A 56,150-nucleotide genomic window follows, 5' to 3' on the forward strand; every position below is an offset into this window, starting at 1 on the left:
TTGGTCCAGAGCACGGTGCCGTCGTGCCGGTAGTACGGCTTCTCCGCGCGGTAGTGCTCGCGCTCGCCGCGCACCAGTTCGCCGTACATCTTCCAGACGTGCGGGGTGTCGTCGGGGTGGCTCCACTGGCTGACGTTGCGGCCCCGGACGTGGCCCTCCAGGCCGCCGAACATCCGCAGCAGCGTGTCGTTGGCCTCCAGGACGTTGCCGTCCAGGTCGGCGATGCCGATGCCGACGGCCGCGCCCTCGAAGACCGCCCGGAACCGTGCCTCGCTCGCGTGCAGGGCCTGTTGGGCGTCGATGCGGGCGGTCAGCGCGGAGCGGGCGATGGCCTCCTGCTCCTTGAGGGTCCGCTCGCGCAGGGCCCGTGCGAACCCCGCCGCGATCCCGTGCTGGAGCCGGGCGCACCGGGACCGGTACTCCTCGGTGCTCTCCCCGGCCCGGTCTTCGGGACCGCAGTAGAGCACCAGGTAGGACTCGACGACCCCGAGGGTGCCGGCCAGGGCCTCCGGGTCGGTGCAGTGCACGGCGACGAGTTCCGCGCCCACCCGCTGGGCGGCCGAGGCGTCGAAGGGCCGGGCGTGCAGGGCGGCGGAGAGCGTCCGGGTGAGCGGTACGAGGTGGCGCTCGAACTCGGTGCGGGTCAGTGAGGTCGCGGTGACCGGGAAGATCGCCCGCCCCCAGATGGTCGCGAAGCGGCCGATCCGGTCCTCCAGAGCACACTGCGGGGCCGTCGCGGGGGCCGTCGCGGGGGCCGTCTCAAGGGCCGGTACCGGCCCGGGTTCCGGCGCCGGTGCGGCGGCGGACCCGGCCGCCCCGGCGGCGTCCGGCGCGTCCGTGGTGTCCGGCGCGTCCGTGGTCTGTGCCCGGAGTCTCACGCCGTGCGCCCCACGCCACCGAAGCCCGAGAAGGCGTACGGGTCCTCCTGCGGCTCCCCGCCGGACGCGCCCCCGGGGGCCTCCGGCCGCCAGTTCGGCATCGGCACCAGGCCGGGCTCCAGCAGCTCGAACCCGTCGAAGAACCGGGCGATCTGCTCCCCGCTGCGCATGACGAGCGGGCTGCGGATGTCCCGGTAGACGCCGACGGTCCCGCCCGCCACGTCCTGCGCGACCGGTATCCCCTCGTACGAGGCGTGCGTGAGGATCAGCAGGCTGCCGGGGGCCAGCGCGTCGCGCAGGGTGGCGACGGCCGCGTACGGGTCGTCCTCGTCCTCCAGGAAGTGCAGGACGGCGACGAGCAGGACGGCGGCCGGGCGGCCGAGGTCGAGCAGCCGGGCGACCTCGGGGGCGGCCAGCAGCTCCTTCGGCCTGCGCAGATCGGCGGCGACGACACCGGTGAGCGCGTCCCCGGCGATGACGGCCCGGCTGTGCGCGACGGCCACCGGGTCGTGGTCGACGTAGACCACGCGGGCCTCGGGGCTGGCGGCGCGGGCGATCTCGTGGACATTGCCGAAGGTGGGGATGCCGGAGCCGATGTCGAGGAACTGCGTGATCCCCTCGGCGACGGCGTGGCGGACGGCCCGGCGCATGAATGCCCGGTTGGCCTGCATGATCTTGGGCAGGCCCGGCATGAATTCCATGGCGCGGCGGGCGGCCTGGCGGTCGACCTCGAAATTGTGCGAGCCGCCCAGGTAGTAATCATAGATGCGGGACACGCTCGGCACCGATATGTCGATGCCTGGCGGGGCCCACGCGGGGCGCTCCATCGAGGTCTCCAAGCCTTGGTCCTGCGGCGGTCCGTCCGAGTTCGGACTCCTGTCCGGGCCGAATCTACTGATCATTGCCCAACAGGGCGAGCCAAAGCGGAAATTGACGGTCCGTTCTTCGTCACACGTCAAAGCCGACCGCCGCACCCCCGACCGGCAATGATCGATACCGACACATCCCTTTTGGGAATTCCCGGACGCGCCATCGCCGCCCGCGCATGTCCCGCCGACGACTGGCTCAAACCCCTCCGGTCGAAACTCCACCCGTTCAGGCGAACGAAAGCCGGACGCCCGCGTGCGCGGGCGCGCGCGGGCCCATGCTCCCGGGGTGAACAGAGCCCGTACCAGGCGACTGCTGACGGTCCCGGTCCTGCTGTGGGTGGCGCTCGCCGCCGCACCGGCCGTGGCCGATAGCAGTGCCTCCGCGACGACCGGCCACGGTGACGGCACGGCCGCCGCCGTGGCGGTCGCGACCGCCACGCACCGGGGCGCCGCAGCCGTAGCGGGTGGCGGACATCACGGCGAGGGCCACGGGAACGGCCACGGCCACGGCTGCCGTCCCAGGGGCCACGGCGGGCGTCACTGCCCGCCGCCCCCGCCCTGCCCGCCGAGGCCGACGCCCACACCCACACCCACCCCGCCGCCGAAGCCCACGCCACCTCCGAAGCCCACCCCGTCGCCGACACCGCCGCCCGTCCCGACCCCCACCCCGACTCCACCGCCCCCCGAGCCCGTCCCGAGCCCCACTCCACCACCGCCACCGGCCCCGAAGCCGGTGCCGAAGCCGCCCGAACCGGCGCCGCCCCGGGTGGTCCCCGAGCCGCCCGCCCCGCCACGGCCCGCCCCACGGCCCCTCCCGCCGCCCGCGCCGGAGCCCGCGCCCGTGCTCACGCCCCCGGCCGAGGTCCGGCCCGTGGCCCGGCCCTCCTACCGGACCCCGTCCCGCAAACCGCCCGAGCACCACATCTCGCCGGTGACCTTCACCCTGCTCACCGTGGCTCCCGCCGTGCTCGCGATCGTCGCGCTGCGCCCCAGATAGTCCCGCCCGACCCGTAACCGATTGGGAGTCGTCTTGTCGGAATGGCTCGTCCTGTCCCTCGCGATGGCCGCGGCGTGCGCCGTGGTGCTGTCCATCGCCTTCTTCAACAACCGGCGGATCAAGGAGGACGACGATCCGAACGAGACCCCGGACGTCATCGAGTACATGACGATGATGATCGGGGTGATCTACGCGATCGTGCTGGGCCTGGCGATCGCCGGTGTCTGGGAGGGCCGCGGGGCCGCCCAGGAGTACGTGCGTCAGGAGGCGCAGGCCCTGCACGAGATCAGCGCGCGCTCCGCGGTCTACCCGGCCGAGGTCCGCGCGAAGATCCGCGCCGACGTCGACGCGTACGTGACGTACGTGGTGGACACGGAGTGGAAGGAGATGGCCGACCAGGGCCGTCTGAGCGACCACGGCGGCGAGTTGCTGGAACGCATCCGCCGGGACGTCACCGACTACCAGCCGCAGACCGACCACGAGGGGCAGGCGTACCAGCCCCTGGTCGACCAGGTCGCGGCGGTGGACGACGCCCGCAACGCACGCGGCCAGAGCGCCGGGGCCACCATGCCCGGGGTGGTGTGGTTCGGGCTGATCGCGGGGGCGCTGGTGACGGTGGGGCTGATCTTCACCCTCCAGATCCGCCGGTCGTTCCGCGAGATGCTGCTGGCGGGCCTGTTCAGCGCGCTCATCGCGTTCCTGCTCTTCCTGATCTGGGACTTCGACGCGCCCTTCGGCCGGGGCATCGCGGCCACCGCCGAGCCCTTCTTCGCGCAGTTCCCGCATCTGGGGCTCCGCGACTGACACCGGTCCGGCCGGGAGTCCGGCCGGACCCCTGGCCGGGCTCCCGGGTGCCGGGGACGGGTTTCCCGTCCCCGGTTCGGCCTACCCCGTGCCCCATTCGCCCGTCCCTGATCGCGGGCCGCCACGCCCGCGCCTAGCGTGGCGGCATCGAGGCGCACCACCCCCCACGTGCGAAAACCGCTGCGCGACTGCTCCTCGGGGACCGGAGAACCGACCATGGGTGCGATACGTACCTCCGCCACGGCCCTGCTCGGGGCCGGCGCCACGGGCGCCGTGCTCGCGCTCACCGGACCCGCCACGGCCACCTGGGCCGCGGCCCCGTCCGTCGCCTCGTTCGGCTTCACCGTCAACCCCACCTCGGTCGCCCCCGGCGGCCAGGTGGTCCTCGCCGTCAGCGGCTGTGACGCCGCCTCCGCCAGCGCCTCCTCCGGTGTCTTCGACACCGTGAGCATCGCGCGTGGCCGGACCGCACGGGTCACCGTGGACCGCGACGCCCGGCGCGGAGCCCAGTACTCGGTCACCTTCACGTGCGGCGGGGAGACCGCCTCGGGCTTCCTCGCCATCTCCGGTGCCACCACCACCCCCACCACCCGTTCCACGGCCCGCCCGGCCACCGGCACCGCCACGGCGACCGCCACCGCGACAGCGACCCCGACGGGCGCCGTCGCCCCCTCCCCCACCGGCACGGCCACCGCCGTGGTCCGCGGTGTCCGCGGCGGGCTGGGCGGCGGCGCGGCCGGGACGGACCCGCTGGAGTTCGGCGCGGGAGCCGCCCTCGTGCTCGCCGCCGCGGGCGGTGCGGCGTACGCGGTCGGGCGCCGGGCCGCCGGCCGCCGTCACTGAACGCTCCGGTGCCCCGGCCGCCCCGGGTCCGGGCCGGGGAGCCGGGGCGGTCCGTCCGGTCAGACCCGGCCGGCGACGGGCCGGCGACGGCGCACCACGTGGACGCCCGCGCCGAGCGCCGCCAGCCCGACGAGGCCGGCGCCGATGGCGGTCTCGGCGGTGGACGGGCCGAAGGAGCCGCCGACACCGCCGTGCGCGCCGTTGCCTTCGAGGACCGTGAACCGGTGCGTGGCGACCAGGCTGTTGTCGTGGCACTTGACCGAGAGGGTGTGGTGGCCGGGCGTGGCGTGGTTGAAGATCCGGACGGTCGCGTGGCCGGTGGGGCCGCCGGACAGGTTCGTCTGCGGAAAGTTCCCGTGCGACCAGACCGTGCCGCCGTTGCCGCAGCCGGAGGCGGTGATGTGCAGCGAGGAACCCTGGTGCACGGAGTGCGGGGTGGCCGAGATGTTGCTGGGCCCGCCGCCCCCGCCCAGCGGAGGATTCGCGAAGGCGAGGGGAGCGCTGAGCCCGACGGCGACGCAGGCCGCCGCCGTCACGGTGAGAGCGCGGAAGACACGCATGGTGGAACCTCCTGCGGGAAGCGCCCCGGAGCGGTGGCCCGGGCAGATCGACGAGAACGCCTCCCATCCCCGACCCTCGGGGCACCCGGCGGCCGGCGCATGTCCGTCTTTGGGCCGCCCGGTTGACCGACACGCCGGTGCGCGGGCGTCCGGGCTGACGGATGCGCAGGTCACGACCTGTCAGGCATTTATGTGACGAATACCTGGATGGGCGCACCCCTTCCGGGCCCGCCACCCGTTCGCCCTTCCCCGATCGCCGCCCCGCGCGGGCGCCCTTACCGTGCGGGAGACAGGGCGTACGGGGGGCGGGACAGGAACGCGGGTCGGGACCCCCGCGTCCGGGAAGGGAGAGCCATGACCGAGGACGAGAGTGACCGGCCGCCGAGGAGGTACTCCCCCTGGGGGGTGCTCGCGCTGGTCATGCTCACCGGCCTCGCCATGATGCGGAACGGGACGAACCTCGACGGCGGGCCGCCGCAGCCCACCGCCGCGGCGGCGGTCGCGGTCCGCGCCGACCAGCGGCCCGTGGCCCCACCGGCCCCGCCGCCGGACCTGGAGGTGCTGGACCACTCGTCGGTGCAGCGCGTCCGCATCCCCTCGGTCGCCGTGGACGCGCCGGTGATGACGGTCGGGCTGGACGCGCAGGGCTGGATCGAGGCCCCGCCGCCGCAGGACCGGAACCTGGCCGGCTGGTACCTCAACGGCGTCTCGCCGGGCCAGCGGGGCTCGGCGGTGATCGTGGGCCACGTGGACAACGCGCAGGGCCCGTCGGTCTTCTACGGGCTCGGCTCGGTCAAGCCGGGCCACCACATCGAGGTGGAACGGTACGACGGGCGCACCGCCGTGTTCGAGGTGTACGGCGTGGAGGTGTTCGCCAAGGACGACTTCCCCGGAGCCCGGGTGTACGGGGACACCGGGCACCCGGAACTCCGGGTGATCACGTGCGGCGGCGGCTACTCGAAGGCCCGGGGCTACGACGGCAATGTCGTCGTCTTCGCCCGGATGGTGGAGGCCCGCTGAGACCCCGGGCCCCCGCCGACCCGCCCCGCACCGCCCCGTACCCCGCCGACCCGCCGCTCCGCCGACCCGCCGACCCGCCGGGGAGGGGAAACGTATCCTCAGCGGGGCGGCAGGGCGGGCAGCGTCATCCGGTAGCCGCGGGCCAGCAGCTGGGGCAGGTAGGAGCCGAGGGCCCGGACGCTCTGCGTCCGGTCGCCGCCCGCGTCGTGGGAGAGCACGATCACCCCGGGGGCCGCGCCCTTGAGGATGCGCGAGACGATCGGTGCGGTGCCCGGCTCCGTCCAGTCCAGGCTGTCCACGGTCCAGGCGAGCGGTTCCATGCCCAGCTCGGCGCCGATCTCGAACGCGGCCCGGTTCCACTCCCCGTACGGCGCCCGGAACCACAGCGGCGCCTCTCCGGTGGTCTGCTGGACGACTTCGCTCGTGCGGCCGATCTCGGAGGCGAGGGCGGGCCGGCTGAGCTTGGGGATGTGCGGGTGGGTCCAGGTGTGGTTGCCGATGGCATGGCCCTCGGCGGCGATCCGGCGCAGCAGGTCCCGGTTGTCGGTGGCCATCTCCCCGCAGACGAAGAACATGGCGTGGACCCCGTACCGGGCGAGGGTGTCCAGGACGGCGGGGGTGTAGCGGGGGTCGGGGCCGTCGTCGAAGGTGAGGACCATGGCGCTCGCCGTGCTCGGGCCGGAGGGCAGTGCCAGCAGGGGCCGGGTGCGGACGGCGGGCTTCACGGCGGGTGGCCGGGCGGGGACCTCGGCGGTCATCGGCTGCAACCGGTACGCCTTGTCGGGCAGCGCGCGGGCGCCGGGTGCCCCCGCCGCGGGTCCGGAGCCCGCCGCGGGACCCGGACCCGTGCCGGGGCCCTGCCCGGGACCGGGCGCGCCGCCCGGCGCCTCCGGTCCGGCCGTGCCGGTCCCGCCGCCGAAGTCGATCACTCCTGTGGCGGCGCCGGCCAGTGCGAGGAAGACGGCGGTACGCAGGAGCACGCGTCGCCCTACTGTCGGCTCGTCATTTTTCATTACTCCTACGTATCAACGACATCGCCGAAGATGTCGAGAGCCACGGGCGCTCCCCCGCCCCCTCACCCGCCCGGACCAGGGAGTGTTGCGAAAGGCGTGCCGTCCCGGTCGGCCGCGCCGGTCGGCCGCGCCGGTCGGCCGGTCCGGTCAGCCGCGCCGCACCAGGGGGAACGGAAGCGTCTCGCGGATCGTCAGTCCCGTGAGGAACATGACGAGGCGGTCCACACCGATGCCCAGCCCGCCGGTGGGCGGCATCGCGTACTCCAGCGCGTCCAGGAAGTCCTCGTCGATCTCCATGGCCTCCGGGTCGCCGCCCGCCGCCAGCAGCGACTGCGCGGTGAGCCGGCGCCGCTGCTCGACGGGGTCGGTGAGCTCCGAGTACGCCGTGCCCAGTTCGGTGCCGAAGGCCACCAGGTCCCAGCGCTCGGCGAGCCGGGGGTCCCGGCGGTGCTGCCGGGTGAGCGGCGAGACCTCGGTGGGGAAGTCCTTGTAGAAGGTGGGCGGCCCGGTCCGCTCCTCCACCAGCCGCTCGTACATCTCCAGGACCACGTCCGCGCGCGTGTGCCCGGGCCCGTGCGGCACCCCGGCCCGGTCGCACAGCCCGCGCAGCGCCCGCTCCCCGGTGTCGGCGTCGACCTCCTCGCCGAGGGCCTCGCTGATCGCCCCGTACACCGTCCGGACCGGCCAGGGCCCGGAGATGTCGAGGACGGAGGCCCTGCCGTCCGGTCCGGTCCGGTGGGCGACGGGCGAGCCGTGGGCGGCGGTGGCCGCGGACTGGATCAGCTCGCGGGTCAGATCGAGCATCACGTCGTAGTCGGCGTACGCCTGGTACGCCTCCAGCATCGTGAACTCGGGGTTGTGCTTGTAGGAGACGCCCTCGTTGCGGAAGGTGCGGCCCATCTCGAAGACCTTCTCCATGCCGCCGACGCAGAGCCGCTTGAGGTACAGCTCCGGTGCGATGCGCAGGTACAGGTCGAGGTCGTAGGCGTTGATGTGGGTGCGGAAGGGCCGGGCGTTGGCGCCGCCGTGGACCTGCTGGAGCATCGGGGTCTCGACCTCCAGGTAGCCGCGGTCCAGCAGCCCCTGCCGCAGGCCCCGCACCACGCCGGAGCGGGCCCGTACGACCTCCCGCGCCGCGGGGCTCACGACCAGGTCGAGGTAGCGGCGCCGGACGCGGGCCTCCGGGTCGGCGAGACCCTTGCGCTTGTCCGGGAGCGGGCGCAGGCACTTGCCGGTGAGCTGCCAGGAGCCGACCACGAGCGAGAGCTCCCCGCTGCGGCTCGCGCCGACCTCCCCCTCCGCCACGACATGGTCGCCGAAGTCGACCTGGGAGGTGAAGGAGTCCAGGACGGCGGTCCCCGACCCGTCCCGGGTCAGCATCAGCTGGATGTCCCCGGACCAGTCGCGCAGGACGGCGAAGACCACCCCGCCGAGGTCCCGTACGAGCATCACCCGGCCCGCCAGCGTGGCCCGCCGGCCGGTACGGGCGCCGGGCGGGCAACCGGGATGCCCCGCCCGGAGCCCCGCCACGGTGTGGGTGCGCGGGCGGACGCCGACCGGGTACGGGTCGACGCCGGCCGCCCGGAGCCGGTCCAGCTTCTCGTGGCGGACCCGGACCTGCTCGGGCAGCCGCTCGGGCCGCGCCACCGTGTCCGCCCCGCCCACGGAGTCCAGGCCGAGGGAGTCGATGGAGGGCAGCCCCTCGGTGGTGGCGGGGGCGGTGAGGCCCGTGAGGTGGCCCTTGCCCCACAGGGTGCGCAGCCGCGGCACGGAGACGAAGCCCTCCGCGATGCCGGAGGCGAGACTGACCCGGGCGAGCGAACCCGCGTCCTGGTAGCAGAGGAACCGCGGGTACCACTCGGGGCCGTACTTGACGTTCGACCGGTACAGCGCTTCCAGCTGCCACCAGCGGGAGAAGAACAGCAGCAGCCTGCGCCAGAGCTTGAGGACCGGCCCGGCGCCGATCCGGCCGCCCTCCTCGAAGGCGGAACGGAAGACGGCGAAGTTGAGGGAGATCCTGCGCACGCCGAGGGCCGGGGCCTGCGCGCAGAGCTCGGCGACCATGAACTCCATCACCCCGTTGGGGGCGGCCCGGTCGCGGCGCATCAGGTCGAGGGAGATGCCGTCCCGGCCCCAGGGGACGAAGGAGAGCAGGGCGATCAGCTCGCCCTGCCCGTCGAACGCCTCCACGAGCAGGCACTCCCCGTCCGCGGGATCGCCGAGCCGGTCCAGGGCCATCGAGAAACCGCGTTCGGTCTCCGTGTCGCGCCAGCTGTCGGCGCGGTCGACGATCGTCCGCATCTCCTCCTCGCTGAGGGTGGAGTGGCGGCGCACGACCGTGGTGGCGCCGGTGCGCCGGACCCGGTTGACGGCCTGCCGGGTGACCCGCATGTCACGGCCGTCCAGATCGAAACGGGCCACGTGGAGGATGGCCTCGTCGCCGAGCTGGAGGGCGCCGAGCCCCGAACGGGCGTACGCGGTGGCCCCGTCCTCGGAGGCCCCCATGACCGCGGGCTGCCAGCCGTAGCGCCCGGCGACGGCCAGCCACCGGTCGATGGCGGGGCTCCAGGCCGCCGGATCACCCACCGGATCACCACTGGCGAGACAGACGCCCGCCTCGACCCGGTAGGTGACGGCCGCCTTCCCGCTGGGGGCGAAGACGACGGCCTTGTCCCGCCGGGTGGCGAAGTACCCGAGGGAGTCGTTGCGCCCGTACGCGCCGAGCAGGGCGCGGATACGGGGCTCCTCGTCGCCGTGGAGGGCGGCGGTCAGCCGCTGGGACCGGAAGAGCGTGGCGGCGGCGTTCAGGAGCGCGAGGGCGCCGAAGAGACCCAGCAGGAAGTAGAGCGGCCTGGGCGGCCGTCCGTCGAACTCCCGGGCGGAGAAGAGCCCGCCGAAGACCTGCTTGGCCGCCCAGTCCAGCCACTGCCCCTTGAGCAGGGTGCCCGGGAAGAGCGCGACCAGGGCCCAGCCCACGAGGACCGCGACGAGCAGCCCCAGCCCGAGCACCACCATGGCCCGCCACACCGCGCCCGGCCGGGAAGCGGCGTAGAACTGCTTGCGGGCGGCGATCAGGACGGCCATCGCCGCGACGGCGACCGCCATCGACGGGACACCGATCACGTACTCCCCGGCCAACAGGGTCAGGACGTCGACGAGCACCAGCAGACCCAGATACGTGACGACGATCCACCAGGCGACCTTCTTGCGGGCGCCGAGGGCCGCGGCGAGCAGGAAGAGGAAGACGGCGTACGCCAGGTTGGCGCTGACCGGCACGATGATCTCGTCGAGGAAACGGACGACGTAGTGCAGCAGCCTCCGCAGCGCCGGGAAGAGCGCCAGCACGGCGCAGAGCAGGCCGAGGGCGGCGAAGAACGCGCCGAACCCGTCCGGAACCCGGTTCAGGAACCGGCCGCGGGTCCCGTACGTCTCGTCCGCGCTGGCACTCATGGTTCGCACTTTATTCTTCTGGGGCTCGGTTCACCTCCGGGGCGCTCGGAGCCTGACTCACGCGGTCGTACGTGCTCAGAACGCTCGTACCTCGCGTTCCTCCGCGCGCTCGACCTCGCCCCCAGACTCCGTCCGGGGGGACCCCCGCCCAGGCGCGCCCCTTCGGTTCACTCGGCCGGGGCCGGGCGGGGTGTCGGGGCAGGGGGCCGGTCAGCGGGTCGGCCGGTCAGCGGGTCGGCGTCAGGCCGTCCTTGGCCGCGCCGCGGCTGAGGACGGCTTCGGTGATGGCGTCCTGGGCGCTCTCGTAGTCGCCTCGGCCCGGGTCGTCGGCGAGGCCCGCGGGAAGGTTGACGACCCGGCCCGCGCCCCGGTCCATCCACTGCGGGACGAACTCGGCCCTGGTGACCCGCCAGCGCTGCCCGGCGGCGGCCGGCGGGGCGAAGGTGAAGCGGCCGATGGAGCCGTAGCTGCCGCGCGGGTCCTCCGCCCCCGAGTCGTTGAACATCTGGCCCGCGACCTGGTCGCCCATGCCGTAGACGACCCAGGTCCCGTTGACCTTCTCGTACGGCTGAGGGACGTGCGCGTGGGTCCCCAGGACCAGGTCCACGTCGGGTCGCCCGCCGGTCCGCGAGGCGGTCAGCGCCTTGCCGAGCGCGAGCTGGGTGTCGTCCGGTTCCGTCTGCCACTCGGTGCCCCAGTGCACGCTGACGAGGACCACGTCCGCGCCCGCCTTCCGGGCGGCCCGCGCGTCCGTGACGATCTTCTCCTCCTCCGTCAGGTTCACCGCCCAGGGCTGCCCCTCCGGCATCGGGTAGCCGTTGGTGTCGAAGGTGTAGGCGAGGTGGGCGACCTGGGCGGAGCCCGCTGTGTACCGGGTGACCGTGGCCGCCTCGGCCGCCGTACGGGCCGATCCCGCGTGCTTGAGCCCGGCCTTGTCGAAGGCGTCGAGGGTGCGGCGCACTCCGTCGGCGCCGTCGTCCAGGGTGTGGTTCGACGCGGTGGAGCAGCCGTCGTACCCGGCGTCCTTGAGGCCCGCGGCGATCTGCGGCGGGGAGACGAAGGCCGGGTAGCCGGTGAAGGGCCCGTCCTCCTCCCCGTAGATGGTCTCCATGTGGCACAGGGCCAGGTCGGCGGCGGAGACCACCGGTTTCACGGCGGCGAACATGGGCCGGAAGTCGTAGCCGTCACCGCCCGCGTCGGCCGCCCCCTGCCGGATGACCGACTCGTGCGGCAGGACGTCGCCGCTCGCCACCAGCGTGAACCCCTTGACCGCGGGCGGCCCGGCGGTGGGCGCGGTCGGCACGCGGGTTCCTGCGGGACGGACGGGTTCCCCCGTGGCGGAGCAGCCGGCGACCGCCGACAGCAGGAGGGCGGACAGCAGCGCGAGGGACTGCCGGGTGCGCGGGGTCATCTGTCCAGCTCCCGTTCATCGGACTGTCGGATTGTCTGATCACCTGCAATTCATAGACATGGGTGCCCCAAGTCAAGGGACGACTCCGGGCACCGGCCCCCCACTCACTCCGACGGCGGCAGCCTGGGTAGTGCGGGGCGGGGCGCGTGGTGCGGTCCGGTGTGGGGCGCGTGGTGCGGGCGAGGCGGGCGGTGCCGTTCGCCGCGCCGTTCGACCGTTCACCGTTGCGCCCTGCCGCCCACCGGACGACCCGGGTGGTTGGGCGCACCGCCCGGGTCCGACGGTTCCCGGGCGGCTCCGTGCAGGTCAGGGTGGACGCGTCGGACCCCGGCGGACCCGGAAGGAGCCCTTGTGCCGCCCACCCCCACCCTCCAGCGCACCGACCCCGAGACACTCGCCGAACTCCAGCGCGCGCACGGCCGGGCCCTCTTCGGCTTCCTGCTCGGCCTCACCGCCGGGGACGCCCAGCGCGCGGAGGACCTCGTCCAGGAGACCCTCGTCCGGGTCTGGCAGCATCCCGAGGTCCTCGCGAGCGGACACGACTCGCTGCGGCCCTGGCTCTTCACCGTGGCCCGGCGGCTCGCGATCGACGCCCGGCGGGCCCGGCTCTCACGGCCCCAGGAGGTGGACCCGGAGGGACTGGAACAGGCGCCCGCGCCACAGGACGCCGTGGCCGGCTCGGTCACCGCGATCGACGTCCGGCGGGCCGTGGGGTCCCTGGGGCCGGAGCACCGGGAGGTGCTGGTGCAGGTCTACTTCCGGGACCGCTCGGTGGCCGAGGCCGCCGCGGAGCTCGGCATTCCGGCCGGCACCGTCAAGTCCCGCACCCACTACGCGCTGCGCGCCCTGAGGAAGGGCCTCCAGGGTTACGGGTACGGCCTCGGTGCCTGAGAACCGTTCAAGGAATGCCCCATAGGCATATGGACCTGACACAAAGCGCATGGAAAACAGCAGCAGACCGCTCAAGTTGAGTAAACATCCCCCGCTCCGCGAGCCACTCGGGGAAGGCTCAGGGCTGACGGCGGGAGACTCGACGCGCGGGAGAAGGTGGAACGGTGCGCCCCGAGGGTATGAACGGCACCAGTGACGGCGGGCTGGCGGTGCCCATGGCCTGGCTCTACGCCGAGTACATCGCGGACGAACTGCTGCGCACGGGCCGGCTGATCCCGGTCAGCACCCTGGAGTTCCGCGCCGGGCGGGACACGCTCGCGCTGACGATCTACCTCTCGGACGCCGCCGGGGAACTCTCCGGCATCCGGGTGGTCTCCCAGCTCGACGAGTGGCTGTCCCTGACGGCGTACGGGCACCCCTGGCGCGACTGGGTCCACACCCGGTTCCTCGCCCTGGGCGAGGAGGCCAGGGAGCGCGGCGGGGGCGAGGACCCGGACCTCGAACTGGCGCGGGCGGCCTGGCGCTGGCTGGACCGCACCGAGCTGTTCGCCACCGACCTCGACCCCGGACACCACGGCCCCACGGTCCTCCCGGCGTGGCCGGACGAGGAGACGCGGGTCTGGACCCCGGCCTGGCAGCTCGGACTGCCCCTGGGCCACCTGGCGATGCACCTGTTCTGACGCGACGCGACGCGCTCCCGGGGGTGCCGGACCTCAGCGGTACGGGAAGCTCAGCGGTACGGGGTCTCAGCGGTCCCGGGCCGGGCGGCGCGGGCCGGGTGCCTCGGCCGGGTCCGTCACCAGGCCGGTGAAATCGGCCTCGTTGCGCTCGGCGCGTGTGACGTACCACCGGGCGATGAGCCACATCACCGGGTACACCGCCAGCCCGAGCGTCACCCAGACCAGCGGCCCCGAGCCGGCCCCCGGCAGGGCGAACACCAGCGGCAACGTCCCGACCAGCAGGACGAGCACGGCCAGCGCCCCCAGCCCCGCGCGCAGCTGACTGCGCATGAGGGCCCGTACGTAGGTGGCGCCCAGCGTGGTCTGCTCGGAGATCTCCGAGCGGGCGGGGGTGTGCGCGGGCGCGCGGCGGGTGGACCGGGGCACCCCGGTGACGACCTCGCGCCGGGGCTGCGGCAGCGGCTCGGGCATGGTCGGGGATTCTACGGGGCGGCGGGCCACGTGAGGAGGCGCGAGAGGCGCCGGTCGGCGAGTGGTCCGCCGCCGGTCCGGCAGGTGGGACAGCACGGGAGCGAGGAGTCGGCGAAGGAGACCGAACGGACGGTGTCCCCGCACACCGGGACCGGGACCGGGCCGGTCACTCCGTCGTGAACTCGCACCAGACGCATTTGCCGCTGCCGCGCGGTTCCACGCCCCATACGTCCGCCAGGCGGTCCACCAGGAGCAGGCCGCGGCCCGAGACGCCGGCCTCGCCCGCCTCGCGGCGTCGCGGGAGGGCGCTGGAGCGGTCCTCGACCTCCAGGCGCAGGCTCCGGCGCGGGCCGGACAGGACGCGCAGGGTCACGGTCGCCGGGCCGTCCGTGTGCATCAGGGCGTTGACGATCAGCTCGTCCGCGACGAGTTCGATCTCGTCGGCCCGTTCCCGCGCGCCCCACTCGCGGACCGCCGTCCCGATCATGTGGCGGGCCGCCACCAGGGCCTGCGGGTCCCCGGGCTCCACGTGCCGCTGGAGGCGGCCCCCGCCCTCGGGGGCGTCCTCGATCCGGCGGCGCAGCAGGAGGAGCGCCATGTCGTCGTCCCCGCCGCGTTCGTCCACGATCCCGCAGAGCCGGTCCGCGAGCCGTTGCAGGTCGGCGGAGCCGCTGCGGATCAGTGAGGTCAGCAGCTCGATGCCGTCGTCGAGATCCGCGCCGGGCGTCTCCACCAGCCCGTCCGTGCAGAGCAGGAGCGTCTCTCCCGGGTCCAGTTCCACCGTGGTCACCGGGTATTCGAGGCGGCCGAACTCCGCGGAGAGGCCGAGCGGCATCCCGCCCTCCACCAGCAGCCTGCGGCAGTCCCCGTCCCGGGTGCGCAGCAGGGGGTCCAGGTGTCCCGCCCGGACCAGCTGGACCACGCCCGTCGACAGGTCGACCTCCGCGTAGGTGCAGGTCGCGAAGCGGTCGGTGTCCAGTTCGTGGAGGAAGGCGGAGGCGCGGGCCATGACCGTCGCCGGGGCGTGGCCCTCGGCGGCGTAGGCGCGCAGGACGATCCGCAGCTGGCCCATGACCGCCGCCGCGTGCGTGTCGTGGCCCTGTACGTCGCCGATGACGGCGCCGACCCGGCCTCCGGGCAGCGGGACGACGTCGTACCAGTCGCCGCCGATGTCCTGGCCCCGGCGGGCGGAGCGGTACCGTACGGCGATCTCCGCGCCCGGCACGTCCGGGATCAGCCGGGGCAGCATGGCCTGCTGGAGGCCCTCCGCGAGGTCGTGCTCCTGTTCCAGGAGCATGGCCCGCTGGAGGCTCTGCGCGATGCTGCTGCCCAGGGCGACCAGCAGGTTCCGTTCCTCCTGGGTGAAGCCGTCCTTGTCCTGGTAGAGCAGGCCGATCGCGCCGATCGGGCGGGCCTGGGCGATCAGCGGCAGGTAGGCCGCCGCCGAGATCCGCATGTACGAGATCCGCGCCCACAGGGCGGGGTAGCTGCGGGCGAACTCCCGGGCGTCGACGAAGCGGGGCCGGAGGGAGCGGACGACCTCGCTCATCGGGTACGGCTCGTCGATGCGGGTGTAGCGGGTGCCGGGGAGGAAGCTGCCTTCGGGTCCCTCGGCGACGAGGTGGATGCGGCCCGCCTGGACCAGGCCCATCACCATGCCCATCGAGCCGAGCCGTTCGAGGCCCTGGGCGTCGCTGAGCGCGTCGATGACGTCCTTGACGGTCCGGGCGTGGGCGAGGGCGGCGGTGGTGCTCTCGACCACCGAGGTCTGGCGGCGCCGTTCCTCGTCCAGGCCGAGGCGTTCGGCGGAGTGGCTGAGCTCCTCGGTGGCGTCCCGGACGATGCCGATGATCCGGTACGGGCGCCCGTCGGGGCCGCGCAGGACGCGGGCCTGGGTGTGCGTCCAGCGCAGTCGCCCGTCGTGGCAGCGCAGGCGGAAGTAGGCGCCGTAGCTTTCCGCGCCGCTCTTGAGGGCGCCCGCGACGAGGGCGTCGAGCCGGGTCGCCTCGGTGCGCGGGACGCGGTCGGCGAGGGAGGCGGGCCGGCCGTCGTACGCCCCGGGGTCGGTGTCGAAGACGGCGAGGGCCGCGTCGTCCATGTGGAGCAGCCCGGCGTCCAGGTCCCAGTCGAAGCTGCCCATGCGGTTCAGCGAGAGCGACCGGTCCGGGTGTGCGGGCCAGTCGTCCGGCGGCGATGCGGTGGGCGGCACCGGTCCACCATGACACACGGGCCGGTCAGGCGCTCTCCAGGGAGTGGCCCCCGTCCGGTGGCTGCTGGTCCGGGACGGCGAACGGGTCGTACGGGCCGTACGGGTCGTACGGGTGCGGGGCCGGGCCGTCGGGGGCCTGGTCCGCCCCGGGCTCCTCCGGGACGTGCGGGAGCGGCGGGAACGTCTCCGGGGCGGGTTCCAGGGGGGCGTCCGGGTGCGGGGTGTCCGGGAGGCCGGACGGCGGGCGCGGGACCGGGGGGACGGCCGGGCCGGTCCCGCCGGGCTTCCCGGGCGGGCTCGGGGGCGTCGCCTGGTCCGGCGGGCATCCGGGGGCCGTGCCCGGGGCGCCGTCCGCGGTGGCGCACGGGTCGTCGGGGGAGGTGCCGGGCGGGGCGGCGGGCACGTCCGGGACGCCGTCCGCCGGGTCGTAGGGGGGCGGGACCAGCGGGTTGCGGTCGTGGGCGCCCGCGTCACCGGTCCGGCGCTCGATCCAGGTGCCGTCGGCGCTGTCGACGATCACCAGGCGGTCGACGGCCTGGGCGGTCGGTTCGACGACGACGACCTGGTGGGCCTGGTAGCCGTCCCACGCCTCGCCCTTCTGCACGGGTGCGCCCCGGGCGGCGCGCGGGGCGGCGAGGGGGTTGCCGCAGGCGCAGCGGACCCGGGGCATGCCGTGGTTGTCGACGAGGACGGCGGTGCCGGACTGGAGCACGGTCTGGAAGCCGCGGGCGCGGTCCTCGCGGAAGCCGTGGCCGGTGACGCGGGTGTCGGCGCGCAGGACGACGGGGGTGAGGCCGCGCAGGAACTCCGGGAGCTTCGCCGGTTCGACGCCGGAGGCCTCGGCGAAGGCCCGGGCCTTCGCCTTGTCGGCGGTGAGGTGGCGGAGCTGCTGTTCGACGTCGCAGCTGCCCAGGCTGCGGGTGCCGCCGTACAGGCCGGGGGTGGCCGCGCCGACGGTCCGGATGCCCCGGCCGGCCGGGGTGGTCGCGGGGGGCCGGGCGGCGGCGGACTCGCCGAGGGAGGTGGAGGCGGTGAACGGGTCGGGGCCCGGGGCGGCGACGGGCTGGAGGTGGACCTCCTGGCTCTCCGGTCCGGCCGTGCCCGGGGGCTCGCGGTCCCCCGCGCACCCTGCGGCGAGCAGGCCGAGGGGGGCGAGGAGCGCGAGGAGGGCCGCGCCCGCGGGTGGGTGACGACGCGACGGACGACGCGGCGGCGAAGGTGTCGGTGCGTGCACGTGGATCTCCCTTGTCGCCCCGGTTGCTCCCTCTTGTCTGCCGCATCCCGGTGGCACCCGCAAGCGGGGTGGGCCGGGGGAGGTCCGGGAGCCGCCGGGTGCTCCCCGGGCGGCTCCTTCCCGCCCGTGGGGCCGTCCGGCCGTACCCTGCGCGGGCCGGGGGCCGGGGGCCGATACTGAGGGGGATGGACTGGTTCACGGCACCCGGGTACTGGCTGGGCCGGCTGGTCTTCCAGCGGGCCCTGGCCGGGGTCTACCTGGTGGCCTTCGTCTGCGCCGCGCTCCAGTTCCGTGCGCTGATCGGCGAGCGGGGCATGCTGCCCGTCCCCGCGTACCTGCGGTACACGTCGTTCCGGAGCGCGCCCGGGGTCTTCCACCTGTACTACTCCGACCGGTTCTTCGCGGTGTGCTCCTGGTCGGGGGCGGCGCTGGCGGCGGCCGTCGCCGCCGGGGCGGCGGACGCGGTGCCGCTGGGCGCGGCGATGGCGGTGTGGGCCCTGCTCTGGCTGCTGTACCTGTCGATCGTGAACGTGGGCCAGACCTGGTACGCCTTCGGCTGGGAGTCGCTGCTGCTGGAGGTGGGGTTCCTCGCCGTCTTCCTGGGCAACGCGCGGGCCGGGCCGCCGCTGCTGGTGCTGTGGCTGCTGCGCTGGGTGCTGTTCCGGGTGGAGTTCGGCGCCGGGCTGATCAAGATGCGCGGGGACGCCTGCTGGCGCAAGCTCACCTGTCTCTACCACCACCACGAGACGCAGCCGATGCCCGGCCCGCTGAGCTGGTTCTTCCACCACCTGCCGAAGCCGCTGCACCGGGCGGAGTGCGCGGCCAACCACGTCGTGCAGCTGGTGGTGCCCTTCGCGCTCTTCGCGCCGCAGCCGGTCGCGGGCATCGCGGCCGGGCTGATGGTGTGCACCCAGTTGTGGCTGGTGCTGTCGGGCAACTTCGCCTGGCTGAACTGGCTGACGATCGCGCTGGCCCTCTCGGCCGTCGACGTCACCGGCCTCACCGGCCCGCCCCCGGCCGCCGCCTTCCACGCGCCGCTCTGGTTCACGGTCTCGGGCTGCGCGGTGACGGCCCTGGTGCTGTTCCTGAGCCGGGGTCCGGTGCGCAACCTCCTCTCGCGCCGCCAGGTGATGAACCGCTCGTACGACGGGCTCCACCTGGTCAATTCCTACGGGGCGTTCGGCACGGTGGGCCGGGTCCGCGAGGAGGTGGTGGTGGAGGGCACCGCGGAGGAGGTGCCGCGGGCGGACGGGGTGTGGCGCGCGTACGGTTTCCGGGGCAAGCCGGGGGAACCGCGCCGGATGCCGCGCCAGTTCGCCCCGTACCATCTGCGGCTGGACTGGCTGATGTGGTTCGCGGCGCTCTCCCCCGGCTACGCGCGGGACTGGTTCGGGCCGTTCGTGGAGCGGCTGCTGGCGGGTGACCGGGACACGCTGCGGCTGGTGCGGCACAATCCCTTCCCGGACGCCCCGCCCGTGTACGTCCGGGCCCTGCTGTACCGCTACCGGTTCACCACCTGGCGGGAGTTGCGCGCGACGGGCGCCTGGTGGCACCGCACGCTGGTGCGCGAGTACCTGCCGCCGACCCGGCTGGCGCGGCCGTACCGGTCAGGGGGCGAGTAGCGCGGCCTCCTGCCGTGCGGTGAGTCCCGGGCTCGGCCGGTCGGGGCGCTGGGGGGCCGGGCCGTCGAGTCCCCGGAGCCAGGCCCAGGTGTCGGCCACGGTCTCCTCGACCGGCCGGCAGACCAGCCCGGCGGCCCGCGCCTTGGTGACGTCGCCGCCGAACATGTGGTCGTGCAGCTCGCCCCGGGGAACCCAGATCGGCAGCTCGGTCCAGGGCCGCACCCCGGCCCGCGCGATCTGTTCCGGGTCGGTCCAGCGCAGTGCGGCGCCGCCGCCGGTGGTGGTCACGCAGGCGTCGAGGAGGCTGCCCATCGTGGCGTGCCCCGCCGGGGAGGCGAGGTTGTACGCGCCGCCGCGCCCGGCCCCGGCGGCGTCCAGGGTCCAGCGCGCGAGGTCGCGGACGTCGATGTACTGGAGCGGGAGTCCGTGGGGGCCGGGGGCCGGGACCGGGCCGCCGCGGGCGGTGCGGTGCAGCCACCAGGGCAGCCGGCCGACGTTCTCGTACGGGCCCAGGATCAGCCCGGCGCGCACCAGCAGGGCGCGGTCGCCGAAGGCGTCGGCGGCGGCGATCTCGCCGCCCCGCTTGTCCTCGGCGTAGGAGACGGCCCCGGCGTCGGGCGAGCCGTCGACCAGGGGGCCGTCCTCGTCGGACCCGGCCGGGGAGGGGTGGACGTGGACGGAACGGCTGGAGATGTACGTGTACTGCCCGGCCCGGCCGCTCAGCAGCCGGGCGCTGTCGCGGACGGCGCTGGGGGCGCCGCCCCAGGTGTCGACGACGAGGTCCCACCGGCCCTCGGCGAGGGCGTCCAGGCCCCCGGGCGCGGTGCGGTCACCGTGCAGCGCCGACGCTCCCGGCGGGGGCGCGTGGTGTCCGCGGTGGAAGACCGTCACTTCCCAGCCCCGGCCGAGGGCGTCCTCGGTGAGGGCGCGTCCGACGAATTCGGTACCGCCCAGCATCAGAAGTCTCACGGGTGTCAGCCTGGCCCGCCGGAGGGGCGGGCGGAAGCCGTGATCGCCCTCAGCGATGACGCCCACGGCGTAGTACCCCCCTCGCCGGTCGGCGAGGGGGGTACCAGAGGCTGCCGCTGCGGTGGGGCAGGGGCGGTGTCCTCTAGTCGATGCCGGGCAGGATGTGTGCCTCGGCCAGGTCGTCCTCGTAGCCGGCCAGCCTGATCGGGGCGGACCGGGCCCAGACTTCGAGGTTTCCGAGCTCGTCGGTACGGGCGCTGGCCCGCCACCCCGTACGCTCCAGCAGCATCTGGTCGGGCTTCGTCGTGTCTGTCACCGCGCACTCCTTTGTGTCGCGCAACCCGGTGGGCGGACCGCGCCGGGCAAGGGATGAAAGGGTTTCCGGGCGCGGTGGCGCCGTGGTGGAGCGTGGCCCGGATAGGGGCCTCATTGCTGCCCCTCAGGGTACACATATGAGCGCACCCCCGCTCGATGGAAAGGCAAAAACCCCTCGGTTGGCCAGTTCTCGTCAGGAGTTCAGCAAGTCGCGGGAGAACGGCCCATGACGGATGGTCCGCTCGATACCCGATGTTCACGGGCGTACGCGTGGGACGGAGGCGGCGGCGCGGCGGGGCTGACCTCCGGACGGTTCCGGCCGGAGGGCGGTCCGGGCCGTCTGCTCCACCCGGGTGACGGCCCCGGCGGGAGACCCGGACCGGGGCCCGGGACGGGGCGCCGCACCGGGCCGCTCCGGCCCGCCGGTCCGGGGCCGGACCCCCGCCGGTCCGGGGCCGTCACGCGCGCGGCCCCCGGCCGTGGTGTCGGCCGGGGGCTGCGCGAGGTACTCGGGGTCCTACCAGTTGGCGGGCGCGTAGTCCTTCAGGAAGACGCCGAACAGGTCCTCGCCCGCCTCGCCGCGCACGATCGGGTCGTAGACGCGGGCCGCGCCGTCGACCAGGTCGAGCGGGGCGTGGAAGCCCTCCTCGGCCAGACGGATCTTGTCCGGGTGGGGGCGCTCGTCGGTGATCCAGCCGGTGTCGACGGCCGTCATCAGGATCTGGTCCTGCTGGAACATCTCCTGGGCGCTGGTGCGCGTCAGCATGTTCAGCGCGGCCTTGGCCATGTTGGTGTGCGGGTGGCCGGCGCCCTTGTAGCCGCGGCTGAAGACGCCCTCCATCGCGGAGACGTTGACCACGTACCGGCGGCCGGCCGAGGACGCGGCCATCGCCGCACGCAACTTGCTGATCAGGATGAACGGCGCGGTGGAGTTGCACAGCTGCACTTCGAGCAGCTCGACCGGGTCCACCTCGGACACCGTCTGGATCCAGCTGTTGCTGTCGTGCAGGTCCGGGACCAGACCGCCCGCGTCGATGGCGGTACCGGCCGCGATCCGCTCCAGGGAGGCGGAGCCGGAGACCAGCGCGAGCTCGGTGACGTCCTGCGCGCTGAGCTTCTCGCCCTTGCCGGTGGGCAGGGCGGCGACCCGGTCGACGGTGCCGCTGCCGAAGGTGCCGATGACCTCGGCGGCGGGCAGCTCACCGGCCGGCAGCGGGGCGCTCTCGGCCGCGACGAGCTCGCTGTAGGCGCCCGGGGAGCGGCGTACGGTCTGCGCGGCGTTGTTGATCAGGATGTCGAGCGGGCCTTCGGCGGCCACCGAGTCGGCCAGCGCGACGACCTGGGCCGGGTCGCGCAGGTCGATGCCGACGATCTTCAGGCGGTGCAGCCACTCGGCGCTGTCGGGCATGGCCTTGAAGCGGCGGACCGCGTCGTTCGGGAAACGCGTGGTGATGGTGGTGTGCGCGCCGTCGCGCAGCAGCCGCAGCGCGATGTACATGCCGATCTTGGCCCGGCCGCCGGTGAGCAGGGCGCGGCGGCCGGTCAGGTCGGTGCGGGCGTCGCGGCGCGCGTGGTTGAAGGCCGCGCACTCCTGGCAGAGCTGGTGGTAGAAGGCGTCGACCTCGACGTAGCGGGTCTTGCAGATGTAGCAGGAGCGCGGGCGCTGGAGTATCCCGGCGATCGGGCCCTTGGTCGCGGCGGACAGGGCGTTGCCCTGGGTCTCGTCGTCGATGCGCTCGGCCGAGCCGGTCGCGGTCGCCTCGGTGACGGCCTTGTCGTTGGCGGTCTTGGCGGCGCGGCGCTCCTGGCGGCGGCGCTGCTTGACCGTGCGGTAGAGGCCCGCGGTGGCGCGGCGTACGGTGATGGCGTCGGGGTGGTCGACGTCGAGCTTGTCCAGCTCGTCGAGGACCCCGAGGCAGAGGGCCAGCCGCTCGGGGTCGATGCCCGGCCCGTAGGCGTGGTTGTCTTCGGTCACCGTCATGGCCGCTGCCGTTCCTTGATCACTCGTCCGCGTCCGCCTGCTGCGGAAGTCCCCAAAGGGGGAACTGTACGGATTCCCCGCGCCCGGGGCCAAACCCGTCCTGTGCGCCTCACCGACGGCGAGCGGCCCGTCACGGTATGGATATGCCTGTGACTCTCCGCATCCGTACGCGCCGGCATCCGCTCGCTCCCGGCTCGACCAGTTCCGAGGACGCGCTCGAAAGACTGCGGGCCGGAAACGCCCGGTACGCGGCCGGACGTCCGCTCCCCCCGCGCGGCGGGGACGGTGAACGGCGACGGGCGCTGGCCGTCCGGCAGCAGCCGTTCGCGGTGGTCCTCGGGTGCATCGACTCGCGGGTGCCGCCGGAGCGCGTCTTCGACGTCGGCCTGGGCGATCTGGTGTGCATCCGCACCGCCGGCCAGGCCCTCGACGAAGCCGTGCTGGGCAGCATCGAGTTCGGGGTCACCGAGCTCGGCGCCACGCTGGTGGTGGTGCTGGGGCACGAGCGGTGCGGGGCGGTGGCCGCCGCCGTGGAGCGGGTGCGCAGCGGAAGGGCCGTACGCGGCCACCTGACCCGGGTGATCGACGAGCTCACCCCGGCCGCGGCCGGGGCGCGTCCGCTGGCGGGCGACTGGCTGGAGAACGCGGTGAGCGCGAACGTGGCCCGGGTCCAGCGGACGCTCCGCGCCGACCGGGCCTTCGATCCGGCCGTGGTGGTCGGCGCGCGGTTCGACCTCGACACCGGCGAGGTCGTGTTCCGCCGCTGACGGGGCCGCCGGCGCGGGCGCGGGCGGGGCGGAGCGCGCATCCTGGATTCCATGAGTGCCCTGGCCCTGCCGGTCCTGCTCTGCCTCGTCTCCGCCGTGGCCTACGCGGGCGGCGCGATCGTCCAGGAGCAGATCGCGCGGGACGCGCCGCCGCGCCCGTACGCGCTGCTGCGGCGGGCCGGCTGGTGGGCCGCCGTGGCCCTGAACGGGCTCGGCGCGCTGCTGCACGTGGGGGCGCTCGCGTACGGGCCGCTGAGCCTGGTCCAGCCGCTCGGCGCGCTCACCCTGGTCCTCGCCCTGCCGATGGCGGCCGTCCTCGTGCACCGCCGGGCGGGCGCCGCGGCCTGGCGCGGGGCCCTGCTGACCACGGTGGGCCTGGCCGGTCTGCTGGCGCTGACGGGCGGCGACGGGCGGGCGGAGCACGTGCTGACGGGCGGTACGCGGGGGCTGCTGCTGAGCCTGACCGGGGTCCTGGCGGCCGTCCTCGTCCTGGCGGCGCGCCGGGCCCGCCGGGCGGCGGCGCGCGGGGTCCTGCTGGCCTCGGCGGCGGGCACGGCCTTCGGCATGGCCTCGGTCTTCGCCAAGTCGGCGGCCGGGGGCTTCGCCCCGGGAGCGCCGGGCCCGCACGGCGCGCCGGGCACGCTCTGGGCCGACCTGGCGGCGGTCGCCGTGCTGGCGGCCGGCGGGCTGCTGCTCTCCCAGGCGGCGTACCGGGGCGCCGGGCTGGCCGCGCCGCTGGCCACGATGACCGTGGTCGACCCGGTGGTCGCGGCGGCGGTCGGCGTCTGCCTCTTCGGCGAGGGGTTCCGGTACGGGAGCGCGGGCACGGCGGCGGCCCTGGCGAGCGCCGCGCTGGCGACGGCCGGCCTGGTCCTGCTCACGGCCGTGCCGTCGCGCGTGCGGGGGTCAGAGCGGGGGTCAGAGGCGGACGCCGTGGCCCCGGAGGTATGTCAGCGGGTCGATGTCGGTGCCGTAGCCGGGTCCCGTGCGCATCTCGAAGTGCAGGTGCGGGCCGCTGGAGTTGCCGGTCGAACCGGAGCGGCCGATCCGCTGGCCGCCGGAGACCTGCTGGCCGGCCTTGACCCCGAGGGCGGACAGGTGCGCGTACTGGGAGTAGCGGCCGTCGGCGTGCCGGATGACGACCTGGTAGCCGTACGACCCGGCCCAGCCCGCGACGAGCACCTGGCCGGGGCCGACGGACTTGACCGCGGTGCCGGTCGGGACGGGGAAGTCGATGCCGGTGTGGTAGCCGCTGGACCAGGAGGAACCGGCGACGCGGTAGGACATGCCGAGGTCCGCGTCCACGGGGGCGAAGAACCCGGCCGCGGCCGGTTCCCGCTCCGCTGAGGCGGGCTGCGGGGCCGGTTTCTCCGCCGTCTTCCCGGCGGGCGTCCCGACCGGCTTCTCCACCGGCTTCGTGGCGGGCTTCGCCGCCTGGGGCTCCACCGGCTTCACGGGTTCGGCCGTCCGCGGCGGCTTCTCGGGGTTCTGGACGGGCGGCGGGGCCGGGGCGGCGGTGATCCGCAGGGTGAGGCGCTGCCCGGGGAAGATCAGGTTCGGGTTGCCGCCCACGGCGACCCGGTTGGTCTCGTACAGCGCCTGCCAGCCGCCCTCGACCCGCTGGTCGGTGGCGATCGCCGAGAGCGAGTCGCCGGGCGCGACGACGTACGGGTTGGGCAGGACCGACGTCCCGGTCGGGCGGGGCGCGGCGCCCTGGGCCGGGGCCCCGTCGCCTCCGGTCGCCTTGACCGACACCGGGACGACCGCCCCGACGGCCCCGGTGGTCGCGGTGGCCTCCGGCGGCCGTGTACGGTTTTTCATCCCTTCGGGTGCCGGGCCGCTGCGCGTCAGACCGGCCCGCTTCCCGCAGTTCGGCCAGGCGTTCGGGCCCTGCCCCTTGAGGACCTTCTCCGCGACCGCGATCTGCTGGTCCTTGGTGGCCAGGTCGGCGCGGGCGGCGTACACGGTCCCGCCGAAGGCGCGCCAGGTGTTCTGGCTGAACTGGAGCCCGCCGTAGTACCCGTTGTCGGTGTTGATCTGCCAGTTGCCGGCGGCCTCGCAGGTGGCGACCTTGTTCCAGGTGTCCACCGAGGCGGCGTGGGCGGCTCCGGCGCCGATGAGCGGGAGCGCGAGCCCGGCGCCACCGGCGGTGACGGCGAGCGAGGCCCGGTTGACGCTGCTCGGCCGATACCGGCGATGCCGGCCCCGTACACCCATGGGAGCCCCCAGTGAAGACATCAGGAACGCCACAACCTAACGGCGCGCCCAGGACCTGACAAGGGGCGCAACCGGGCGCACTCCAGCGGAAGTTGACATTCTCTCGACCGCCGGAAGATCTGCGGCCCGGGGCAGCGCGGTAGCGTCGGTGTTCCCCGCACACCGAAGCACGCAGGAGCGCACGCATGAGCACCAGCACAGCCCAGATCGGCGTCACCGGGCTCGCGGTGATGGGCAGCAACCTGGCCCGGAACTTCGCCCGCAACGGCTTCACCGTCGCCGTCCACAACCGTACGGCCGCGAAGACGACGGCGCTGGTGGAGGAGTTCGGGCACGAGGGCTCCTTCGTCGCGGCCGGTTCCGCCAAGGAGTTCGTCGACGCGCTGGAGCGCCCCCGCCGCCTCATCATCATGGTGAAGGCCGGTGACCCCACCGACGCCGTGATCCGCGAGTTCGCCCCGCTCCTGGAGGAGGGCGACGTCATCATCGACGGCGGCAACGCGCACTTCGAGGACACCCGCCGGCGGGAGCGGGAGCTGCGCGAGCGGGGCATCCACTTCGTGGGCGTCGGCATCTCGGGCGGTGAGGAGGGCGCCCTCCTCGGCCCGAGCATCATGCCCGGCGGCTCGCGGGAGTCGTACGAGTCGCTCGGCCCGCTGCTGGAGAAGATCTCCGCCAAGGCCGCCGACGGCACGCCGTGCACCTCGCACATGGGTCCCGACGGGGCCGGGCACTTCGTCAAGATGGTGCACAACGGCATCGAGTACGCCGACATGCAGCTCATCGCCGAGGCGTACCACCTGCTGCGCGAGGTCGCGGGCTACTCCCCCGCGAAGATCGCGGAGACCTTCCGGACCTGGAACGAGGGCCGCCTGGACTCGTACCTGATCGAGATCACGGCGGAGGTGCTCGCGCACACGGACGCCGCGACGGGCCGCCCGTTCGTCGACGTCGTGGCCGACGCGGCCGAGCAGAAGGGCACCGGCCGCTGGACCGTGCAGATCGCCCTGGACCTGGGCGTGCCGGTGTCGGGGATCGCCGAGGCCGTCTTCGCCCGCGCGGTCTCCGGCCACGGCGAGCTGCGCGCGGCCTCCCGCGAGCTCGCGGGCCCGTCGGCGACCGCCCTCTCGGGGGAGGCGGCGGACGCCTTCGCCGCCCAGGTCGAGCAGGCGCTGTACGCCTCGAAGATCGTCTCGTACACCCAGGGCTTCCACCAGATCCAGGCGGGCAGCGAGGAGTACGGCTGGGGCGTGGACCTGGGCGCGGTGGCCTCGCTGTGGCGCGGTGGCTGCATCATCCGGGCCGCCTTCCTCGACCGCATCCGGGCCGCGTACGACGCCCGGCCGGGCCTGCCGGGCCTGCTGGCGGACGCGCACTTCGCCGAGGAGATCGGCGCGGCCCAGGAGGGCTGGCGGGCGGCAGTGGTGGCGGCGGTGGGGCAGGGCATCCCGGTCCCTGCCTTCGCGGCCTCGCTCGCGTACTACGACGCCCTGCGCACCGAGCGGCTCCCGGCCGCCCTCACCCAGGGGCAGCGCGACTTCTTCGGGGCGCACACCTACCGGCGCACCGACCGCGAGGGCTCGTTCCACACCCTCTGGAGCGGCGACCGCTCCGAGGTCCGCACGGACTGACGCACGGACTGACGCGCGCCCCGGGGCCCCGGGGCCCTCAGCTCAGGGGTCCGGGCTGCGGAAGGGGCGCGGGCCCCGGCGGGGCGGGTACCGGGTCCGGCTCGGGGACGGGCCGGGGCACGGGCGGCGCGGGCCGTGGCGTGGGCCGCGGGATGGGCTCGGGGTCCGGCAGCGGACCGGGGCCGGGCAGGGGCGGCTGCGGGTCGGGCTCCGGAGGCCGGGTCCGCTCCACGCCCCCGCCCACGGCCTCCCGCGCGGGGGCGACCGCCCGGTGGACGTCCACCGCCGCGTTGCGTGCCCCGTTCCCTGCCGTACTCCGTGCCGCGTTCCGTGCCACCGCCATGTTTCGCACCATGGGTCCCACCTTGCCCCGGCCCCGGCGCGTACGCCTGCCGGGGCGGTGACCGGCGGGGTCGGTGGGTGCGACTGCAAGGCGGAGGAGGGAGTCGATGCGGAGCATCGGCGACCGACGACAACGCGGCAGGCGCGCGTGCCAGACCCCGCCGGCCAGACGGAACGTTGAAGACACGACCCAGGTGTGCGACAGGGTCAGGCCCGTCACCACAGGGCCGTCGGCGCCGTCGTCATCACGTCACCACAGGGCCGAATCCGTCTCCAGCTGTGCCTTCGCCGCCGCCACGACCCCGGCCGGGGCCTCGGGCGCCCGGTCGGGGTGGCGGGCGGCCCAGCTCGCCGCGTAGGGGCACAGCGGGACCACCGGCACGCCTTCGGCGGCGGCGATCCCGTAGAAGGTGCTCACCAGCTCCCCGGCGATCCCCCGGCCCTCGTGCCCCGGTTCCACGACCGTGTGCACGGCCACCAGGGCGTGCGGGGCCTCGGCCAGCACGAAGTACGCGATGAACCCGACCGCGGTCCCGCCCTCGACGGCCAGCAGCCGTCCGGCCTTCCGCTCGTCCTCGAACGTGATCGGCTGGGTCTGTGACATGGCCCGACTCCCCTCAGACGGCAGCCACCGCGTGGGGGCTGCGCTCCTGGTCCGTTCCCGGTACCGGCACGGACGCGTCCGCGCCCAGTCCGATGATCCGGTTCTCGCCGTCGACGTGCACGACGCGGGGCTTCATCACCCGTGCCAGCGCGTCCTCGACCTGGGCGTAGCTGATGAGGATGACCAGGTCACCGGGGTGCACCAGGTGTGCGGCGGCCCCGTTGATCCCGATGACCCCGCTGCCCCGCTCGCCCTCGATGACGTAGGTCTCCAGCCGCGCCCCGTTGGTGATGTCCACGATGTGGACAAGCTCCCCGGGCAGCAGGTCCGCCGCGTCCAGCAGATCGGCGTCGACGGTCACCGAGCCGACGTAGTGCAGATCGGCCTGGGTGACCGTGGCCCGGTGAATCTTGGACTTGAACATGGTGCGCAGCATGGAGTTGCTCCCGAATCGTCTGCTCCCTGCCTGCGTTCTTGCAGGTCAAGGGCGTCCTCCACAGCCTACAACGGCTCACGCGCCCGGTAGCGGTTTCCCCTTGCCTTTCAGGACTCGTCCCCGACCGGGCCGGGGCGGCCCACCAGCCGGGAAAGGTGATCGGCAGGCGTCGGCACCGCAACGGTCCATCTCCCGGAGCGTGACGAAAGGCCGGCGGAACACGCCGGCTGGTCCGCGCCCGGTCTGCTGCCCGGGTACCCGAACGCACTCCGCTGGGAGCACGGGCCGGACGGCCGGATGATGCGCGGCTCTGACAGCGCGGCCAGACCCGGACCGGGATCTGGCCGTTCTTCTGGGACTGAGACCGGCCCCGAACGGCCCGGTGTGAACCTCTACGCCGTCTGCCGCTCCGGGCCCCGGTCCCTCGGGTCGGCGGGGCGAGGTGCTGCCGGGTGTCCTCACGGGGTGAAGAGGGTGTTCCGTTCGGCACGGAGGGTGTCGGTCAAGCGGTGGGACGGGAAGGTCACGTCTCCCCGACGGGGTTCGCCCTCGTCCGGGTCCTGTCCCAGCCGTTACCGGTCGTGGCCCTGACCGGACCGCGGCAGCCCGGGGAGGTGCGCGACTCGCCGACGGCGCCCCGCTCGCCTCCGTTCCTGCTCCACCCCCCTTTCCTTTCCGGCCAGTTGACCGGTTCTTTGCTCCATCGTGGGGAGTAGAGGAACGGGTCTCCGGGATGATTCGCCCGGCGTCGGCATGCAACAGAGTGGGCGGAGAACCGACTTCTTCGAAAGGAACGGCTCTTCGTGCGCACACAACGCTTCGCACCCCTGCTTGTCGCCGCCGGACTCGTCGCCACCACCGCGCCCCTGCTCTCCGCGACCCAGGCGTCCGCCGCGCCCACCGCGTCGTACCTCAAGCAGAAGCCCGCGTGGCAGCGCTGCGCTCCCGACGCGCCGGCCGCGTACGAGTGCGCGACCATCAAGGTCCCGCTCGACTACCGGCGTCCCGAGGGCCGGATGATCGACCTCGCGATATCGCGGATGAAGAGCGAGAACCCGGGGGCCCGGCACGGGGCCCTGCTCCTCAACCCGGGCGGTCCGGGCGGCTCCGGGCTCTACGACCCGGTGCTGATGAACGACGCGATGGCCAAGGACGTCCGGGACCGGTACGACCTGATCGGTTTCGACCCGCGCGGGGTCGGGTCCAGCAGCCCGGTCTCCTGCGGGCTGACCGATGCCGAGCAGCAGTTCGACCGGGCGTACCGGCCCGAGACCTTCTCCTCGGACGTGGCGTGGGCGCGCACGGTCGCGGAGAAGTGCCGGGAGAAGGCCGGTTCGGTGCTGCCGCACATCACCACGCGCAACACGGCCCGGGACATGGACACGATCCGTGCGGTCCTGGGCGAGCGGAAGATCTCCTACCTGGGCTACTCGTACGGCACCTACCTCGGCGCGGTGTACACGCAGATGTTCCCCCAGCGGGCCGACCGCGTCGTCCTCGACAGCGGTGTGGACCCCCAGCTGATCTGGCGCGGCATGATCCAGGTGTGGGCGTCGGAGGCGGAGCCCGCCTACGACCGGTGGACCCGGTGGGCGGCGGAACGCTCGGCGCAGTACCAGCTCGGCGACACACCGGAAGCCGTGTCCGCGACGTTCTGGGCGCTGGTGGCGCGCGCCGACCGGGACCCGATCGTGCTCGACGGGCAGAAGCTGAACGGCGACGGCATACGGGCCGGGCGGGCGCTGTTCTTCTACCCCGCCCAGGCCACCCCGATCATCGTGGCCCTCAAGGCGGCGGCCGAGGGCAGGCCGCTGCCCGCGGGTACCTCGGCGGCGGAGCTGAAGCGGATGCTGGCCGAGGCCCGGGGCCCGGCGCAGGCCGTCCGGCCGTCCGGCGCCCCGGCCGCGCCGGCCACCGCGCCGGCCACCGCGCCGGTCCCGGCCCCGGACAACGCCGTCGCGGTCTTCTGGAGCGTGCTCTGCGGGGACACCGACGCCTGGCCGCGCGACCCGGAGCAGTACCGGCGCGACGCGATCGAGGACAAGGCCGCCTACCCGCTGTACGGGGACTTCGCCTCCAACATCAAGCCCTGCGCCTTCTGGCAGCGGCCCGTGGAGAAGGCCACCCCGATGAAGACCCGGGCCAATGTCCTGACCGTGCAGAACGAGTGGGACTCGCAGACCCCGCTCTCCAGCGGCCGGGGCCTGCACCACGCGCTCAAGGGCTCGCGGGAGATCCTGGTGGAGGGCGGCGAGGGCCACGGCGTGTACGCGGCCGGGCCCACCTGTGCCAACGCCCTGGTGGACGCGTACCTGACCACGGGCAAGCTGCCCGCCAAGGACCTCACCTGCAAGAACCCGCCGGCCCTGGCGGAGCGTCAGGCGTCCCCGAACCCGCTGAGGCCGCTCCCGTTCCCGGCCGGCCCCGGCCGCTTCTGACCGCACGGTAGCCGCACGGCAGCCGCACGGCAGCCGCACGGTGTGAACCGTTGCTGCGGCCGTGACCGTGGCCGTTGCCGTTGCCGTCGCCGGGCACCGTCCATGTCCTCGTGGGCGGTGCCCGGCCGCCGTCGCGTGCGGGGCGGACGGCACCTGGCGCCTGGCGCCGGAGGGGACTATCCCAGCAGGGCGTGGACGGTCGAGGCCGTCGCGGCGGGTTCCGCCGCGCCCTCGGGGGTCAAGGTGGTGTCGGCGAAGGCCATCCGCTTGCCGAGCTTGGTGACCCGGACGCGGATCAGGACGTCCGCGCCCACCACCGGCCGCTGGAAACTGGTCGACTGCTGGACGGTGGTCATCGGCCCGTACCCGCCGCGCGCGGCGCAGACCGCGATGACGGTGGCGGTGTCGGCCGCCGCCATCAGGGCCTGCCCGCAGAGGCCGCCGCCGTCCCGGGCCAGCGCCTCGGACCAGGGCAGCCGCAGCACGGCGTGCCGTTCGCCCGTCTCCTCGACGGTCAGGCCGAGGCCGAGCACCCAGGGGGCGAAGTGGTCCGCGAGGATCTTGTCTGCGTCTGCCGGTGTGAGCGTCACCGGGCGATTCTGACGGCCCGGACCGGGCCGCACAACACCCTTGGCCCGTCCCGTCGGTACGGATGCGCGGACGGGCCGTCGACGGGGGGCACGGCTGAAGGACACGGCTGGGGACAGAGGGCCCCGGCCGGGGTCAGAGGGACGCGGCTGGGGTCAGAGGGACGCGGCCAGCTCCGTGCCCTGGCGGACGGCCCGCTTGGCGTCCAGCTCGGCGGCCACGTCGGCGCCGCCGATCAGGTGCGCCTCGATCCCGGCCGCGCGCAGTTCCTCGTACAGGTCGCGGCGGGGTTCCTGGCCGGTGCACAGGACGACGGTGTCGGCGGGTACGAGCTGCGGCTCGCCGTCGACGGTGATGTGCAGGCCCTCGTCGTCGATGCGCTCGTAGGTGGCCCCTGCGACGGTGACGACGCCCCGGTGCCTGAGCTCCGTACGGTGAATCCAGCCGGTGGTGGTGCCGAGACCGGCGCCGACCTTGGTCGTCCGGCGCTGGAGCAGGTGGACCTGGCGCGGCGGGGCGGGCCGCTCGGGGGTGGTGAGCCCGCCGGGTCCGGTGTACCGCGTGTCGACGCCCCAGTGGCGGAAGTAGACGGCGGGGTCCTGGGAGGCGCCCTCGCCGCTGTCGGTGAGGAACGCGGCGACGTCGAAGCCGATCCCGCCGGCGCCGACGACGGCGACGCGCCCGCCGACGGGGGCGCCGTCGCGCAGCACGTCGAGGTAGCTGACGGCGTTCGGGTGGTCCACGCCGTCGATGGCGGGGACGCGGGGGGTGACTCCGGTGGCGATGACGACCTCGTCGTAGCCCGTGAGGGCCGGGACGTCGGCGCGGGTGTTCAGCCGGACCTCGACGCCGGTCTGCGCGAGTTGGTTGCCGTAGTAGCGGATGGTCTCCGCGAACTCCTCCTTGCCGGGGACGCGGCGGGCGATGTCGAGCTGGCCGCCGATGTGGGCGGAGGACTCGAAGAGGGTCACGGCGTGGCCGCGTCCGGCGGCGGTGACGGCGCAGGAGAGTCCGGCCGGTCCGGCGCCGACGACGGCGACGCGCTTCCTGCGCCGGGTCGGTGACAGGACGAGTTCGGTCTCGTGGCAGGCGCGCGGGTTGACCAGGCAGCTGGTGATCCGGCCGCTGAAGGTGTGGTCCAGGCACGCCTGGTTGCAGCCGATGCAGGTGTTGATGGAGTCCGGGGCGCCCGCGCGCGCCTTGGCGACGAACGCGGCGTCGGCGAGGAAGGGGCGGGCGAGCGAGACCAGGTCGGCGCGGCCGTCGGCGAGGATCTCCTCGGCGGTCTCGGGGGTGTTGACCCGGTTCCCGGTGACGAGGGGGACGGAGACCGCGCCCATCAGCCGCCGGGTGACCCAGGTGTAGGCGCCGCGCGGGACGGAGGTGGCGATGGTGGGGATGCGGGCCTCGTGCCAGCCGATGCCGGTGTTGATGATGGTGGCGCCGGCCGCCTCGATCTCCCGGGCGAGGTGGACGACCTCGTCGAGGGTGGAGCCGCCGGGGACCAGGTCGAGCATGGAGAGGCGGTAGACGATGATGAAGTCCTCGCCGACGGCCTCCCGGGTGCGGCGGACGATCTCCAGCGGGAAGCGGACGCGGTTCGCGTACGAGCCGCCCCAGCGGTCGGTGCGGCGGTTGGTCGCGGCGGCGGTGAACTCGTTGATCAGGTAGCCCTCGGAGCCCATGATCTCGACGCCGTCGTATCCGGCGCTCCGGGCGAGCCGGGCGGTGCGGACGAAGTCCTCGACGGTCCGCTCGACCTCCGCGTCGGTGAGCGCGTGCGGGACGAAGGGGCTGATGGGGGCCTGGAGGGCGCTGGGGGCGACCAGGTCCTTGTGGTAGGCGTAGCGGCCGAAGTGGAGGATCTGCATCGCGATCTTCCCGCCCTCGGCGTGGACGGCCTCGGTGACCAGCCGGTGTCCGGCGGTCTCCGCCTCGGTGGTGAGGCGGGCGCCGCCCTCGAAGGGGCGGCCCTCGTCGTTGGGGGCGATGCCGCCGGTGACGATCAGCGCGGCACCGCCGCGGGCGCGCTCGGCGTAGAAGGCGGCGAGGCGTTCGAAGCCGCGCTCGTGCTCTTCGAGGCCGGTGTGCATCGAGCCCATGATCACGCGGTTGGGCAGGGTGGTGAACCCGAGGTCCAGGGGGCTCAGCAGGTGCGGGTACCGGCTCTGGGAACTCTGCGGGTCCATCGGGGGTGCCTCCTCGCGCGGGTCGTCGGACCTGTTCTAGCGAGGCGCGGACAGTTTTGCAACTAGGTGCAAAACCAGGTGAGGGGCTTCCCACCCCTTCCCGCCCCTTCCCTCCCGCTGATTCCCGGGTACCGGGCGTCCGGCGGCCCCGGGGCTGTGGCGCAGTTCACGCGCGGGCCGGGTGCGCGGACCGCACCGGAAACCGGCCCGGCCCCGGCCCGCACGGCACGCCCCGCGCACCCCGTACGGCACGCCCCGCGCGTCTACTTCAGGTGGTACTCGGCCTTCCCCGCGAGCCTGCCGTCCTTGAAGCAGAAGCGGAACACCGTCTCCTCGCCGCCCTTGGCGTCGGCGCTGGAGAGGTACCAGGAGCACACGCTGCCCTGGGGTTCGGCCGGGCCGCCCTCCTTGAGGCCGGTCTTCAGGACGGTCTCCCCCGACGGCAGCCGGCCTCGGACCTGGCTCTCCGTGTCACCGGCCTCGATCTCTTGGTAGACCTTCGGGTCCAGCAGGACCTTGTCCGCCATGTCGACCAGCTTCACCGCGCCGAAGGTCAGCGCGGCGAGGACGCCCAGGCCCACCACCAGCGCCACCGCACAGCCGATCAGACAACCCTTGTGCTGAGCCACGCCGTTCCTCCGTACCCTCCCGTGCCCGGACGGGCACCGTCCGGGCACGGTCGCCCGGACACCACCGACCCTCGCAGCCGGCGCCCGCCCCGGACTGTCCTCCAAAGTCGTGGGCCGTCGCGACGATCGTCGTCCGGAGGCGGCCCCCACCTGCGCGGGCCCCCTGCGGTGGGCCCCCTGCGGTGGGTCCCCTCCGGCGGGGCTCAGTGCGGGGCGGGGGCCGTCGCCAGGTCGCCGGGGTCGGTGTTGGCCCCGCACAGGACGACGGCGACCTTCGCGCCCAGGGGCTGCCCGGCGGTGCGCACCGCGGCGAGGGCGGTGGCCGCGGCGGCCTCGACCACGAGCCGGTGCTCGTCCCAGAGGGCGCGCCGGGCGGCGGTGATCGCGTGGTCGGGGACGAGGACCGACCGCACGCCTTCGTGGCGGGCGGCGGCCAGGGCGTCCACCGAGACCCGGGTGGCCCCGAGGGAGTCGGCGGCCACCGAGTCGACGGTGACGTCCACGGGCCGGTCCGCCGCCAGGGCGGCGTTCAGGGCCCGGCAGTTCTCGGGCTCGACGGCGACGACCCGGACGCCGTGTTCCCGGGCGGCGGTGGCGATCCCGGCGAACAGCCCGCCGCCGCCGACCGCGACGACCACGGTGTCCAGGCCGGGCAGCCCGGCGCGGATCTCGTCCAGCAGGGTGCCCGCGCCCGCCGCGATCAGCGGGTGGTCGTAGGCGTGGCTGCTCAGGGCGCCGCTCCCGGCGGCGAACTCCTCGCAGGCGGCCAGTGCCCCGGCGTACCGGTCGCCCACGAGGCGGACCTCGGCGCCGTAGCCGCGCAGCCGATCCACCTTGACGCGCGGGGCGTTGACGGGCAGGAAGACGGTCGCGGGCACGGCGTGCGCGCGGGCCGCCCAGGCGCAGGCGAGCCCGGCGTTGCCGCCGGAGGCGATGGTGACGCCCGCGTCCGGGAGGGTGCCCGCCCGGTGGTGGGCGGCGAGGAAGTTGTGGGCACCGCGCGCCTTGAAGGAGCCGGTGTGCTGGAGGTGCTCCAGCGCGTACCAGAGGCCCTCGGCCGCGGGGACCACGGCGGCGGGCCGTACCGCGCCGGCGATCCGGTCGGCGGCGGCGCGCACGGCGGCGTAGTCGAGCTGCTGTTCCATGGACGTACGTCCCCTTCTCGGCGGTGGACTTCTCAGGCGGTGGACTTCTCGGGCGGTGGGCTTCTCAGACGGTGGGCGGCGAGGGCCGGTGGGGCCGCGCGGCCTCGATCAGCTGGCGCAGGGCGCCGTAGTACACCTCGTGGTCGGTCAGGGGAGGCAGCACCTCGGCCAGCCCGGCGCACAGGACGGGGAACTCCCCGGGCTCCAGCGCGGCCAGGGCCGCCCGCGAGGCGGCGGTGGCCCCGGCCGGGTCGCGGTGGTCGACGAAGGCGGCGGAGCCGAGGGTGAGCAGGTACATGCGGCGGTAGACGGTCATCGCCTCGGCGGCGGTCATCCCGGCGGCGACGCTGTCGGCGAGCGCGGGCTCGACGAGGCGGGCCAGGAGCTGGCGCCCGAGCCAGGGCCTGCCGCCGCGCAGCACCAGCAGTCCGGGGTGGGCGGTCAGCAGCCGGTACAGCGCGCCGAACCGCTGCTCGGTGGCGTCCGCCCAGCCCGTGCCGGCCGGGATCTCGGGGAGCTGCGCGGCCAGGTGCTCGGTGCACAGGTCCAGCAGTCCGGCGAGGTCGTTGCAGCGGCGCTGGACGGTGGCGTGGGAGACGCCGAGCCGGTCGGCGAGGGCGCGGAAGCTCAGCGCGCCCGGTCCGTCCTCGTCCACGATCCGCAGGGCGGCGGCGGCGATGACGCCGGGGGTGGCGCGGTCCAGGGCTACTGATCTCCTCGGCATGAGATACAACGTATCAGACGCTGGAACATACGACGTATCACCGGTCTGCGCGGCCCCGGCTGCGGCCATATTGCTCTTCCTCGCGTGACACCGCCGACACGCGTTGACAGTGGGTGGTCGCGCCGCTGCACTGGGGCACGACGGTCCGGCCGTCGGTCCGCCCGCCCCCACGTCAAGGAGTCTCCGTGCCGCCTCGCCTGCGTGCGACGCTCCCCTGCCTGACCGCGGCCGTCCTGCTCGCCCTCTCGCCCGCCCCCGCCCCGGCGCAGGCCGAGCCCACCGCGACCTCGGACACCCCGCTCGCCCTCACCCCGCCCATGGGCTGGAACAACTGGGCGCACTACATGTGCGACATCGACGAGGCCACCGTCGTCGCCAACGCCGACGCGCTCGTGGCCACCGGGCTCGCCGCCAAGGGCTACGACACCGTGACCGTGGACGACTGCTGGATGACCAGGAGCCGCGACGCCCGGGGCGCGCTCGTCGTCGACACCGCGAAGTTCCCGCACGGCATGGCCTGGCTCGGCGACCACCTGCACGCCAAGGGGCTGAAGTTCGGCATCTACCAGGACGCCGGCCACCTGACCTGCGAGCGCTACCCCGGCAGCGGCTCCCCGGAGGGCGGCGGCCCGGACCATTACGCGCAGGACGCCCGGCAGTTCGCCTCCTGGGACGTCGACTACGTCAAGATGGACGGCTGCAACCTGTGGGTGCCGCCGGGGAGGACGAAGGAGCAGGCGTACCGGGAGGCGTACGGGGCCGTCGCCAGGGCGCTGCGCGACAGCGGCCGGGACATGGTCCTGTCGGCCTCCGCGCCCGCCTACTTCCAGCAGGGCGAGTGGGGCGGCTCCGACTGGCACAAGGTGCTCGGCTGGGTCGGCGAGACCGGCCAGCTCTGGCGCGAGGGCCGGGACATCGCGGTGCACCGGCCTGCCGCGCCCGACGCCTCGCGGTGGGGTTCGGTGCTGGGCAACTACGGCTACAACCGCTGGCTCGGCCGGTACGCGGGCCCCGGGAACTGGAACGACCCGGACTTCCTGATCGCGGGCGCCCCCGGGCTCACCGCGGCCGAGAGCCGCAGCCAGGTCGCGCTGTGGGCGATGATGGCGGCCCCCTTCATCCTCTCCTCGAACGTCGCCGGCCTCACCCCCGCCGGGCTCGCCGCGCTCGGCGACAGCGATCTGATCGCCCTGGACCAGGACCCGATGGGCCGTCAGGGCGCGGTGGTCTCCTCCAACGCCACCTTCGACATCCTGGTCCGTCCGCTCGCCGACGGCGACCGCGCGGTGGCCGTGCTCAACCGCTCGGGCGCCACCCGGGACATCTCCGTACCGCTCGACGAGATCGGGCTGCGCTCCTGCGCCGTCGACGCGAAGGACCTGTGGAGCGGGGAACGCCGCCGGGTCGCGGGCGCGCTGACCGGAAGCCTGGCCGCGCACGACACCGCCGTGTGGCGGCTCACCCCGCGCGGCTGCGCCGAGGCCGTGCCCACCGGGCAGATCACCGGCTCCGGCGCCCGGTGCGCGGCCGGGTCCGGCCCCGGGGAGAGCGGCGCGCTCGCCCTGGCGACCTGCACCGGGGCCCCCGCCCAGCGCTGGACGGTGGGCGACGACGGGAGCCTGCGGCTGGACGGCGCCTGCCTGGCGGCGGGCGCGGGCGGGTCGGCCGTCCTGGCCGGCTGCGCCCCGGGGCAGCGGCGGCCGGAACAGCTCTGGACGCACCGCCGTGACGGGGCCCTGGTCTCGGAGGCGGACGGGCGCTGCCTGACGGCGCCCGCGACCGCCGAAGTACCGGCCGGACGGCTGGAGCTGGCGCCCTGCGGCGACCACCGGGCCGACCAGCTCTGGGCACTGCCGGTCTGAGGGGACGGACGACGACGATGACGATGCCGAAGAAGAAGACGACGAAGACCACGAAGGCGACGAAGGCGACGAAGGCGACGAAGGCGGCTAAGACGACGAGGGCCATGACAGCGAAGGGGGACGAGGACCGGACGGCCCGGGGCGGACGCCCGCGGCTCCGCCGCCCGGCCGCCCTCGCGGCCCTTCCCACCGCCCTGCTGACCCTGCTCTGCACGGCGGCGGCCCCCGCCTCCGGCGCCCCGGACCGGGAGACCCCCGCCCGCTCCGCCGTACGGGCACCGGCGCGGGCGGCGGTACCGGCCGCGCCCGGGGTGCGGGACTTCGACACCGGCCCCGCGCGGGAGTCGCTGGAGCGGCTGCTGCCGCGCCACGCCGGGCAGTTCACGCTGGTGGCCGACGCGGCGGCGGGCGCCGACACCTTCACCGTGTCCGGGAGGCCCGGCGCGGTCACCGTCCGGGCGAGCACCGGGGCGACCCTGCTCACCGGGGTCGGCTGGTACCTCCAGCACGTCGCCGGGGCCGACATCGGCTGGCCCGGCGACAGCATCGGGATGCTGCCCGAACGGCTCCCGGCGGTACCGTCCCCGGTCACCCGCCGCGCGCAGGTCCCGCACCGGTACGCGCTCAACGACACCGACGACGGGTACTCCGGCCCGTACCGCACCTTCGAGGAGTACCGGCACCAGATCGACCTGCTCGCCCTGCACGGCATCAACGAGGTGTTCGTGCAGGCCGGGGCCGAGTACGCGTACTACCGGGCGCTCCAGGGGTTCGGCTACTCCGCCGGGGAGCTGCGGGAGTGGATTCCCGGGCCCGGCCACCAGAGCTGGTGGCTGCTGCAGAACCTGAGCGGGTTCGGCGGCCCGGTCTCCGAACGGCTGCTGCGCGAGCGCGCCGAGCTGGGCGGGCGGATCGCCGACCAGTTGCGCGGGCTCGGCATGACCCCGGTGCTGCCCGGCTACTTCGGGACCGTCCCGCCGGGGTTCGCCGCGCGCAACCCGGGCTCGACGACGGTCGCGCAGGGCGACTGGGCGGGCTTCGACCGGCCGGACTGGCTGGACCCGGCCTCGCCCGTGTTCGAGCGGCTGGCCGCCGCGTACTACGCCGAGCAGCGCGCGGTGTTCGGGGACAGCGCGATGTACCGGATGAGCCCGCTGCACGAGGGCGGGCGGACCGGGTCCGTCGACGTCGCCTCCGCCGCCGGGGCCGTCCAGCGCGCGCTGCACGCCGCCCACCCGGGTGCGCTGTGGGCGGTGCTGGGCTGGCAGGACGACCCGACGAAGGAGCTGCTGGCGGGGGTGGACACCTCGAAGCTGCTGATCCTGGACGGCCTGTCCGACCGGTACAACCGCCTGGACCGCGAGGCCCGCTGGGGCGGCGTCCCGTACGCGATGGGCACCATCTACAACTTCGGCGGGCACACCACGATCGGCGCGAACACCTCGGTGTGGATCGACCGGTTCACCGCCTGGCGCGGCAAGGGCCGCTCCGCGCTCAGCGGCATCGCCTACCTGCCGGAGGCCACCGGCACCAACCCGGCCGCCTTCGACCTCTTCACCGATCTGGCCTGGGAGCCCGGCCCGGTCGACCAGCGCGCCTGGTTCGCCGGGTTCGCCGCGCGCCGGTACGGGCGGCCGGACACCGAGGCCGGCGCCGCCTGGGAGGAGCTGCGCAAGGGCCCGTACAGCACCTCCTCGGGGCTGTGGTCGGAGTCGCAGGACAGTCTCTTCACCGCCCGGCCGGGCCTGACGGCGACGGGGGCGGCGTACTGGAGCCCCAAGTCGATGCGGTACCCGGCCGACGCGGTGCGCCGCGCCCTGGACCACCTGCTCCGGGTCGGCCCGGGGCTGCGCTCCTCCAGCGCCTACCGCTTCGACCTGGTGGACACCGCCCGGCAGGCGCTCGCCAACCACTCGCGGGTGCTGCTGCCGAAGATCAGGGCGGCGTACGAGGCCAAGGACCTGAAGCGGTTCCGCGCGCTGACGGCCGCGTGGGCGGACGGGGAGAAGAAACTGGACGCGCTCACCAGCTCGGACCCGAACTTCCTCCTGGGCCCCTGGCTGTCGGCGGCCCGCTCCCAGGGCGCCGACCGGGCGGAGCAGGACCGGTACGAGTACGACGCGCGCTCGATCCTGAGCGTGTGGGGGCGCCGCGGCACCAGCGAGGGCGGCTTCCTGCACGACTACGCGAACCGCGAGTGGGGCGGCCTGGTGGCGGAGCTGTACGCCCGGCGGTGGACGGCCTACTTCGCCTCCCTGGACGAGGCGCTGGTACGGCGGGCCGCGCCACGGAAGATCGACTGGCACGCCTTCGAGGAGGAGTGGGCGCGGCGGACCACCCGGCACCGGACCGAGCCGGTCGGGGACCCGTACGCCCTGGCCTCCTCGATCGCGACGTACCTGCGGTCGGCTGCCCGGAGCGGGGGCTGATCTACACCAGCGAACAGGGTGGCGGCCATGCCACACCACACCCGTCACCCTTTCGACGGAAATCCATCACCCGTACGAGGGGCAGCGCGTCCGGGGGTCCACGACACGGGACGGGTCCGGAAAGGATCAGCTCCATGTCCGAGACCGAACAGGAGCGGCCCGAGACCGCACAGGCCGCACAGGCCGTGGAGCCCGCCGACCCCACGGAAACCGCGGCGACGGCCGCGCGGACCCCGAAGCCGCCGGGCCCGGCCCGGCGCACCGATGTGGCGGACGGGGTGGTGGAGCTGCGCAAACGCGCCCGGCCCGGCGCCGGCCGGACGCCCGGGGACGAGGAGTACCCGCAGACCCTGGCCCGCCGGGCCGCCGAGAAGGCCGACCGCCCCCGCGCCTGATCCGGGCCGCCCCCTCCCCACCGGCCGGGTGACACGGCGCGCTCCGGCCCCTCGCGGGCCGGGGCCCGCCGTACATTGTCCGCAGAGCCGGACCTCGCCCGCCTGTCGTCCCGTACCGCTGGAGCGGCGCCGTGGAGCTGACCAGTACCTCGTTCCTCGTCACACTGATCGTCGTCACCGCGCTCGCGATGGTCGTCGCGCTGGTGCTGTGGAACCGGGTCCCGGGGCCCCGGTGGGTGCGGTGGCCGGTGCGGGTGCTGATGATCGCGCTCTGCCAGTTCACGGCCATCTGCGGGGTGGCCACCTGGATCAACGGCAGTTACGGGCTCTACGCCTCCTGGGACGACCTGCTGGGCACCGGCGCGGGCCGCAGCGCCGACGCGATGACCGGGCCTCCGGTCGGCCGGGCCCGGTTCGTCCAGGGCGGGGACGGCACCCTGTCGGCCTACTTCCGCGGCTCGCACTCGAAACTCGCCGGGCAGGTGATCGTGTGGACACCGCCGGAGTACGACGCGCCGGGGGCGGCGAAGTCCCGGTTCCCGGTGCTGATGCTGCTGCACGGCTACCCGGGCTCGCCCCGGACCTGGATCGACCTCGGCTCCATGCCCGGTGCCCTCAAGGAGCTGGTGCGGCTCGGGGCGGCGCACCCCTTCATCGTGGTCATGCCCGAGATCGCCCCGGGCGGGATCGACACCGACTGCTCCGACACCCCGCAGGCCAAGGTGGCCTCCTGGCTGGCGCGGGACGTCCCGGACCTGGTCGCGCGGAACTTCCGCACCCTGCCCCCGCCCCGGGGCTGGGGGCTGATGGGGGTCTCGACCGGTGGACTCTGCGCGGCCAAGCTGCCCCTGCAGTACCCGAAGGCGTTCCGCGCGGGCGCCGCCCTGGACCCCGATCCGCTGACGGGCGACCCGCAGGTGCTGCCCGATCCGGCGCTGCGGGAGCGCAACAGCCCGGTGTGGCTGGTCGAGCACACCCGCAAGGCGGACCTCGGGATCTTCCTGGCCACCTCCGCGCAGGACCGGGACAGTCCGCCGGGGCAGCTCGCGGAGTTCGTCCGGGCGGCGGCGGGCAGCGGGGTCCGGGTCAGGACCCTGGTCCGTCCGGCGGGCGGCCACAACTTCCAGACCTGGACCGGGATGTACCCGGACGCGCTGGGCTGGCTCAGCGCGGAGATCTCCCCGCCGGGCCCCGTCCCGTGACCGCACCGGTCACCGGACGGGACGGACCGGGCTACGTGGGTACGGGGACGGGTACGGGGCGGACCGGGAGCGCCGTGACGCTGTTGCCGATGAAGCTCCGCTGGTGGGGGAGTTCGGCGTCGGGGACCGCGAGGGCGAGGTCCGGGAAGCGGGTGAAGAGCCGCTCCAGGGCGACCGTGGCCTCCAGCCGGGCGAGCGGGGCGCCGACGCAGTAGTGGGCGCCGTGGCCGAAGGAGAGGTGGCGGCCGGTGGTGGGGCGGGTGACGTCGAAGCGGTCGGCGTCCGGGCCGTGGACGGCCGGGTCGCGGCCCGCGGCGCTGTAACCGGCGAGCACCGGGGTGGAGCGGGGGACGACGGCGCCGTCGACGGTCAGGTCGCGGGTGGGGTAGCGGAACGGGAACCAGCTGACGGGCGCGTCCCAGCGCAGGGTCTCGTCCACCACGTCCGACCAGGTGGCCCGTCCTTCGCGGACCAGGGCGAGCTGGCCGGGGTGGGCGCACAGGGCGCGGACGGCGTTGGTGAGGAGGTTGAGCACGGTCTCGTGGCCCGCGACGAGCATCAGCCGCAGGGTGCCGATCAGTTCGGCCTCGCCGAGCCGGTCGCCGTCGCCGTCGCGGGCGGCGATCAGGGCGCCGGTGAGGTCCTCGCCCGCCGCGCCGAGGGCCGCCGCCGCGCGGTGGTCGGCGGCGATCGTGCCCATGAGCGCGACGAGTTCCCGGGCGGCGGCCATCGCCTCGGCCGGGTCGGTGTCGGTCGTGACGATCACCGTGTCGGAGAGGTGGTGGAGCCGGGAGCGGTGCTCGGGGGCGACGCCGAGCAGTTCGCAGATGACGCCCATCGGGAGCGGCAGCGCGAAGTGGGTCCGCAGGTCGGCGACCCCGTCCGGGGCCTCGGCGGCGGCCCTGGCGAGATCGTCCAGGAGTGCGGCGGTCAGCTCCTCGACGCGCGGGCGCAGTCGTTCCACCTGGCGGGCGGTGAACGCCTTGGTGACCAGGGCGCGGAGCCGGCGGTGGTCGGCGCCGTCGGCGGTGTGCATGCCCCGGCCGTCGGAGAAGGCCCGCAGGGGCCAGTCGGGGGCGACGGTGCCGTCGTGCAGGGCCGTGAAGTGCCGGGCGTCCTTGGCCGCGTCGGGGTGGCCGAGGAAGTCCCGGAGCGCCTCGTGGCCCAGGACGACGGCGCCGGGCACCCCGCCGGGGAGCGTCACCCGGGCCACGGGCCCCTGGGCGAGCAGCCGGGCGTTGAGGGCGTGCGGGCAGCCGCCGGCCGGGTCGATGCGGTGGGGGTGCGGGCTGTGGGGGTGCGGGCTGCGGGGTGTCAACCGACTCTCCTGACCGTCCGGACGGGACCCGGTCAACTGTGCTCCCCGACAGGCCAGTTGTACAGAACCGGGCCGGGGCCCCCGGTCCGGTGGGCGGGGGACCTGACACAGAAGCCACCGGATCACGGCGTGCGTGCCGGAATGGGTACGAACCGGGTGGGAGACTCTTCCGTCCGCTATGAGCCCTCCGGGAGGACGCTCCGTTGTCCGCACTGCCCGCACTGCCCGTCGCCACCTCGCCGAGCCCGCGTCCCACGCTCACGCTGGCCGCGACCTTCGCCGCCGAACCGCTCCTGCCGCTGGTGCGTGACGCTCTGGCGTCGGTCGGGGCGCCGCACCGGGTGGAGTCCGTCCCGTACGGCCGGCTCTTCACCCTCCCGCGCACGGGCGCCCTCGGCATCGGTCTGGTCCGGGCCGCCGACTGGTCCGCCGAACTCCTGCGTCAGGCGCGGGAGTTCACCGTCGCGCACGGGACGCCCACGGTGCTCGTCCGCTGCCCGGAGGGCGCGGTTCCGGACGGCCCGGGGCCAGCTACGGGTACGGGTACGGGGCCGCTCGCGCCCGGTGGGGACGGTGCGCGGGCCCAGGTTCCGGGGCTGGCCCTGTTCGACGCCGCGAGCTGGTGGGGGCCGTCCGGCGCCGGGACCGGCGGTGCGGCCGGGCCGGAAGCGGCGGGCCTCTCCCCCGACACCGCCCGTGGCTCCCTGGCCGCCGGGATCGCCCGGATCGTCCGTTCCACCCTGGCTCCCCCGCGCCGGGTGATCGCGGTCGAGTGCGACCGCACGCTGTGGGGCGGCGCCTGCGGCAAACGGCCGCCCGCCGCGCTGGAGCTGGGCGCGCGCCATCTGGCGGTGCAGCGGGTGCTGCGGCGCAAGCGCGAGGAGGGCTTCACCCTCGTGCTGTGCAGTCAGAACGACGAGGCCGACGTGGAGCGGGTGTTCGCGGAGCGGGCCCGGGACATGCCGCTGTCGCGGGGCCACTTCGCCGCGTCCCGGGTGAACTGGGGGCCGAAGTCCGAGAGCCTCCTCTCGCTCGCCGCCGAGCTGCGGCTCGGCCCGGACTCCTTCGTCCTGGTCGAGGACAACCCGTACGTGTGCGCGGAGGTGGGCGCCGCGCTGCCCGCGGTGGCCGTGCTGCGGGTCGGCGTGCAGACCGATCCCGCGGCGGTCATCGCGGACGCGTGGGAGCTGGACCGGTTCTTCGGCGGGAGCCGGGGCGACGGGAACGGCGGTGGCGTGTCCCCGTGAGCGGGCGCGGGTTCGGTCCGGGGCCCGGGGGCGGAGGCGGGGAGAGGTGGCGGAGGAAGCCGGCCGGCCCGGCGAAGCGGCTGATGGGCCGGGCCGGCCGGCTTCCGCCGCGCGGGGAGCCGCGGCTCCCGGGGCGGTTCTCACCGCCCGGTCGTCCCCTCTGGTGCGGTGACCGGAAAGGTTTGCCGATAAGCCCGCGGCGTCCGGTGCGGCGCCTCGCAAGGCGGAGGGGCGCCCGTCGTACTGGACGTACTCGGGCGCTCCGACAACACCGCGAGGTGCCGTGCCGGGCGTCGCGGGCCGGTGAACCCTTCCGGTCACCGCACTAGACCACCTCGTCGAGCAGACCGGTGGCGACGTCGAAGACGAAGCCGCGCACGGAGTCGGTGTGGGGCGGGAAGGGGCTGCTGGTGATGCGCCGGATCGACTGGCGCACGTCCTCGTACGCGTCGGAGAACGCCTCGGCCGACCAGGCCGGCCGCAGGCCCGTCTCCTCCTCGATCTGACGCTTGAAGGCGTCGTCGGTGAAGGTGAGCATCCCGCAGTCGGTGTGGTGGATGAGGATGATCTCCCGGGTCCCGAGGAGGCGTTGGCTGATGGCGAGCGACCGGATCTCGTCCTCGGTGACGACCCCGCCGGCGTTGCGGATGACGTGCGCCTCGCCCTCCTTGAGGCCGAGGGCCCCGTAGACGTCGAGGCGGGCGTCCATGCACGCGACGACGGCGACGTGGGAGGAGGGGGGAAGGGGCAGCGGCCCGGTGAAGGAGGCCGCGTAGACCTTGTTGTTGGCGAGGTACTGGTCGGTGACGGACATGCCGCCTCCCTTTCACTCGGCGATGTGGCCAACGTAGTGAGACCGGACCGGCACCGGAACGTTCCACTCCGCCCTGCCACACGACCGCAACACACGGGCAACAAAGGCCCGGACGGGGCCCGTCGCGGCGCCGGCCGGAGCATCCGCGCCCACCGGACCGCGCCAACTCCCCGCAGGCATGGGCGCATTGCCCCTGCCGCAATTGGTCCAGACCAAATAGGGTGGCCCTGGTCCGCCGCCGGAGTGCGACCGCCTACCCCGGGAGACACCGGTGATCACCCGCCGCTCAGCGCTCACCATCACGGCCGCCGGCCTCGGCCTGCACACCTTCCCGACCACCACCGCCGCTGCCGCCACCACTGCCGCCACCGCCCGGCCCGGCGCCACGGCGGAATCCGGCGGGGCGGCCGGTCCCGCCCTGCCGCGCCCCACCGGCCGGCACCCCGTCGGCACGCGCTCCTTCCCGCTGACCGACGCCTCCCGCACCGACCCGTTCGCCCCGCACCCCGGCCCCCGCGAACTCATGGTCCAGCTCTGGTACCCGCTGGGCCCCGACCCGTACGGGACGCGCACCGCGCCGTACACCGACGCGGAGACCGGCGCCGCCGTCGAGAGCGCCTCGGGTTTCGCCCCCGGGGTGCTCGCCACCGTCCGCGCCCACGCCCGCCGGGGCGGCCCGCCCGCCGCCGGGACGCGGACGGCCGTCCTCCTCAGCCACGGGCGGGGCTCCTCGCGCGTCCTGACCAGCGGTCTGGCGGAGGAACTCGCCTCGCACGGGCACCTCGTCGCCGCCGTCGACCACACCTACGACGCGTCCGCCGTGCGCTTCCCCGACGGGCGGCTGCTGCTCGGCGCCCTGCCCCCGGCGCCGGACGACTGGGACGCCCAGGACCGGCTGGAGACCGCCGTCCGCGCCGCCGACCTGCGCACCCTCGCCGACGCGCTGACCCGCCGGCACCGCCCGGCGGCCGGGGTCGCCGTCACCCGGATCGGCCTGCTGGGGCACTCCATGGGCGGGGCGGCGGCGGCCGAGGCGATACGTCTCGACCGGCGCTTCGCCGCCGGACTCGACCTCGACGGCGGCCTCTTCGGCACGACGGCGGCCGACACCGGCCTGGACCGGCCCTTCCTGCTCCTCACCTCGTCCCCCGACCACGACACCTGGGCCCGCTGGCGCGCGAACCACCGGCACTGGGGACGCCATCTGCACCTGACGGGCGGCGGTCACCTCAGCGCGACCGACGTGCCCGCCCTCGCCGGGGCGGCGCGGCTGCGGGAGCTGTGGCCCGAGGCGCTGCTGCGCGAACACCTGGGCACCCTCGCCCCGGACCGGGCCGCGACCGTCACCCGCGCCGTCACCACGGCCTTCTTCGACCGCTTCCTCCTCGGCCGCGAACGGCCCCTGCTCGACGGCCCGTCGCCCCGGTACCCGGAGATCGAGTTCCGCTGGACCCACCGGGCCTGACCCCGCCCGTCCGCTCAGCCCGTGCCGGTGCTCCGCCTCACGGGGAGGTGGCCGTGATCCCCGTACGACGTCGTGACCGGACGCGCCGCGCACGCCTCGAAAGGTCCGGCGCCGGTCACCGGGAGCCCTCTTGCGGGTATGAGGAATTCATGCACGGTCCGTGACGGGGTCGCTGGGCAGAGCGCCGGGGAGGGCCGCAGACTCGACGGGACCAGCCCGGAAGGAAACACCGTCCCCATGTTGCACGCCGAGCCGAACACCGAGCCGAATGCCGAGCCGAACCGCACGGTCCACCTCTGGTCGCTCTCCGAGGACGTCGTCGTGGACAACGGCCCCGGCACGGGCGAGTTCGTCCTGAGCGGGCGGTGGGGCGAGGAACGGCTCGCCGGCGCCGGTCCGGTGGTCGCCGAGGCGCTGCGACGCATGGAGCTGGGCCCGATGTGGCCGGCCAATCTGGGGCCCACCGCACTGGACCCGGACGCGCCGGCCCGTTCCTGCCTGGTGCTGATGCCGGAGCTGGAGCGGCTCTCCCACCTGATCGTGCGCACCCTGGGCGTCGACGACCTGGGCGGCCCGCTGCTGTCGGCGGCGCCGGTCTCCCGGCGCGCGCGCTTCGGGCTGGAGCCGCTGCCGGACGGCCGGCCCGTGTGGCTGGCCGCCGATGTCTGCCTCTCCCGCAGGGCGCAGGGCATGGCGCTGGAGGCGGCGGGGGCCCGCTACCGGGTCCTGGTCCACCGTCCCGAGGTGGCCTGGGTGGTGGGGATGCTGGCCTGGCCGGTCACGCCGCGGGACGCGTCGGACTCGCTCCCGATGCCGGCGGGGATGGTCGCGGGCATCCTGGACTACCTGGTGGCGGCGGGCATCGCGGCCCGGGTGGAGGACAGCGAGGTTCTCGCACCCCGTCGCATCGACCGCCGGCCGGGCGTCAGAGCAGCCACCCTGCTTCCCGGGCAATTCGGATGGCGTCCACGCGGTTGCGCGCGTTGAGCTTGGACACCACGGTGGTCAGGTAGTTCCGTACGGTGCCCGGCGCCAGGTGCAGCCGCGCGGCGATCTCGTCGGCCTCCGACCCCTCGGCCGCGAGCTGGAGCACCTCGGTCTCCCGGCCGGTCAGCGGGGTGTCGGTGCCGCCCCAGGCGGCGAGCGCCAGCTGGGGGTCGACGACCCGGCGGCCTGCGGCCACCCGCCGTACGGCGTCGGCGAGTTCGTGCGGCGGGGCGTCCTTCAGCAGGTAGCCGGTGACCTGGGCGTTCAGGGCCCGGCGCAGGGTGCCCTGGCGGCCGAGGCTGGTGAGGATCAGGGTGCGGCACCCGGGGAGCCTCTCGTGGAGCCGGGCGGCGGCCGTCAGCCCGTCCAGGCCGGGCAGGTCGATGTCGATGATGGCGACATCGGGCCGGTGTTCCATGGCGGCGTCCACGATGGCGTCGCCGCGCTCCAGTTCGCAGACGACCTCCATGTCGCCCTCCAGGTTGAGGAGCGCGACGAGCGCCCCCCGCACCATGTTCATGTCCTCGGCGAGCAGCAGTCGGATCGTCACCGTCGTTCTCTCTTCTGTGGATCGGCTGGGAAGGCATCCGCTTCGGCAACCAGCAGTAACGTTCCTTCGCCGGCCCGGGTGGTGGACATGGTTCCACCCACCTCGCCCAGCCGGGCGGCCAGGCTGTCCAGCCCGGTACCGCCGTACGGGGAAGGGTCCCGATGGGCGTGGTCGACCCCGTCGTTGAGGACCGAGAGCCGGACCCGCTCGCCCGAGCGGGTCGCCCGGATCTCGCAGCGGGTGGCCTCGGAGTGCCGGATGAGATTGGTGACGGCCTCGCGCAGCACCGCCGCGAGCACGGTGTCCGTCCGTCGGCTCATCACGCCCGGCTCCATCCGCATCTGCACGGACACCCCGGCGGAGACCAGCAGGGATTCGGCCGATGCGGCCTCCTCCGCCAGTGACATGTCACGCAGTCGGCTGGCCACCATCCGGATGTCGGACAGGGACTGGCGGGAGATCTCCAGCACCTCGTGGATCTCCTCCATCGCCCGCTCGGGATGGGTGGGCATGACGCGCCGGGCCAGTTCGCTCTTGAGCGTGATCGCCGAGAGGCTGTAGCCCAGCAGGTCGTGCAGGTCCCGGGCGAAGCGCAGCCGTTCCTTGGTGACGGCCATCCGGGCGAGCCGGCCCCGGGTCTCGTGCAGGACGTTGACCAGGTCCGCGAGCCGGGTCAGCCCGAAGACCACCAGCCCGGTGAGCAGGGTGGACTGGCACAGGTAGACGCTGTCCAGGACCGGACGTCCCTCCAGCAGCGGCGGGACGAGCATGCTCAGGCCCACCCCCGCGTACAGGAACCAGGCCACGTTGGACGGGAGGAGGAGCAGCAGCGACCCCGCGAAGAAGCCCGCCATCGCCCCCCACACGGCGTCGAAGAGGACGAGCGGGAGATAGGTGAGCAGGGCCTGCGCGCTCAGCGTGAGGGTGGTCTCCCACCGGGGGCGGTGGCAGGGGCCGGGCCGGGAGTGCCTCAGCTGGATCAGGAAGATCGCGGTGAGGCAGGACAGCGCGGTGGCGAACAGCGGCGGTTCGAGGCGGGCGCTCCAGATGTTGAGCACCGTGATGAGCAGGTAGCACAGCAGGGCCGCCGTCAGGATCACCCGGGCCAGCCGGGGAGCGGGCAGGTCGTCGCGGTCCTCGACGAAGCCGGCGCCCCCGGACTCCGCCCTGCTGGGCTCGGCCCTCCCGGACTCCGTCCTCCCCCCGGACTCCCCGCTCTTCGCCTGGAGCCGCGCGGCGAGCCCGTCCGGCCCGTCGGGCTGCTGATGGAGTGACATCGTCGTCGCGGCCTCTCCTGATTGCACCTTCTCGAATCCTCGAAGATGATCATAGGTGACGCTACGTTAATTTTGGGCCAAAGTTGGCCGATTATACGAACATGCTCACCGGATTCAGCGCCTCAAAGGGCGTCGGCTCCGCACACCTCCCCAGCGCGACCGGTATGTCGTAAAGCCGCCCGGGAGCGAATCGTGGCCAGAAATGGCGCATTCCGGGAATGACCACCTTCACTACGGGAAGTCGCAGATCCGGCCGGGTTTGATCGAGTACCAACAACTCCATTCCCCGCGTCCGGACCAGCTCCGTCACCGCGTGCACGTCCTCCAGCAGATCCGCCCGCGGCCGGTACCCGAACTCCTGCGGCGCGCGCGCCGGGACGGCCGGGTCCGGCGTCAGGTACCGCTGGCCGGCGACCGTGGCCTCGCGCCACCACCGGACCGCCCGGGGGTCCGTCACCCGGTACCCCCCGCCGGGCCCGCCGCCCGTCACCGCGGGCAGCAGCTGGCCCATCTCGGTCAGCGCCCGGCGCACGGCGGTCCGCGGGTCGAAGTGCGCCCCGAACCCGAAGATCACTTCCTCCGCCGGGCCCTGCGTGCGCCGTGACAGCGCCGCCACCACCGGAATCCCGAAGTCGGAGGTGAGGTCGAGCGCCCAGACCTCCCGCCCCAGGCCGCGGTAGCCCGCGCGCAGCCGCTCCACGTACGGCTCGTCGACCGCGTCGAGATCGATGCCGGGGTGCCGGGTGCGGTTGTACCACCACTGGGCGACCGCGTCCCGCTCGACGAGTTCCAGGAAGCCCTGGAGCAGGGCGTCCTCGGGGCTGCTGCCCGCCGCGTTGCCGTTCGAGTCGGCGCACAGCCCGTCGGGGGCCGGGGCGTCGCCGAAGTAGAGGAGCGAGGTGGGCAGCAGCCGGTGGGTGCCCCCGGTGAGCGACCAGAGCGGGGTCCACTCGGTCGGCCGGTGCTCGTCGAAGGGCTCCGGAACGTACTGGAGCGCCGAGCCCCCGGCGTTCCACCGGTCCCGGTCGCGCAACTGCCGCTCGTCGTAGAGCTGACAGGCGTACGGGTGGACCGCGGCCTCCCCCAGGGCCCGGTAACTGTCCCTGACCACGGGCTCGTCGCCCTGCCGGGTGCCGCTGTAGCGCTCGATCGCCTCGCACAGGGCGCCGGTGCGGGCCTGTACCTCGGTCAGCCCCTTGCCCCCGCTGAGCGCGCGCAGCCCGGCGTGCAGCCCGGCCAGCGACCGCGGGGCCAGCGCGAGATTGGGGCCGGAGAGGAAGGTCTGCGCGAAGTCCGGGCTGTGCGGGGCCCGCCGGACCTCCTTCACCACGCCGGTCACCGGCCCGATCAGGTGGCCGTAGTCGGCCAGCATCCGCTCGGGGCCCAGGGCGCGTTCCCCGCCCGACGACGGCGCCTTGGCCCGGGAGACCGGGACGAAGGGCGACCGCACCCGCCGGGCCACGAGCCCGGGGTCACCGCAGACCGCGCACTGCGGCAGCCGCTCCACCGGGTGGGAGGCGATGCCCAGTTCCAGCGAGTCGAGGATCCGGATCGAGGACTGGGCGGCGGTGCGCACCCCCGCCAGCCACTTGGCGGTCTCCAGCACGGCGAGCTGGAGCACGGCCGTCTCGCTCACGGCCAGCGAGGACGCCGGCCGGGGCACCGGTCCGTCCAGGCCCAGGTGGCGCTGGAGCGGCAGCTCCGACCAGCGGTGCGCGCGCAGCCGCGTGGCCATGCAGGACCAGCAGGGGCCGTCGCCGGAGCGCAGGACGGGCCCGATCCACGGCGCGGTCCCGGTGGGCCGCACCGGCAGCCAGGGCGTCCCGTGGCCGCGGTGGACGCTGTCGAGCTCCTTCAGCGCGGGCGAGAGGAAGTCGTCGCAGAGCACCAGGACGAAGTCGGCTTCCTGGCCCGGCTCCGCCACCCCGATGCCCGCGTCCCGGCAGGCCGCCCGCGCCCGCTCCGGGCCGACGCCGCCCAGGGCCGTCACCCGGACCCGGGCGCGGCCCAGGTCACGGACGGCCGCGCCGCCGTCCAGGCCGATCAGGTCCCAGTACCCCTCGGAGTCGGCCGCCCTGCCCCCGGCCCGCGCGGGCCCCGTACGGACCAGCCCCGCCGCCGCGAGCGAGGACAGGGCGGCCCGGGTCTGCTCGGGCCGCAGCCGGGGCGCGGCCTCCAGGACCACGTCCTCGACGGTGCGGCTGCCGTCGAGGAGCGGTGTCAGCACCTCGGCGTGCTCGCCGCGCAGGGCGAGCACCTCCCGGTGGGACACCAGGTACGCGGCCTCGCCGGGGACCACCGTGGCCGCCAGGTGGGCCTTGAAACCGATGTGCTCGGCGCCGGCCGGGCCCGCGTCGCCCTCCTGCCCCCCGGGGGAGGTCATCGCGAGAGGCGCCCGGCGACCGGAGCCGTGACCAGGCAGACCGTGAACAGGGCCACGCCCTGGTCGCCGGGCTGGTCGAGGTTCTCTATGACGAGGTCGAGCGCGGAGGGGGACACGGCGGAGTCGACGAGGAAGGTGCTGGTCGTCGGTGCGGAGTCGTACATGGGGCGGGTGGGTCCCTTCGTCGTGGTGCGGTGGAGTCCCGGTGGACGACCGGGCGAGTGCCCTACGGAAGGATTCTGTCAACCACGGGCTGCGTCAGACGGTATGGGGCTCACCGGCCGGCAGTGAACTTCCCGCGGCGGCCCGCCGGACCGGCCCGAGCGGGGCCCTCACGGAGGTGGACGGACGACCGCCGGACGGCGACGGGCGGACGGTGCGTACCGACGGGTACGGCCGCACGGGGGTCGGCGTGGAGGAGGACCAAGGGGTACTGCGGGCCGGTCGGGGAGTGACGGCGGGGGCGGCGCCCCGTGGCGGCCCCGGTGTTCCACGGGCGGCCCGGCCGGTGTCGGCACGGCTCGTCGGCGTGATCCGGCACGGCCTGACGCGGCGCGGCCGACTGGCCCCTCAACTGGTCCCCAAGAACGGTCGAAGGGCTGCTTCAGATTTCTCTGAAACAGCCCTTGAACTGCGACTCTTTCGAGTCGGGACGACAGGATTTGAACCTGCGACCCCTTGACCCCCAGTCAAGTGCGCTACCAAGCTGCGCCACGTCCCGTTGTGCCTTCGACCCGGGGTTTCCCCCGTCGCGGCGGCACATGCAGAACATTACCCCACGCCGGGGGGTGGGTACGCACCGGTGCGTACGAGGGGACGGGAGAGCGCGGGAGCGCCCGGGAGGGAGGATGAGGGGGTGAACACACGGGACCGGGACGGTGCGGGGCGGGCGCGGAGCGCGCGGCCCAGGGACGGGCTGGGGCGGCCGTTGCCCTACGGGGCGAGCGGGGTGACGCGCCAGCCCGAGGGGGTGGTGCGCTCGCCCGCCGCGACCGTGCGGGAGGCTCAGCGGCTGCTCGACGCGGGGATGCCGTTCCACGCGCACGAGGTGTTCGAGGACGCGTGGAAGTCGGGGCCGCGGGAGGCCGCCCCGCTGTGGCGGGGGCTCGCCCAGCTCGCCGTGGGGCTGACGCACGCCGCGCGGGGGAACGCGGTCGGCGGGGCCCGGCTGCTCCGGCGCGGCGCGGCCGGGATCGAGGCCGCCGCTGCCGCCGGGGCGGCGGAGTCCACCGCGGGTGCGCCGCGCGCGAAGGCGCAGGGCGAGGCGTACGGGATCGACGTGCCGGGCCTGGTCGGGTGGGCCCGGGAGCTGGCGGGCCGGGTGGAGCGCGGCGGCCCGGCCGTCGACGCCGCCCGGGAGGCCCCCCGCCTGTCCCGGTGACCGGCCGGGCGGTCAGCCCTGCGGGCGGTGTCGGTCAGTCCTGTGGCCGGGCGGGCTGGAGCAGGTCCCAGCGGTTGCCGTAGAGGTCCTCGAAGACGGCGACGGAGCCGTACGTCTCGTGGCGCGGCTCCTCCAGGAAGCGGACGCCCTCGGCGGTCATTCGGGCGTGGTCCCCGGCGAAGTCGTCGGTGTACAGGAAGAAGCCGACCCGGCCGCCGGTCTGGTCGCCGACGCGGGAGCGCTGGGCGTCGTCCTTGGCGCGGGCCAGCAGCAGCGCGCCCTCCTTCGCGCCGGGCGGGCGGACCACGACCCAGCGCGAGCCGTCCGGGCGCGGGGTGTCCTCGGCGAGGTCGAAGCCGAGGGCGCGGGTGTAGAAGTCGACGGCCTCGTCGTAGTCGTGGACCACGAGGGCGGTGAGGGCGAGGTGTGCGGACATGGCCCTCATTGTGCCGACCGCACCGGACCGTACGGCGCGGGCCCCGGACCGGGGCGGCGGGAGGCGGCGGGCAGAATGGCCCGGTGAACCCGGTGAAGAAGTTCTCAGTGATCGGCATAGGCGCGGGCGACCCGGACCACCTGACCCTCCAGGCGGTCCGGGCGATCGGCGCGGCGGACGCGTTCCTCATCCTGGAGAAGGGTGAGGAGAAGGCGGACCTGACGGGGCTGCGCCGGGCCATGCTCGACGCGCACGCCCGCCCCGGCCACCGGCTGGTGGAGGGCCGCGACCCGGACCGCGACCGGACCCCGGCCGACTACGCCCCGACCGTGGACGGCTGGCGCAGTGCGCGGGCCGCGCTCTTCGAGCGGTTCATCGCCGAGGACCTCGCGCAGGGCGAGACCGGGGCGTTCCTGGTATGGGGCGACCCCTCGCTGTACGACTCCACCCTCGCGATCCTGGACGAGGTGCTGGAGCGGGGCCGGGTGGCCTTCACCCACGAGGTCGTGCCCGGGATCAGCAGCGTGTCGGCGCTGCTGGCCCGGCACCGGACCCACCTGAACCGGGTCGGGCGGCCGGTCCAGATCACCACCGGACGGCGGCTCGCCGAGGGCTGGCCGCAGGGGGTGGACGACGTGGTGGTGATGCTGGACGCGCGGCACGCCTTCACCGCCCACCTGGACCAGGACCTTTACATCTACTGGGGGGCCTACGTGGGCACCCCGGACGAGATCCTGGTCTCGGGGAGGCTGGCGGAGGTCGCCGGCCGGATCGAGGAGCTGCGGACCGAGGCCCGCGCCCGCAAGGGCTGGATCATGGACACCTATCTGCTCAGGCGCGGCTGAGCAGTGCGGGCAGGGCACGCGCGAGGTACTCGTACTCCTCGGGCCGGTTGTAGATCTGTCCGGAGACCCGGATGCCGCCGCCGCCCGGCCAGGGCCAGACCAGGACCCGGGTGCGCAGCCGGGCGGCGATCTCCTCCCGGAGCCGGGCGGCGCTCTCCTGGGTCCGCGCGACGCCGGGCGGCAGGCGCAGGGCGCGGAGGGCGAGGCCCTCGGTGTGCGGGAGCGGGGTGAGGCCGGGGACCGTGGCGAGCAGGGCCGCGCCGTGGGCGGCCAGCGCGCTGTTGTGGGCCCGGACCTTGGCCGCGTCGAGACGTTCGAGGAGGTCCAGGCCCTCGGGGGCGGCGAGCCAGCCGGTGTAGTCGACGGTGGCGCGGTTCTCGACGGAGCGGGGGAAGCCGTGGGCGTCCTCCCAGGAGGGGACCAGGGCGCGGACCCGGTGGCGGTGGTCCGGGGCGACGGCGAGGACCGCGCTGCCGGAGGGGGCGTACCCCCATTTGTGGAGGTTGCCGAACCAGAAGTCGGCGCCGCCCGCGAGGGGTTCGGCGAGCATGCCGGGGGCGTGGGCGCCGTCGACGACGGTGGTGATCCCGCGGGCGGCCAGGTCGGCGAGGAGGCGGGGGCCCGCGAGGAGGCGGGCGGTGGGCGAGCTGATGTGGTCGAGCACGGCCACGGTGGTGCGGGGCGTCAGCCCGGCCAGCACGGTCTCCCGTACGGCGTCCTCGTCGGGGAGGGACGGGTCCAGGGCGACGGTGGTGACGGGTGCGCGGCGGGCCGCGGCGGCGGTGACGGTGCCGTAGCCGTGGTCGGTGACCAGGATCTCGTCCCCGTCGGCGAAGGGGATCGCGTCGAGGGCGAGGTTGGCGGCCTCGGTGGCGTTGGAGACGAAGGCGAGGCTCCCGGGTGCGGCGCCGAGCCGTGCGGCGATCCGGGCGCGGGCTTCGGCGAGCCGGTCCGGGACGGCGAGGAAGAAGGCGTCGGGATCGGCGTGGGCCTCTTCCCGGAGGAGGGCCTGGGCCTCCTGCACGGGCACCGGGACGGCGCCGAAGGAGCCGTGGTTGAGGTGGGCGACGGCGGGGTCGAGCCGGAACAGCGCGCGGCCTCCGGGGAATTCCGCAGGGTGTATCGGCTCGGTCACGGGGTGCCTCCGGCGTCGGCGGGACGGGTGTACGTCCGGATCATGCCCGGTGGGCGCCGTGCCGCGGAAGACCCGACCGGTCCGGCGGGTCCGGCGGGGGACGGCCGCGGCCCGCCCCCCGCCCGAGGTCCTACGGTCTGCGCCCGCTGGTCGCCGCGTGGTACTGGAGGTCCTGGACCTCCACCGTGCGGGCCACGGTGGACGGCAGCCGCACCGCCGTCACGGCCTTCCCGTCCCGCACCACCTCCGCCGAACTGGTCCCCGTCCGCAGCGGCAGCAGCGCGGAGTGGACCCCGGCCGGGGCCTCGTGCGTGTCCTTGTCGGTCCCGACGGCCGTACGGACGGTCGCGGACCGGGTCAGGAAGCTGAGCACCTCCACCGTGTCCCGGGGTGCGGCGCTGCCCTTGCGCAGGGACATCACCAGCGACTGGCCGCCCGTGGGGTCGGCGTCCGCGAACTGGGTGCGCGCGGTGAGGTACAGCGTGTCCCGGACGATC

At 74.6% G+C, this 56,150-nt stretch carries 49 protein-coding genes, 1 tRNA gene and 1 pseudogene (2 of these 51 only partly in view); 20 read left to right on the plus strand and 31 right to left on the minus strand.

The window, feature by feature from the left end; genetic code table 11:
- The 3 genes from ACIA5F_RS07405 to ACIA5F_RS07415 all read right to left on the minus strand — a co-directional run.
- Positions 1–716 carry the 5' portion of a putative bifunctional diguanylate cyclase/phosphodiesterase gene (locus ACIA5F_RS07405; protein ID WP_399350247.1) on the minus strand. Its footprint begins 1,417 nt before the window's first position, so the window shows 716 of its 2,133 coding nt (coding positions 1–716); the start codon lies at positions 714–716; its stop codon lies off the left edge, out of view.
- A 158-nt stretch (positions 717–874) separates the two neighbouring features.
- Complete coding sequence (locus ACIA5F_RS07410; RefSeq protein ID WP_399350129.1) at positions 875–1,705, minus strand: SAM-dependent methyltransferase; 831 nt, start codon at positions 1,703–1,705, stop codon at positions 875–877.
- A gap of 579 nt (positions 1,706–2,284) precedes the next feature.
- Positions 2,285–2,596, minus strand: a complete 312-nt coding sequence (locus ACIA5F_RS07415; protein WP_399350130.1) for a hypothetical protein — start codon at positions 2,594–2,596, stop codon at positions 2,285–2,287.
- Between ACIA5F_RS07415 and ACIA5F_RS07420 the strand changes: the two genes are divergently transcribed.
- From ACIA5F_RS07420 to ACIA5F_RS07430, 3 genes are all read left to right on the plus strand, one after another.
- Positions 2,589–2,744, plus strand: a complete 156-nt coding sequence (locus ACIA5F_RS07420) for a hypothetical protein (protein WP_399350132.1) — start codon at positions 2,589–2,591, stop codon at positions 2,742–2,744. The two genes, ACIA5F_RS07415 and ACIA5F_RS07420, sit on opposite strands and share 8 nt — an antisense overlap.
- Positions 2,745–2,777: 33 nt before the next feature.
- Positions 2,778–3,548, plus strand: coding sequence for a hypothetical protein (locus tag ACIA5F_RS07425; protein ID WP_399350133.1), 771 nt, complete (start codon positions 2,778–2,780; stop codon positions 3,546–3,548).
- A 216-nt stretch (positions 3,549–3,764) separates the two neighbouring features.
- A complete protein-coding gene (locus ACIA5F_RS07430) occupies positions 3,765–4,391 on the plus strand; it encodes a hypothetical protein (RefSeq protein ID WP_399350135.1) in 627 nt (208 codons plus the stop codon).
- A 59-nt stretch (positions 4,392–4,450) separates the two neighbouring features.
- Here ACIA5F_RS07430 and ACIA5F_RS07435 read toward each other — a convergent pair whose 3' ends face one another.
- Positions 4,451–4,951, minus strand: coding sequence for a hypothetical protein (locus tag ACIA5F_RS07435; RefSeq protein WP_399350137.1), 501 nt, complete (start codon positions 4,949–4,951; stop codon positions 4,451–4,453).
- A gap of 354 nt (positions 4,952–5,305) precedes the next feature.
- On the opposite strand from ACIA5F_RS07435, the gene ACIA5F_RS07440 reads away from it, so the two are divergent.
- Complete coding sequence (locus ACIA5F_RS07440; RefSeq protein WP_399350139.1) at positions 5,306–5,971, plus strand: class F sortase; 666 nt, start codon at positions 5,306–5,308, stop codon at positions 5,969–5,971.
- Positions 5,972–6,069: 98 nt separating this feature from the next.
- Here ACIA5F_RS07440 and ACIA5F_RS07445 read toward each other — a convergent pair whose 3' ends face one another.
- From ACIA5F_RS07445 to ACIA5F_RS07455, 3 genes are all read right to left on the minus strand, one after another.
- Positions 6,070–6,984, minus strand: a complete 915-nt coding sequence (locus tag ACIA5F_RS07445; RefSeq protein WP_399350141.1) for a polysaccharide deacetylase family protein — start codon at positions 6,982–6,984, stop codon at positions 6,070–6,072.
- 147 nt (positions 6,985–7,131) lie between these two features.
- On the minus strand, positions 7,132–10,434 hold the full coding sequence (lysX, locus tag ACIA5F_RS07450) for a bifunctional lysylphosphatidylglycerol synthetase/lysine--tRNA ligase LysX (protein WP_399350143.1): 3,303 nt from the start codon (positions 10,432–10,434) through the stop codon (positions 7,132–7,134).
- A 226-nt stretch (positions 10,435–10,660) separates the two neighbouring features.
- The gene (locus ACIA5F_RS07455) at positions 10,661–11,845 is read right to left on the minus strand and encodes a CapA family protein (protein ID WP_399350145.1); all 1,185 of its coding nucleotides are present in this window, start codon (positions 11,843–11,845) and stop codon (positions 10,661–10,663) included.
- Positions 11,846–12,196: 351 nt separating this feature from the next.
- On the opposite strand from ACIA5F_RS07455, the gene ACIA5F_RS07460 reads away from it, so the two are divergent.
- Positions 12,197–12,736 (plus strand): sigma-70 family RNA polymerase sigma factor, encoded by a 540-nt coding sequence (locus tag ACIA5F_RS07460; protein WP_399350147.1) that lies wholly within the window; start codon positions 12,197–12,199, stop codon positions 12,734–12,736.
- Positions 12,737–12,915: 179 nt separating this feature from the next.
- A complete protein-coding gene (locus ACIA5F_RS07465) occupies positions 12,916–13,416 on the plus strand; it encodes a hypothetical protein (protein ID WP_399350249.1) in 501 nt (166 codons plus the stop codon).
- A 66-nt stretch (positions 13,417–13,482) separates the two neighbouring features.
- On the opposite strand, the gene ACIA5F_RS07470 is transcribed toward ACIA5F_RS07465, so the two are convergent.
- The 3 genes from ACIA5F_RS07470 to ACIA5F_RS07480 all read right to left on the minus strand — a co-directional run bounded on the left by ACIA5F_RS07470 (position 13,483) and on the right by ACIA5F_RS07480 (position 17,330).
- A complete protein-coding gene (locus tag ACIA5F_RS07470; protein WP_399350149.1) occupies positions 13,483–13,887 on the minus strand; it encodes a hypothetical protein in 405 nt (134 codons plus the stop codon).
- Between the two features lie 166 nt (positions 13,888–14,053).
- Positions 14,054–16,114, minus strand: a complete 2,061-nt coding sequence (locus ACIA5F_RS07475; protein WP_399350151.1) for a SpoIIE family protein phosphatase — start codon at positions 16,112–16,114, stop codon at positions 14,054–14,056.
- Positions 16,115–16,121: 7 nt separating this feature from the next.
- Positions 16,122–17,330 carry a DUF6777 domain-containing protein gene (locus ACIA5F_RS07480; protein WP_399350153.1) on the minus strand — a complete coding sequence of 403 codons (1,209 nt, stop codon included), beginning with the start codon at positions 17,328–17,330 and terminating at the stop codon, positions 16,122–16,124.
- A 185-nt stretch (positions 17,331–17,515) separates the two neighbouring features.
- Between ACIA5F_RS07480 and ACIA5F_RS07485 the strand changes: the two genes are divergently transcribed.
- Positions 17,516–18,952, plus strand: coding sequence for a lipase maturation factor family protein (locus tag ACIA5F_RS07485; protein WP_399350155.1), 1,437 nt, complete (start codon positions 17,516–17,518; stop codon positions 18,950–18,952).
- On the opposite strand, the gene ACIA5F_RS07490 is transcribed toward ACIA5F_RS07485, so the two are convergent.
- The 3 genes from ACIA5F_RS07490 to ACIA5F_RS07500 all read right to left on the minus strand — a co-directional run bounded on the left by ACIA5F_RS07490 (position 18,938) and on the right by ACIA5F_RS07500 (position 22,217).
- Positions 18,938–19,909, minus strand: a complete 972-nt coding sequence (locus ACIA5F_RS07490; RefSeq protein WP_399350251.1) for an NAD-dependent epimerase/dehydratase family protein — start codon at positions 19,907–19,909, stop codon at positions 18,938–18,940. The genes ACIA5F_RS07485 and ACIA5F_RS07490 overlap by 15 nt on opposite strands.
- Before the next feature lie 154 nt (positions 19,910–20,063).
- Complete coding sequence (locus ACIA5F_RS07495) at positions 20,064–20,237, minus strand: hypothetical protein (RefSeq protein ID WP_399350253.1); 174 nt, start codon at positions 20,235–20,237, stop codon at positions 20,064–20,066.
- A 516-nt stretch (positions 20,238–20,753) separates the two neighbouring features.
- Entirely contained in the window at positions 20,754–22,217 is a 1,464-nt protein-coding gene (locus ACIA5F_RS07500; RefSeq protein ID WP_399350157.1) for an SDR family NAD(P)-dependent oxidoreductase, read from the minus strand.
- Positions 22,218–22,360: 143 nt separating this feature from the next.
- Here ACIA5F_RS07500 and ACIA5F_RS07505 point away from each other — a divergent pair, with 143 nt between their 5' ends.
- The gene (locus ACIA5F_RS07505; protein ID WP_399350159.1) at positions 22,361–22,984 is read left to right on the plus strand and encodes a carbonic anhydrase; all 624 of its coding nucleotides are present in this window, start codon (positions 22,361–22,363) and stop codon (positions 22,982–22,984) included.
- Between the two features lie 51 nt (positions 22,985–23,035).
- Positions 23,036–23,791 (plus strand): annotated as a pseudogene (locus ACIA5F_RS07510) (DMT family transporter); the annotation flags it as partial.
- Between the two features lie 111 nt (positions 23,792–23,902).
- Here ACIA5F_RS07510 and ACIA5F_RS07515 read toward each other — a convergent pair.
- A complete protein-coding gene (locus ACIA5F_RS07515) occupies positions 23,903–25,201 on the minus strand; it encodes a transglycosylase family protein (protein WP_399350161.1) in 1,299 nt (432 codons plus the stop codon).
- Between the two features lie 185 nt (positions 25,202–25,386).
- Here ACIA5F_RS07515 and gndA point away from each other — a divergent pair, with 185 nt between their 5' ends.
- Positions 25,387–26,832: an NADP-dependent phosphogluconate dehydrogenase gene (gndA, locus tag ACIA5F_RS07520; protein ID WP_399350163.1), complete on the plus strand. Its 1,446-nt coding sequence runs from the start codon at positions 25,387–25,389 to the stop codon at positions 26,830–26,832.
- A gap of 592 nt (positions 26,833–27,424) precedes the next feature.
- Here gndA and ACIA5F_RS07525 read toward each other — a convergent pair.
- Entirely contained in the window at positions 27,425–27,778 is a 354-nt protein-coding gene (locus tag ACIA5F_RS07525) for a GNAT family N-acetyltransferase (protein WP_399350165.1), read from the minus strand.
- 13 nt (positions 27,779–27,791) lie between these two features.
- Positions 27,792–28,214 carry an aspartate 1-decarboxylase gene (panD, locus tag ACIA5F_RS07530; RefSeq protein ID WP_399350167.1) on the minus strand — a complete coding sequence of 141 codons (423 nt, stop codon included), beginning with the start codon at positions 28,212–28,214 and terminating at the stop codon, positions 27,792–27,794.
- 803 nt (positions 28,215–29,017) lie between these two features.
- Between panD and ACIA5F_RS07535 the strand changes: the two genes are divergently transcribed.
- On the plus strand, positions 29,018–30,652 hold the full coding sequence (locus tag ACIA5F_RS07535) for an alpha/beta hydrolase (RefSeq protein ID WP_399350169.1): 1,635 nt from the start codon (positions 29,018–29,020) through the stop codon (positions 30,650–30,652).
- Between the two features lie 176 nt (positions 30,653–30,828).
- Here ACIA5F_RS07535 and ACIA5F_RS07540 read toward each other — a convergent pair whose 3' ends face one another.
- The 5 genes from ACIA5F_RS07540 to ACIA5F_RS07560 form a co-directional block, all read right to left on the minus strand.
- Complete coding sequence (locus ACIA5F_RS07540) at positions 30,829–31,242, minus strand: PaaI family thioesterase (protein ID WP_399350171.1); 414 nt, start codon at positions 31,240–31,242, stop codon at positions 30,829–30,831.
- Between the two features lie 153 nt (positions 31,243–31,395).
- Positions 31,396–33,429 carry an FAD-dependent oxidoreductase gene (locus tag ACIA5F_RS07545; protein ID WP_399350173.1) on the minus strand — a complete coding sequence of 678 codons (2,034 nt, stop codon included), beginning with the start codon at positions 33,427–33,429 and terminating at the stop codon, positions 31,396–31,398.
- A gap of 263 nt (positions 33,430–33,692) precedes the next feature.
- Positions 33,693–34,058, minus strand: a complete 366-nt coding sequence (locus tag ACIA5F_RS07550; protein ID WP_399350175.1) for a hypothetical protein — start codon at positions 34,056–34,058, stop codon at positions 33,693–33,695.
- A 203-nt stretch (positions 34,059–34,261) separates the two neighbouring features.
- Entirely contained in the window at positions 34,262–35,203 is a 942-nt protein-coding gene (locus ACIA5F_RS07555) for a serine/threonine dehydratase (protein ID WP_399350177.1), read from the minus strand.
- 64 nt (positions 35,204–35,267) lie between these two features.
- Positions 35,268–35,927: a TetR/AcrR family transcriptional regulator gene (locus ACIA5F_RS07560; protein ID WP_399350179.1), complete on the minus strand. Its 660-nt coding sequence runs from the start codon at positions 35,925–35,927 to the stop codon at positions 35,268–35,270.
- 185 nt (positions 35,928–36,112) lie between these two features.
- Here ACIA5F_RS07560 and ACIA5F_RS07565 point away from each other — a divergent pair, with 185 nt between their 5' ends.
- The 4 genes from ACIA5F_RS07565 to ACIA5F_RS07580 all read left to right on the plus strand — a co-directional run bounded on the left by ACIA5F_RS07565 (position 36,113) and on the right by ACIA5F_RS07580 (position 41,815).
- Positions 36,113–37,789 (plus strand): ricin-type beta-trefoil lectin domain protein, encoded by a 1,677-nt coding sequence (locus ACIA5F_RS07565; RefSeq protein WP_399350181.1) that lies wholly within the window; start codon positions 36,113–36,115, stop codon positions 37,787–37,789.
- Positions 37,790–37,806: 17 nt separating this feature from the next.
- Positions 37,807–40,218, plus strand: coding sequence for an alpha-N-acetylglucosaminidase (locus tag ACIA5F_RS07570; protein ID WP_399350182.1), 2,412 nt, complete (start codon positions 37,807–37,809; stop codon positions 40,216–40,218).
- Between the two features lie 134 nt (positions 40,219–40,352).
- Positions 40,353–40,613, plus strand: a complete 261-nt coding sequence (locus tag ACIA5F_RS07575; protein WP_399350184.1) for a hypothetical protein — start codon at positions 40,353–40,355, stop codon at positions 40,611–40,613.
- A 131-nt stretch (positions 40,614–40,744) separates the two neighbouring features.
- Positions 40,745–41,815, plus strand: coding sequence for an alpha/beta hydrolase (locus tag ACIA5F_RS07580; protein WP_399350186.1), 1,071 nt, complete (start codon positions 40,745–40,747; stop codon positions 41,813–41,815).
- A 31-nt stretch (positions 41,816–41,846) separates the two neighbouring features.
- Here the strand turns inward: ACIA5F_RS07580 and ACIA5F_RS07585 are convergent, their stop codons facing one another.
- The gene (locus ACIA5F_RS07585) at positions 41,847–43,133 is read right to left on the minus strand and encodes a cytochrome P450 (RefSeq protein WP_399350188.1); all 1,287 of its coding nucleotides are present in this window, start codon (positions 43,131–43,133) and stop codon (positions 41,847–41,849) included.
- Between the two features lie 203 nt (positions 43,134–43,336).
- Between ACIA5F_RS07585 and ACIA5F_RS07590 the strand changes: the two genes are divergently transcribed.
- Entirely contained in the window at positions 43,337–44,380 is a 1,044-nt protein-coding gene (locus tag ACIA5F_RS07590) for an HAD-IIIC family phosphatase (protein WP_399350190.1), read from the plus strand.
- Positions 44,381–44,705: 325 nt separating this feature from the next.
- Here the strand turns inward: ACIA5F_RS07590 and ACIA5F_RS07595 are convergent, their stop codons facing one another.
- Positions 44,706–45,194: a beta-class carbonic anhydrase gene (locus tag ACIA5F_RS07595; protein WP_399350192.1), complete on the minus strand. Its 489-nt coding sequence runs from the start codon at positions 45,192–45,194 to the stop codon at positions 44,706–44,708.
- Positions 45,195–45,465: 271 nt separating this feature from the next.
- Between ACIA5F_RS07595 and ACIA5F_RS07600 the strand changes: the two genes are divergently transcribed.
- Together ACIA5F_RS07600 and ACIA5F_RS07605 are read left to right on the plus strand one after the other, a co-directional pair.
- Positions 45,466–46,659 (plus strand): alpha/beta hydrolase family protein, encoded by a 1,194-nt coding sequence (locus ACIA5F_RS07600; protein ID WP_399350194.1) that lies wholly within the window; start codon positions 45,466–45,468, stop codon positions 46,657–46,659.
- 237 nt (positions 46,660–46,896) lie between these two features.
- Positions 46,897–47,646: an NADH oxidase gene (locus ACIA5F_RS07605; protein ID WP_399350196.1), complete on the plus strand. Its 750-nt coding sequence runs from the start codon at positions 46,897–46,899 to the stop codon at positions 47,644–47,646.
- On the opposite strand, the gene ACIA5F_RS07610 is transcribed toward ACIA5F_RS07605, so the two are convergent.
- The 5 genes from ACIA5F_RS07610 to ACIA5F_RS07630 form a co-directional block, all read right to left on the minus strand.
- On the minus strand, positions 47,585–48,196 hold the full coding sequence (locus ACIA5F_RS07610; protein ID WP_399350198.1) for a DNA-binding response regulator: 612 nt from the start codon (positions 48,194–48,196) through the stop codon (positions 47,585–47,587). The genes ACIA5F_RS07605 and ACIA5F_RS07610 overlap by 62 nt on opposite strands.
- Complete coding sequence (locus tag ACIA5F_RS07615; protein ID WP_399350200.1) at positions 48,193–49,473, minus strand: sensor histidine kinase; 1,281 nt, start codon at positions 49,471–49,473, stop codon at positions 48,193–48,195. The genes ACIA5F_RS07610 and ACIA5F_RS07615 overlap by 4 nt, the downstream gene beginning before the upstream one ends.
- A gap of 91 nt (positions 49,474–49,564) precedes the next feature.
- Positions 49,565–51,856: a TOMM precursor leader peptide-binding protein gene (locus tag ACIA5F_RS07620; protein WP_399350202.1), complete on the minus strand. Its 2,292-nt coding sequence runs from the start codon at positions 51,854–51,856 to the stop codon at positions 49,565–49,567.
- Positions 51,853–52,020: a hypothetical protein gene (locus ACIA5F_RS07625; protein ID WP_399350204.1), complete on the minus strand. Its 168-nt coding sequence runs from the start codon at positions 52,018–52,020 to the stop codon at positions 51,853–51,855. Before ACIA5F_RS07625 ends, ACIA5F_RS07620 begins: the two co-directional genes overlap by 4 nt.
- A gap of 483 nt (positions 52,021–52,503) precedes the next feature.
- Positions 52,504–52,577, minus strand: a tRNA-Pro gene (locus tag ACIA5F_RS07630).
- Positions 52,578–52,712: 135 nt separating this feature from the next.
- Between ACIA5F_RS07630 and ACIA5F_RS07635 the strand changes: the two genes are divergently transcribed.
- Positions 52,713–53,237, plus strand: coding sequence for a DUF309 domain-containing protein (locus ACIA5F_RS07635; protein ID WP_399350206.1), 525 nt, complete (start codon positions 52,713–52,715; stop codon positions 53,235–53,237).
- A 34-nt stretch (positions 53,238–53,271) separates the two neighbouring features.
- Here ACIA5F_RS07635 and ACIA5F_RS07640 read toward each other — a convergent pair whose 3' ends face one another.
- Positions 53,272–53,673, minus strand: a complete 402-nt coding sequence (locus ACIA5F_RS07640; protein WP_399350208.1) for a VOC family protein — start codon at positions 53,671–53,673, stop codon at positions 53,272–53,274.
- Between the two features lie 92 nt (positions 53,674–53,765).
- Between ACIA5F_RS07640 and cobF the strand changes: the two genes are divergently transcribed.
- On the plus strand, positions 53,766–54,518 hold the full coding sequence (cobF, locus tag ACIA5F_RS07645; protein WP_399350210.1) for a precorrin-6A synthase (deacetylating): 753 nt from the start codon (positions 53,766–53,768) through the stop codon (positions 54,516–54,518).
- On the opposite strand, the gene ACIA5F_RS07650 is transcribed toward cobF, so the two are convergent.
- Together ACIA5F_RS07650 and ACIA5F_RS07655 are read right to left on the minus strand one after the other, a co-directional pair.
- Positions 54,505–55,653, minus strand: a complete 1,149-nt coding sequence (locus ACIA5F_RS07650; protein WP_399350211.1) for an aminotransferase class V-fold PLP-dependent enzyme — start codon at positions 55,651–55,653, stop codon at positions 54,505–54,507. The two genes, cobF and ACIA5F_RS07650, sit on opposite strands and share 14 nt — an antisense overlap.
- A gap of 130 nt (positions 55,654–55,783) precedes the next feature.
- A protein-coding gene (locus tag ACIA5F_RS07655; RefSeq protein WP_399350213.1) for an endo-1,3-alpha-glucanase family glycosylhydrolase crosses the window boundary here: on the minus strand, positions 55,784–56,150 show its 3' portion. 1,373 nt of this gene lie beyond the right edge of the window; only the last 367 of its 1,740 coding nucleotides appear in the window; its start codon lies off the right edge, out of view — the gene reads right to left on this strand; it ends in the stop codon at positions 55,784–55,786.

The sequence above is a fragment of the Streptomyces sp. NPDC051567 genome, from assembly GCF_044454165.1.
Classification (GTDB): domain Bacteria; phylum Actinomycetota; class Actinomycetes; order Streptomycetales; family Streptomycetaceae; genus Streptomyces.

What these genes read in the sequence shown, in the direction of transcription:
- ACIA5F_RS07430 (WP_399350135.1), top strand. Translation starts at nt 3,765, where the DNA reads ATGGGTGCGATACGTACCTCCGCCACGGCCCTGCTCGGGGCCGGCGCC.
- ACIA5F_RS07500 (WP_399350157.1), bottom strand. Translation starts at nt 22,217, where the DNA reads ATGACGGTGACCGAAGACAACCACGCCTACGGGCCGGGCATCGACCCC.
- ACIA5F_RS07640 (WP_399350208.1), bottom strand. Translation starts at nt 53,673, where the DNA reads ATGTCCGCACACCTCGCCCTCACCGCCCTCGTGGTCCACGACTACGAC.
- ACIA5F_RS07560 (WP_399350179.1), bottom strand. Translation starts at nt 35,927, where the DNA reads ATGCCGAGGAGATCAGTAGCCCTGGACCGCGCCACCCCCGGCGTCATC.
- panD (WP_399350167.1), bottom strand. Translation starts at nt 28,214, where the DNA reads ATGCTGCGCACCATGTTCAAGTCCAAGATTCACCGGGCCACGGTCACC.
- ACIA5F_RS07545 (WP_399350173.1), bottom strand. Translation starts at nt 33,429, where the DNA reads ATGGACCCGCAGAGTTCCCAGAGCCGGTACCCGCACCTGCTGAGCCCC.
- ACIA5F_RS07455 (WP_399350145.1), bottom strand. Translation starts at nt 11,845, where the DNA reads ATGACCCCGCGCACCCGGCAGTCCCTCGCGCTGCTGTCCGCCCTCCTG.
- ACIA5F_RS07440 (WP_399350139.1), top strand. Translation starts at nt 5,306, where the DNA reads ATGACCGAGGACGAGAGTGACCGGCCGCCGAGGAGGTACTCCCCCTGG.
- ACIA5F_RS07490 (WP_399350251.1), bottom strand. Translation starts at nt 19,909, where the DNA reads ATGCTGGGCGGTACCGAATTCGTCGGACGCGCCCTCACCGAGGACGCC.
- ACIA5F_RS07485 (WP_399350155.1), top strand. Translation starts at nt 17,516, where the DNA reads ATGGACTGGTTCACGGCACCCGGGTACTGGCTGGGCCGGCTGGTCTTC.
- ACIA5F_RS07410 (WP_399350129.1), bottom strand. Translation starts at nt 1,705, where the DNA reads ATGGAGCGCCCCGCGTGGGCCCCGCCAGGCATCGACATATCGGTGCCG.
- ACIA5F_RS07445 (WP_399350141.1), bottom strand. Translation starts at nt 6,984, where the DNA reads ATGAAAAATGACGAGCCGACAGTAGGGCGACGCGTGCTCCTGCGTACC.
- ACIA5F_RS07595 (WP_399350192.1), bottom strand. Translation starts at nt 45,194, where the DNA reads ATGTCCGTCACCGACCAGTACCTCGCCAACAACAAGGTCTACGCGGCC.
- ACIA5F_RS07575 (WP_399350184.1), top strand. Translation starts at nt 40,353, where the DNA reads ATGTCCGAGACCGAACAGGAGCGGCCCGAGACCGCACAGGCCGCACAG.
- ACIA5F_RS07620 (WP_399350202.1), bottom strand. Translation starts at nt 51,856, where the DNA reads ATGACCTCCCCCGGGGGGCAGGAGGGCGACGCGGGCCCGGCCGGCGCC.
- ACIA5F_RS07625 (WP_399350204.1), bottom strand. Translation starts at nt 52,020, where the DNA reads ATGTACGACTCCGCACCGACGACCAGCACCTTCCTCGTCGACTCCGCC.
- ACIA5F_RS07465 (WP_399350249.1), top strand. Translation starts at nt 12,916, where the DNA reads ATGAACGGCACCAGTGACGGCGGGCTGGCGGTGCCCATGGCCTGGCTC.
- ACIA5F_RS07615 (WP_399350200.1), bottom strand. Translation starts at nt 49,473, where the DNA reads ATGTCACTCCATCAGCAGCCCGACGGGCCGGACGGGCTCGCCGCGCGG.
- ACIA5F_RS07470 (WP_399350149.1), bottom strand. Translation starts at nt 13,887, where the DNA reads ATGCCCGAGCCGCTGCCGCAGCCCCGGCGCGAGGTCGTCACCGGGGTG.
- ACIA5F_RS07525 (WP_399350165.1), bottom strand. Translation starts at nt 27,778, where the DNA reads ATGTCACAGACCCAGCCGATCACGTTCGAGGACGAGCGGAAGGCCGGA.
- gndA (WP_399350163.1), top strand. Translation starts at nt 25,387, where the DNA reads ATGAGCACCAGCACAGCCCAGATCGGCGTCACCGGGCTCGCGGTGATG.
- lysX (WP_399350143.1), bottom strand. Translation starts at nt 10,434, where the DNA reads ATGAGTGCCAGCGCGGACGAGACGTACGGGACCCGCGGCCGGTTCCTG.
- ACIA5F_RS07435 (WP_399350137.1), bottom strand. Translation starts at nt 4,951, where the DNA reads ATGCGTGTCTTCCGCGCTCTCACCGTGACGGCGGCGGCCTGCGTCGCC.
- ACIA5F_RS07515 (WP_399350161.1), bottom strand. Translation starts at nt 25,201, where the DNA reads ATGGGTGTACGGGGCCGGCATCGCCGGTATCGGCCGAGCAGCGTCAAC.
- ACIA5F_RS07505 (WP_399350159.1), top strand. Translation starts at nt 22,361, where the DNA reads ATGCCTGTGACTCTCCGCATCCGTACGCGCCGGCATCCGCTCGCTCCC.
- ACIA5F_RS07570 (WP_399350182.1), top strand. Translation starts at nt 37,807, where the DNA reads ATGACGATGCCGAAGAAGAAGACGACGAAGACCACGAAGGCGACGAAG.
- ACIA5F_RS07555 (WP_399350177.1), bottom strand. Translation starts at nt 35,203, where the DNA reads ATGGAACAGCAGCTCGACTACGCCGCCGTGCGCGCCGCCGCCGACCGG.
- ACIA5F_RS07605 (WP_399350196.1), top strand. Translation starts at nt 46,897, where the DNA reads ATGTTGCACGCCGAGCCGAACACCGAGCCGAATGCCGAGCCGAACCGC.